Here is a 57,016-nt window from a genome sequence, read left to right on the forward strand (position 1 = left end):
CACCCGACGCGCCGTCACCCGACGCGCCGACCGCCGACGCGCTGACCGCTTGCCTCGGCCGCCGACACGCCGCTCTCCGGCTCTCCGCACGCCGCTCTCCGAGCCCTGATCGACTCGGGTTCCTTGAATCCGTGGTGTCTGACGTCCGCCCGAGCCTTGATCGACTCAAGATCCTTGAATCGGTGGTGTCCAACGGCCCTGGATACCGCGACTTCAATGATGTCGAGTGGATCATGCGCCCAGCCCGACGATGAGGCCGCCCTGTGGCGGCACCCTGGGCCCCAGCCCAGCGGCGGCACCCAGCCCTGTCGGGGAGCCCAGCGGCGGCGCCCGGCCCTGTCGCGGAGCCCAGCGGCGGCGCCCAGCCCTGTCGGGGAGCCCAGCGTCCAGCCCTGCGGCGGAGGCCTGCCGCGGGGGCGGCGGCGGGCCGGTGCTGGGCTTCCGGAGCGGCGCTGCGCGGAGATTTGTCGGACCCGCCTGGAAAACTACAGGCGAGTGGTTCTCCGCTTCCGTTGTGCGTCGTTGTCGCATCCGGGGCGGTTCACCTGGAGTGAGAAGGAGACACCCGTGTCGCACCGCGAGCTCTACTGCGATCTCTGCGAGGACGTGACGCCGTTCGAGGTGCCGCCCTGCGTCGACGGCCACGACACCGACTGTCCCGAGCTGATCTGCACCGGCTGCGGCGCCGCCGTGGTGATCGCCACGTTCGCCTTCCCGGTCACCCGGCTGGCCGAGCGCCGACGCCACCGGCCCACTTACCGCCACGCCGCCTGAAGCTCACCGCCCCGCCGGCACCGCGCCACACGCCCAACACCGCGCCGCCCGGTGCGCGCCCACGACGAGGGCCCGCTCCCAGTGGGATGCGGGCCCTCGTGGCGTACGGGTCGGTCGCGACGGCGACCGGGTGGATCAGTGCTCGGCGGTGCGCCGGGTGCCGCTGTAGTACTCGAACAGCAGCCCGCAGGCGGAGAAGACGACCGCCAACAGACCGGCGCCGATCAGCCAGTACTGCCAGAACACCATGCCGAGCGCGGCGATCGCGGCGGACAGCGCCAGACCGAACGGCCAGTAGCTGCCCGGGCTGAAGAAGCCGACCTCACCGGCGCCGTCGGCGATCTCGGCGTCCGGGCGGTCTTCGGGGCGCAGGTCGATGCGGCGGGAGACGAACCAGAAGAAGCCACCGCACATCGAGCAGAGCAGGAACGACAGCAGCAGGGCAACGGTGCCCACCCACTCGATGCCGCCGGACGCGCCGTTGGTCCAGGCGCCGTAGAGGATGGTGGCACCGAAGAGGAACCCGGCGATGACCAGGAAGATACGCCACTCGGTCTTCATGCGGCTGCCTCAGCTTCCCGTGCGGGCCGGAACTTTGTCCGGGTTGAAGTTGTCCTGCGTCCGCCGGGTGTCGAACGGCTGCGTGGTCTCCGCGTACGGTTGCTCGCCGATCTGGGTCAGCGCGTCCTGGGTCGACTTGCCGCTCTGCTTGGCAGCGAGGAACTGGTCGTACTTCTCCGGCGAGACCACCCGCAGTTCGAAGTTCATGAACGCGTGGTAACTGCCGCACAGTTCGGCGCAGCGCCCGACGTACGCGCCCTCGGCGTCCAGACTGGAGACCTCGAACACGTTACGGATCTTGCCCGGCATGACGTCCCGCTTGAACAGCAACTCCGGCACCCAGAACGAGTGGATGACGTCGCGGCTGGTCTCCTCGAAGCGGATGGACCGGCCGGTCGGCAGCACCAGCACCGGAATGACCTCGCTGGTGCCGAGCGTCGACGCGGTGGTGCGGGCCTCCGTGCCCTGGCCGTCGCGGTAGTTGAACTGCCAGTTCCACTTGAAGGCGACGACCTCGACCGTGACGTCCGGGTTCTTCGACAGCTTGTCGACGTCGGTCTGCACGATCGCCGTGTAGTAGAAGAGCACGGAGACGATCAGGATCGGCGCGATGGTGTAGAGGAACTCCATCGGCAGGTTGTAGCGGGTCTGCACCGGCAGCGCGTTGCCACGCTTGCGGTAGCGCACGACGCACCAGAAGATCAGGCCCCACACGAAGACGCCGACCGCGAGCGCGGCGATGCAGGAGGCGATCCACAGGTCGTACATCCGCTTGGACTCCGGCGAGATGCCGCCCTGCGGCCAACCGAAGCCGTCAAACGCCTGACCCACATCACAGCCCGTGAGCAGGATCAGCAGCGCGACGCCACTGAGACCGAGCCCGGCCAACCGACCAGCACCACGCCCCCGGCGTCCACCGACCCCTGGCGAAGCGCTGTGCCGTACGGCCGACGGCCGTACCTCCGAACTCCTTGCGACCACCTGGTCCTGCCTCCCTAGCGCGCCGCGGTGCGTCTTTCCTCAGCACCGGCGGCAAAGGCGTCACCGACGGTCGCAGATTACTCGACCATGACGGACTCAACAGTGGTGGGGTCACTGTCCGCCCCCCATTGGGGGGATGATGGGCATACCGCCGCGATAGCCTGTCGATCTGTGAGTGCGAGGAGCGAGCCGGGGTCGCGAGCCCCGCAATCGCGAACAAAAGGCGGATCTGTGAGCGCATCCCCGGTCTACCTGGACGCGGCGACCGCCGCGCCGATGCATCCGGTCGCGCGGCAGGCGCTGCTGGCCGCCTTCGACGACGGCTGGGCCGACCCGGGCAAGCTCTACGCCCAGGCCCGCAGGGCACGACAACTGCTCGACGCCGCCCGCGAGGCCACCGCGCTGACGCTCGGCGTCCGCCCGGACGAGGTGTCCTTCACCCCCAGTGGTACGACCGCGGCCCACGGTGCGGTGCTCGGCGGCCTGGCGGCCCGGCGCCGAGTCGGGTCGACGCTTGTGCACTCGGCGATCGAGCATTCGGCCGTGCTGCACGCGGCGGAGCGGCACGAGGCGGCGGGCGGGACCGCGACCGGTGTGCCGGTCGACCGGTCGGGCCGGCTGGACCTGCCCGCGTGGTCGGCCGCCGTTCGCGCCCCCGGGGTCGCGCTGGCCGCGCTGATCACCGCCAGTCACGAGGTGGGGACCGTGCAACCGGTCGCCGAGGCGGCCGCCGCCTGCGCCGAGGTGGGGGTGCCGCTCTACGTGGACGCGGCGCAGTCGGTCGGCCGGGTGCCCCTGCCGACCGGTTGGTCGGTGCTCAGCGCGAGCGCCCACAAGTGGGGCGGCCCTCCCGGGGTGGGGGTGCTGGCGGTGCGCAAGGGCACCCGTTGGGAGTCACCCTGGCCGGCCGACGAGCGGGAGGGTGGACGTACCCCCGGGGTGGTGAACCTGCCGGCGGTGGTGGCGGCGGCGGCGAGCCTGCGGGCGGCGGCGGCGGACGCGGCGGCCGAGGCGACCCGGCTGGCCGCGCTCGTGGACCGGATCCGGGCGCGGGTCGCGGTGGAGGTGCCCGACGTGGAGGTGGTCGGCGACCCGGTGCGCCGACTCCCCCACCTGGTCACCTTCTCGTGCCTGTACGTCGACGGGGAGGCGCTGCTGCACGCGCTGGACCGGCGGGGCTTCGCCGTGTCGTCCGGTTCGTCCTGCACGTCGTCCACGTTGCGGCCGTCGCACGTGCTGGAGGCGATGGGGGTGCTCTCGCACGGCAACGTGCGCGTCAGCCTGCACCGGGAGACGACCGAGGCGGACGTCGAACGGTTCCTCGGCGAGTTGCCCGGGATCGTCGCCGAGTTGCGCGCCGAGGCTGGGGTGGTGGGGCTGTGACGATGCCGGACGAGGTGATCGACTGTCGGGGGCAGCGTTGCCCGCTGCCCGTGATCGCGGCGGCCCGGCGACTGCCGCAGGTGCCGGTCGGCACGGTGGTCCGGGTGCTCGCCGACGACCCGGCAGCGGCGGTCGACATCCCCGCCTGGTGCCGGATGCGCGGCCAGGACTTCCTCGGCTCGGTGGACGGACCCGAAGGCCCCGCCTACGACGTCCGCCGCCTCCACTAACCCACCCCACCCCACCCCCACGCACCCCCACGCACCCCCACGCACCCCGCGATCTTGCACTTTCTGTGCCGACAAAAGGCGCAAAAGCCGCGAGACGGCAACACAAAGTGCAAGATCGGCGAGGCCGAGGGGTGGGGGTGGGGGTGGGCGTCGGGGTTAGGCCGGGAGGAGGTGGGGGCGGATCTCGTCGGCCGCCTCGTCGCCGTAGGACTCGGCCAGGCGCTTGACGAACAGGTCGCGGCGGACGTCGTACTCCTGGGTCCCGACGGTTTCCAGGACGAGCGTGGCCAGCAGCGAGCCGACCTGGGCGGCCCGCTCCAGGCCGACCCCCCAGGAGAGCGCGGTGAAGAACCCGGCCCGGAAACCGTCACCGACCCCGGTCGGGTCGACCGCCCGGATCTCCCGCGCGATCGGTACGTGGATCGGGTCGATGCCCCGGCCGGCGATCTCCACACCGTGCTTGCCCAGCGTGGTGACCCGCACCTTGACCAGGTCCAGCAGTTGGTCGTCGCTCAGCTTCGCCTTGCTCTGCAACAGCGACTTCTCGTAGTCGTTGGTCATCAGGTAGTCGGCGCCTTCGATGAGCGCCACCACGTCCTCGCCGGGCATCCGGGCGAGCTGCTGCGACGGGTCGGCGGCGAACGCGTACCCGCGGGTGCGGCACTCGGCCGAGTGCCGCAGCATCGCCTCGGGGTCGTTGGCACCGACCAGCACCAGGTCCAGTCCGCCGACCCGGTCGGCGACCGGAGCGAGCTCGATGTTGCGGGCCTCGCTCATCGCGCCGGCGTAGAACGACGCGATCTGACACATGTCGGTGTCGGTGGTGCAGACGAACCGGGAGGTGTGCGCCACCTCGCTGACGTGCACGGAGTCGCAGTCGACGCCGTGGCGCTCCAGCCAGGAGCGGTAGTCGGCGAAGTCCGCCCCCACCGCGCCGAGCAGCACCGGACGCAGGCCGAGCTGGCCCATGCCGAAGGAGATGTTCGCGGCCACACCGCCGCGACGGAGCACCAGATCGTCAACCAGGAACGAGAGGGACACCTTGTGCAGCTGATCGGCGATGAGCTGGTCGGCGAAGCGACCGGGGAAGCTCATCAGGTGATCGGTGGCGATCGAGCCGGTCACGGCGATCTTCATGTCAACCCTCGGGGTCGGGAGCAGGGCGCGGTCAGCCTACCGGCCCGGCAACCTGACAGTGTCCTGTCGGTCGGACATCGGTAACCGGCACGCCACCGGCTTCGGGACCGCTCCCAGTGACCACGACGGCGGGGCCGCCCCGAAGGACGGCCCCGCCGATGATGCGGTGTGGTGTGACTCAGTTGAACGAGTCACCGCAGGCGCACGAGTTGCCCGCGTTGGGGTTGTCGATGGTGAAGCCCTGGGCGTCGATCCGGTCGGCGAAGTCGATCGTCGCGCCGGACAGGTACGGGGCGCTCATCCGGTCGACGACGACCCCGACACCGCCGAAGTCGGTGACGACATCACCGTCGAGCGAACGCTCGTCGAAGAAGAGCTGGTACCGCAGGCCGGAGCAGCCGCCCGGCTGCACGGCGACGCGGAGCCGCAGGTCGTCGCGGCCCTCCTGCTCGATCAGGGCCTTGACCTTCTGCGCCGCGACGTCGGTGAGGACGACGGAAGTAGGGGCCTGGGCCTCGGTCGACTCGGTCTGCGCTGGCGTGGTCACGTGGAAGTCTCCCTGCGCGGTGTGGGTCCGGACGCACTGGCCAACGCCGTGCGCCGTCCAGTCATTCCCGGTTGTGGTCCGCGTCCGATCGTACGCCGCCTCGGCCGAACCCACCCGCGTGGCGTGATCGCCGCCGCAGGTCGGCCCCGGTGGTGGGTGGTCGGCGGCCTCAGCGGCTCCACTGCCGGGCCAGCCGGGCGCCCAGTTCGCGCAGCCCCGCCGCGGGCCGGCTCAGGGCGGCGTCGAGCCCTCCGCGCTCCTCGCCGCCGAAGTGCTCGACCAGGCTGTACGCGTCGGTCACCCCGGCCGAGGCGGCCTCCCGCCGGCCGGTGCTCACCTGCCCGGCCACCACCACGCAGGGGACTCCCCGATCGCGGGCGGCGCCGGCCACCCCGGCGACGACCTTGCCGCGCAGCGACTGGTGGTCGAACGACCCCTCACCGGTGATCACCAGGTCGACGCTGTCGAGCGCGTCGTCCAGTCGGGTGGCCCGGGTGACCATGCCGATGCCCGACTCGTGGCCGCCGCCCAGGGCGAGGATGGCCGCGCCGATGCCACCGGCGGCCCCGCCCCCGGGCACCGTGCCGAGCCCGGCCGGGCAGCCGGCCAGATCCCGCTCCAACACCTCCGCGAAACGTTCCAGCGCGGCGTCGAGCAGCAGCACGTCGGCGCGGTCGGCGCCCTTCTGCGGACCGAACACGTTGCTCGCGCCGTGCAGGCCGAGCAGCGGGTTGTCCACGTCGGTGGCCGCGACCAGCCGGACGCCACGCAGCCGGGGTACGCCGTCGAGGGCGTCGACCAGGGCCAAGGCCGCCCCGCCGTACGGCAGCGCGGCGCCGCCCGAGTCGAGCGGGGTCACGCCCAGCGCGGTGAACATTCCGGCTCCCGCGTCGTTGGTGGCGGAGCCGCCCAGCCCGATCACCACCGTCCGCGCGCCGCTCTCCACCGCGGCGGCCACCAGCAGACCCAGCCCGTACGAGGTGGTGGTCTTCGGGTCCCGTTCGGCGATGTCGAGCAGATGCAGCCCGCAGGCCTGTGCGCTCTCCAGGTAGGCGGTCGCGCCGTCGGTGGTGAGCAGGATCTCACCGGCTGCCGGCCGGCCCAGCGGGTCGACGGTCGCCACCGGCACCCGCCGGCCGCCGAGGGCGTCGGCGAGCACCTCCACGAAGCCGGGCCCACCATCGGAGAGGGGCCGGATCAGCAGTTCGTCGCCGTCGGTGACGGTGCGCCACCCGTCGGCCACCGCGGCGGCCACCTCCGGTGCGGACAGGGTGCCGGCGAACTTGTCCGGGCAGAGCAGCACGCGCATGCCGAGCAGTGTGGCAGCCCACACCGAGCGGAGCTGCGCCGCGCTCCTGCTGTGGGACCATGGGCTACGTGACTTCGACCTGGCTGGAACCCTCCAACACCGCGACGGCTCTGCTGCTGCTCGGCCGGGGCAGCGACCCCGACACCGAGCGCGGCGTCGAGTGTCCGGGCGACCTGCCGGCGCCCAGCGACCCGGACCTGGTGGCCCGCGCCACCGCCGCGAAGGCGAAGCTGGGCAGCAAGGTCTTCGTGCTGGGGCACCACTACCAGCGCGACGAGGTGATCCAGTTCGCCGACGTGACGGGCGACTCGTTCAAGCTGGCCCGGGAGGCCGCGGCCCGTCCGGACGCGGAGTACATCGTCTTCTGCGGCGTGCACTTCATGGCCGAGAGCGCCGACATCCTCACCACCGACGCCCAGCGGGTGATCCTGCCCGACCTGGCGGCGGGCTGCTCGATGGCGGACATGGCGGTCCTGGGCCAGGTCGAGGCCGCCTGGGACACGCTCACCGAGCTGGGGATCGCCGGCGAGACCGTGCCGGTGACGTACATGAACTCGTCGGCCGACATCAAGGGCTTCGTGGGCCGCAACGGCGGCGTGGTCTGCACCTCGTCCAACGCCAAGCGCGCCCTGGACTGGGCGTTCGAGCAGGGGTCGAAGGTGTTCTTCCTGCCCGATCAGCACCTGGGCCGCAACACGGCGGTGCTGGAGATGGGCCTGTCGCTTGACGACTGTGTGCTCTACGACCCGCACAAGCCCGGTGGCGGGCTCACCCCGGAGCAGCTGCGCGACGCCAAGATGATCCTCTGGCGGGGGCACTGCTCGGTGCACGGCCGGTTCACCCTCGACAGCGTCAACGACGTCCGCGAGCGGGTGCCGGGCGTCAACGTGCTGGTCCACCCGGAGTGCCGGCACGAGGTCGTCACCGCCGCCGACTACGTGGGCTCCACCGAATACATCATCAAGGCCGTCGAGGCGGCTCCGGCCGGTTCGGCGTGGGCGCTCGGCACCGAGCTGAACCTGGTGCGCCGGCTCGCGCTGGCGCACCCGGACAAGCAGATCATGTTCCTGGACAAGGCTGTCTGCTACTGCTCGACGATGAACCGGATCGATCTGCCACACCTGGTCTGGGCTCTCGAAGAGCTGGTCGCGGGCCGGGTCGTCAACCAGATCACGGTGGACGCGGACACCGCGCACCACGCCCGGGTCGCGTTGGACCAGATGCTCGCCCTGCCCGGCGCGGACACCCCGCCGCCGGCGGCGTCCTGATCACGATCCGTAGCGCTCTTGGTACGCAAAAGCGCCGGATCACCGATTAATGCCACACACGCCGATGTGACCGAGTCCTTTTTCGTCACCGAGGGCTATGCTGCCGGGGCGACGACATACGCGGGCCGTTTCACCTTGGCCGCATCCGGGGTAGCGACAACGTTCAGGCTCCCCACAAACAACACGGCAGCACTGACGCGCTGGAGGTTGCGTTGACCGACGACGTCCTGGTCGTACACGGAGGCACTCCGCTCGAAGGGCGGATCCGCGTGCGCGGCGCGAAGAACCTGGTATCGAAGGCGATGGTCGCCGCGCTGCTCGGCGACAGCCCGAGCCGGCTGTACGACGTGCCGAAGATCCGCGACGTCGAGGTGGTCCGGGGTCTGCTCGGTCTGCACGGCGTCAAGGTCACCGACGGCGCCGAGGACGGCGAGCTCGTCTTCGACCCGGCGAACGTGGAGAGCGCCAGCACCGATCAGATCAACGTGCATGCCGGTTCCAGCCGGATCCCGATCCTGTTCTGCGGCCCGCTGCTGCACCGGCTCGGGCACGCGTTCATCCCGGACCTGGGCGGCTGCCACATCGGCCCGCGCCCGATCGACTTCCACCTGCAGGCGCTGCGCGAGTTCGGCGCCACGGTCGAGAAGCGGCCGGAGGGTCTGCACCTGTCCGCGCCCAACGGGCTGCACGGCACCAAGTTCGCCCTGCCGTACCCGAGCGTCGGCGCCACCGAGCAGGTGCTGCTGACCGCGGTGATGGCCGAGGGCGTCACCGAGCTGCGCAACGCCGCGGTGGAGCCGGAGATCATCGACCTGATCTGCATCCTGCAGAAGATGGGCGCGATCATCAAGGTCCACACCGACCGGGTGATCGAGATCCAGGGTGTACCGAAGCTGCACGGTTACACCCACCGGCCGATCCCGGACCGGATCGAGGCGGCGAGCTGGGCGGCCGCCGCCCTGGCCACCCGTGGTCACGTCGAGGTGCTCGGCGCGCAGCAGGCCGACATGATGACCTTCCTCAACATCTTCCGCTCGGTCGGTGGCGAGTACGAGGTCACCGACGCGCGGGCGCCGAAGCTGGGCGACCCGGGCCAGGAGGGCGGCATCCGCTTCTGGCACCCGGGCGGCGAGCTGAACGCGGTGGCGCTGGAGACCGACGTGCACCCCGGGTTCATGACCGACTGGCAGCAGCCGCTGGTCGTGGCGCTCACCCAGGCCCGTGGCCTGTCGATCGTCCACGAGACGGTCTACGAGCAGCGGTTGGGCTACACCGAGGCGCTGAACTCGATGGGCGCCAACATCCAGGTCTACCGGGACTGCCTCGGCGGCACCCCGTGCCGCTTCGGCCGGCGCAACTTCAAGCACTCCGCGGTGATCGCCGGGCCGAGCAAGCTACACGCCGCCGACCTGGTCATCCCGGACCTGCGGGCCGGTTTCAGCCACCTGATCGCGGCGCTCGCGGCCGAGGGCACCTCCCGGGTGTACGGCGTCGACCTGATCAACCGGGGCTACGAGGACTTCGAGGCGAAGCTCGCCGACCTGGGCGCGCACGCCGAGCGTCCGTAACCCGGTCACCAATCGTTCGGCTACGACGGCTCCAGGTCGCGCTGCGGCCTGGAGCCGTCGGCCGTCGTACCGCGATGTGCGGCGGGCGCGGGTCGTTGGCTACCCTTGCCGCGTGCCGTCGCTCTTTCGCCGCAAGTCCACCGACCTCGTCGACGAGGCCGTCTCCTCGGTGACCCCCGAGGAGACCGCCGAGCGTTCCCGGGGTTACACCCCGGCCAAGGGTCGGGAGACGCCGAAACGGCCGACCGCGGGTCGCCGCCCGGCCGGCCCCACTCGCCCCCTCACCAAGGAGGAGGAGCGGGAGCGTCGTCGCCAACTGCGCGCCGAGGCCGCGTCCGAGTTCCGCCGTGAGGGCGGCCCCCGCGACCGCGGCCCGGAGCGGCTGCTGGCCCGCAACGTGGTCGACTCCCGGCGTACCGTCGGCACCTGGTTCTTCGGCGGCGCGCTGATCGTGCTGATCGGGTCGAACGCGGCCATGCCGCCACTGGTTCGGTTGATCTCCAACGTCCTCTGGGGCGCGCTGGCCCTGGGCGTGGTCGTCGACTCGGTGCTGATCTGCCGCAAGATCAGCAAGTTGGTCCGGGAGCGCTTCCCGAAGACCGGCCAGCGAATGGGCTCGCTCTACCTCTACGCGGTCATGCGCTCGATCACCTTCCGGCGGATGCGCGCCCCTGGCCCGCAGGTCAACCTCGGCGACAAGGTCTGACGCCGACTCCCCCACACCATCGCGAAACCGCTGTCCCCGGCATCCCCGGCGGCAGCGGTTTCGCCGTTGCTGGGCGGGTCGGGGCAAGCACATCCGAGCGGGCGCTGTTCGTTGTACCGTACGCAGGGTTCATCCTGCTGAACGCTGCTGCTGTTCGCGACGACGAACGCCGAACCGAGGGAGCGAACGCATGCCTCCGGAACCGGCCGCACCGCTGGCCAGCATCGCCGCCGCCCTGCGCCGCGAGCGGGAACGGGTGGGCGCCTCGCTGACCGAGCTCGCCCGCCGGGCGGGGGTCGCCAAGTCCACCCTCTCCCAGCTGGAGTCGGGCACCGGCAACCCGAGCGTGGAGACGCTCTGGGCGCTGGCTGTGGCGCTGGGCGTGCCGCTCAGCCGGCTTGTGGAACCCGCCGACGACGCCGTCCGGGTGATCCGGGCCGGGGACGGACCGCGGGTTCGCTCCGAGCAGGCCGACTTCGCCGGCACGCTGCTCAGCGCCGGGGCGGCACACCTGCGGCGGGACGTCTACCTGATCGAGTTGGAGCCGGGCGCGGCCCGAGCCGCGGACGGGCACACCCCGCGCAGCATCGAACACGTGGTGGTCGCCGCCGGACGGTTACGCGTCGGCCCCGAGACGGCCCCGGTCGAGCTCGGGCCCGGCGACTACGCGGCGTTTCCCGGCGATGCTCCGCACCGCTACGAGGCGCTCGCTCCCGGGACGTTCGCCGTCCTCATCCTGGAGCATCCCTGAGCAGGCGGCGACGATCAGCCCGAGCCGACCGGCCGCCGAATGCGGTAGGGTCGGGGATCAGATTCGGTTATAGGCCCAAATGTCCGAAACCATGGGGATAACGTTTACGCCCGTGGGCGGTGCCACAGTGGCGGTGAGCGAGCCCGCGCCGTTACCCTCCATCCGCAGCCACGGCCGGTCGGCGCGGGCGACCTGACCGGCACGCGAGGCCCCAGCACGACAATTTGCAACGAGGTGACAACGCCGTGAGCGAGCGGACGCGAGCCGGCCACCGGGGCGTGGCAGGCGGCGACCGGACGCCCGGCGATCAGCCGGCGACGGCTGCGGACGGCTCACCTCCGGCGAGAATCGGCCGAGTGGCCGGGTGCGGCGACGGGCGCGGCCGATGAGCGGCCGATACGCCGACCGGTGGTCCGACCCGAACGAGCCGGCCTGGGTGGTCGAGCCGACCACCGAGTGGCACCCCCAGTACCCCGGCCAGCGCTACCCCGGCGACATCGGCGTGGCCCACCAGCCGCCACCGCGCGGCCGGGCGACGGTGACCGGCCGAGCCGAGGTGCCACCGCTCGCGCCCACCCGCCCGGACGGCACCTACCTCGGCCGGTCCTGGGCCGACGAACCGCCGGAGGAACCTGCGGTCCACAGCCGATCCTGGGCTGACGACGAGCCGAGCGAGACACCGAGCTACGGCCGCCCCCGGAGCGACGCGCGCTCCGCCGACGCGTCCACCCACGGCCGCGACGACAGCGCCGACCGCCGCACCTACGACCACGAGCCGTACCGTCGGCCACTACCCGAACCGCCCCGGCGCGACGATCGCCGCTCCCCCGAGTCGGACCGGCGTACCGCCTGGTCCGACCGCCGGCCCGGCGACGACCGGGGACCCGCGCGGGAGGCCGCCTGGCACCGGGACCAGCCCTCCCCCGACCGGTACGACGGCCGACGTCAGCGGCCGGAGCCCACCGAGCGGGACCGTGGTTACCCGGGCGTCCCACCGGTCTCCCCCGCGCCCCGCTCCGATCCCGGCTGGGTGCCGGAACCGGACGACGCGCCGCGTCGACGCGGCACGCACGAGCGCCCGGCCGCCGGTTACGACCGCCACCCCGCCGACGGATACGGCGCACGACCCACCCGGAACCACGACGGCCGAACTGCCGACGACCGGGTCGCCGACGGCGTCGACCAGTGGGCACCCGTGGACGGCCACACCCGATACCGCGCCGACGGCTACCCGGACCGGGTCGCCGACGACGGCCGCCGCCCGGAACGGCGCTACCGCGCGGACGAGGCGGCCGGCGCGTCGCCGTCGCCGTCGCCGAACGGTGGACGACGACACCGGCCCGAGCCGGAGACGCCCGACCATTCCCGCCGCGACGACGACCGGCGTCGGCCCGACAGCGACCCGCACCGGCAGCAGCCCCGCGAGACCGTGGCCCGCGCCGAGGCGTACCCGGACCGGCGTCCCCGCGAGGAGGCCCGACCGGACGCGTACCGCGAGGACGGACATCGCGAGCACGCGTACCGCGAGGAGCGACCGCACGACAACACGTACCGGGAGCCTCGGCCGCAGCCCGGCCCACGGCCGGACGGCGCCCTTCCCTGGCCGCCGCCGGGTCCGGTGCGCCAGGACCGCACCCGGGAGCCGGGTCACCGCACCGAACCGCACCGCACCGCGGACCCACACCGCGGCGTCGAGCCGGGTGTCCCGTCGCGGCCGGACTCGCGGCCCGAGCGGCCGGCGGTCACCCCGCCCCGCTACGACGAGCGACACGTACGCCCGGCCGCCACGGCCCCCTCGACAGCCGGCCGTGCCACACCGCTGTCCCCGGAGCGGACGGTGCCGCCGTCACCCGTCTCCCCCGCCGCGCCTTACCGGGACAAACCGGTCTCGGCAGCCCCGATCTCCCCCGCCACGCCCCACCGGGACCAACCGGTCTCGGCAGCCCCGATCTCCCCCGCCACGCCCCACCGGGACCAACCGGTCTCGGCGACTCCGGTCTCCCCCGCCTCCGACGTGCCCGTCTCGGGTCCACCCGCCGCACGCCTTCGGCTGGAGTACCTGCCCGCGCCGGTGGACCCGCCCACCTCCGACAAGCGCGCGGAGGTGCCACCTCCGGCGGAGCGCCGGACATCCGCCGAACCGCCACCGCCAGTCGCCGCGCACCCCACCGCGCCGCCGCGGTACCCCGGCCCGGACACCACGGCCCGCCCGATGGACCAACGGCGCGGCGAGCCCACCCCGGACCGCCGCCAGTTCGGCGACCCGTCGGGCAGCACCGCCCCGACCGACCACCGCCCGACGCCGCACTCCCCCGACCGAGCGGCCTCGGGCCAGCGCCCGCACTCCCCCGACCGGCCGCACTCCCCCGACCGGCCGCACTCCCCCGACCGGCCGGTGTCGGGGCAGCGTCCGCACTCCCCGGATCGGGTGGCCCCGACGGCGGACGCGCGCCCGACGGTGGCACCGCCGCCCACCTGGCAGGCCCCGCGCCCAGCCGCGTCCCCGCCCGCCCCGCGCCCAGCCGCGCCCCCGACCGCACCGGAGCCTGCCGCCCCGGATCCCTCGGTGCGGAACGCCGACGCGGCGGCACTCCCGCTCGCCCCCGGCACACCACGCCCCTACGTGCCGCCGCCACCCTCGGAAGGGCCGCTCGCCCCCGTTCGGGCCCCGGACGAGGTCACGGGCACCCGCGGGCCGGAGGCGTGGTTCAGCCCCGCTCAGCCCGCCGACTCGGATTCGGGCGAGCCCGCGCCGGACCCGCAGTCCTCCGGGCCGGCCGAGGACGAGTCGACGGCGAGCGATGGTGACCTGTCCACCACGCCGACATCCGTCCCGTCCGCCGCGGCGACCACGGTGGACCGGGGTCCGTCGGCACCGAGCACGCTGGACCCGGATCCGTCGGCACCGACCGCCGACGTCCGTCACGATCCGAGTGACGAGCACGGCGACAGGACGACACCGGCTGACGCGCCCCAGCCCGTGTCCGCGTCGCCCGCACGACCGACCGACGACACCTGGGCCGACGACTCTCAGGACGATGCGCGAACGGCTGTCGGACCCCCATCGGCGCACGACGACCGGCCCGTCTCCGGCGCGCCTGCCACCGCGACGCCGCACCAGCAGGCCGACGTCGCCGCCGAGGCCGACCAGCAGGTGGCCGCGGCTCATCCGGTCGAGGACACCGACCACGTCGCGCACGACCCCACGGACGACGCCGAGCCGTACGCCTGGCAATCCGATGCCGAGGACGACCCGAACACCGCCACATCGACGGACGGCCCGCGAGCAGACGACTGGTCGGACGACCTCGCCCTACCGGCCTCGTCCGCGATGTCTGATGACAACGATTCTCCCGTCTCGGAGGCACAGGTCCCGGCCCCGCCTGAGCACAGGCCGGCGAGCCTGCCGCCCATCTCCGCACCGCCCGCACCGTCGGTCGTCGCGGCGCCCGTCTCCGCACCGCCCGCCTCCGCGCCACCGGTCTCCGCACCACCCGCGCCAACACAACCGACCTCCGCACAACCGGTCTCCGCACCGCCCGCACCAACCTCAGCACCACCCGCCTCGGCAGCACCCGCCTCCGCACCACCCGCGCCAACACAACCGACCTCCGCGCCACCCGTCCCCGCACCGCCCGGGTCGGCGTATTCGGCCGACGCGGCACCCGCCGGTGTTCCCGGCCCGAGGTCCGGCTCGCGCGGGGAGGACGCGCCTGTCTCCGCGCCACCCGCCGCTCCACCCGCCGCTCCACCGGCGGCGACCCGCGCGTCGCTGGCCGACCCGGGTGACCCGGAACAGGTCCTTTCGGCGTACCGCTGGCGGTTGGACCCGGTCACCCTGCGCGAGGAGCTGACGGAGCCGGACGACCTGCGGGCCATCCGGCGGCGGCTGACCGAGAAGTTGGGCTCGGCGGTCGACAACCGTGCCCGGGCCCGGTTGCTCAGCCTGCGGGCGGTGGCCTCGCGGATCCTCGGCGACCTGGACGACGCGCTGGCCGACGGTCGGCTCGCCCTGACCTACGCCGAGGCCACCGGCGAGCTGCGCCGGACCTCGTTGGCCCAGGCCCGCCTGGCCCACGTCCTGCGCTGGCGTGGCAACTTCGCCGAGGCTGACCAACTCTTCGCCCAGGCCAACTCGGTCGAGCTACCCGACCGGTTGCGGGCCGCACTTCACGAGCACGCCGGCCGGTCGTGTTACGACCAGGGGCGGCTCATGGAGGCCTGCCAGCACTTCGAGCAGGCGCTCGACCTGCGTGGCGCCGGCGACGCCGAACTGCTGGAGCGGGTCCGGGTTGCCCTCGACGCGGTCGCCGTCCGGGCCACGGCCGACGGCTTCGGGCCGTACCGCCGGGGTCGGGACGAGGTGCTCGACCGGGACCGACCCCCGCTGCCGGAGCGGGACGGGCCGTTGTGGGGTTACACCGGCCAGGACGGCGACCTGGTCATCCCCGCCCGGTACGCCGAGGCGCAGCCGTTCCATGACGGGCTGGCCTGGGTTCGCCGGCCGGACACCGACAGGTGGTCGCTGATCAATTTGCTTGGTACGACGGTGATTCCGCCGTCCTTCCGGGCGGCGCACCCCTTCAGCGACGGCCTGGCCTGGGTGGTCGGCGAGGGCGGTTGGACGGCCATCGACGCGACCGGCGCGGTGCAGGTCGCGCCCAACTTCGCCGAGGTACGACAGTTCCGCCGCGGGTTGGCCGCGGTCCGGCGCGAGGGGTGGGGGGCCGTCGACCGGGCCGGCCGGATCGTCGTGCCCACCCGCTACCACGGGTTCGTCACCGAGTTGGCCGACGGCCAGCAGGTCGACGGTTTCACCGACGAGGGGCTCGCCGTGGTCGACGTGGCCGGCCGGCGCGGTGTGGTGGACCGCACCGGCGCGGTGCTGGTCCCGCCGACCCATCCGAGGCTTGTCATCCACCCGGTGGCGTTCCTGGTCGGCAGCGGTGGTCGGTGGGGTGCGCTGGACCGGCGCGGTGAGCCACTCATCGACACGGTGCACCGCGATCGCGCCGAGGTGTTGGCGGAGATCGACCGGCTGCTCACCGACGCCAACCCGGTGCTCTGAGCGGCCGGTCGACGGTGGTGATCCACCGGGCTAGGGTCGGTACATGGAATTCCGACACCTGGGCCGTTCAGGCCTGCTGGTCAGTGAAATCTCGTACGGCAACTGGATCACCCACGGTTCACAGGTCGAGGAGGACGCGGCGTTCGCCTGCGTCCGGGCCGCCCTCGACGCGGGGATCACCACCTTCGACACCGCCGACGTGTACGCCGGCACCCGGGCCGAGGACGTGCTCGGCCGGGCGTTGCAGAACGAGCGTCGCGAGGGCCTGGAGATCTTCACCAAGGTCTACTGGCCGACCGGGCCAGGCCGCAACGACCGGGGCCTCTCCCGCAAGCACATCATGGAGTCGATCAACGGCTCGCTGCGCCGGCTGCGCACCGACTACGTGGACCTCTACCAGGCCCACCGGTACGACAGCAGCACGCCGCTGGAAGAGACGATGGAGGCGTTCGCCGACGTCGTGCACTCCGGCAAGGCGCACTACATCGGCGTTTCCGAGTGGACCGCCGAGCAGTTGCGCGCCGCCCACCCGCTCGCCCGGGAGCTGCACATCCCGCTGATCTCCAACCAGCCTCAGTACTCGATGCTGTGGCGGGTCATCGAGGCCGAGGTCGTGCCGGCGAGCGAGGAGCTGGGCATCGGGCAGATCGTCTGGTCGCCGATGGCACAGGGTGTGCTCTCCGGCAAGTACCTGCCGGGGCAGCCGCCGCCGGCCGGGTCCCGGGCCACCGACGAGAAGTCGGGTGCGAACTTCATCTCCCGGTTCATGAACGACGACGTGCTCACCCGGGTGCAGCAGCTCAAGCCCCTCGCGGAGCAGGCCGGGCTCAGCATGGCCCAGCTCGCCGTGGCGTGGGTCCTGCAGAACCCGAACGTCTCCTCGGCGATCATCGGCGCGTCCCGTCCCGAGCAGGTGCACGACAACGTCAAGGCGGCCGGGGTCAAGCTCGACTCCGGGCTGCTCAAGGCGATCGACGAGATCGTCGAGCCGGTCACCGAACGGGACCCGGCGAAGACCGAGTCCCCCGCACAGCGTCCCTGACGTCGCCGCGGTCCGGCCGGCGCGAGATGGTCGCGCCGGCCGGACCCGGTCAGCTCAGCGTGGGCCGGCTCAGCCAGCCCAGGCTGTGGCCGGTCAGCCCTGCCAGAAGCGGATCAGGTCGAGGCCGGCGGCGTAGAGCCAGGACGGCAGGCCCAGGGCATCGCCGATCGCGAAGACCGCGTCGAAGAACCAGCCACCGATGCGCGGGTTCCACAGCAGCGCGAAGAGCAGCAGGAACCCGTACGGGGCGAACATGTCGTACATCTTGCGCCACTGCGGGTTGAGCCACGGCTGGATCATGTTGCCGCCGTCCAGGCCCGGCACCGGCAGCAGGTTGAGCACGCTCGCGGTGAGTTGCAGGAACGCGAGCAGGGCCACGCCGGCCCAGAACTCCACCGGGCCGCCCAGCGACTCGGTGCCGATCCGCAGCACCGCCACCAGCACCAGCACGAACAGCACGTTCGTCGCCGGGCCGGCGAGGCTGACCAGGGTGTGCCGCAGTCGACCCGGGATGGCGTGCCGGTCCACCCAGACCGCGCCGCCGGGCAGGCCGATGCCGCCGAGCAGCACCACCGCCACCGGCAGCACGATCGACAGCAACGGGTGGGTGTACTTCAACGGGTTGAGCGTCAGGTAGCCCCGGTGGGCGATGTCCCGGTCGCCGGCCCGGTAGGCGACCACCGCGTGGGCGTACTCGTGCAGGCAGAGTGAGACCAGCCAGCCGGACACCACGAACAGGAACACGTCGAACCGGACGTTGCCGTACCCGTTCCAGGCCAGCACCCCGCTGACCGCGAAGAGGGCGACCAGGCCGAGGAAGACCGGGCTGGGCCGAAAAGCCGCCTTGGGTACGCCGAGGACCAGCCCGTCGGCTCCCGGCCGGTCGTAGGCCATCACTCGGCCGTGGGTAGCAGGCTCATCCGGTACTCCACCCGGTCGTCCTCCACGAGCGCGACCGAGGTGACGCCGGACGCCGCGAGCTCCCGCCAGGTCTGACCGATCCAGGATTCGGCGTCGGCCTGGCTGCTGAACGACTCCGCCGGTCCCTCGACCGCCTGGCCGTCCGTGCCCTCGTACCGCCAGCTCCACGCCATGCCGCGTCTCCCCTCGCCGCTGATGTCCCGGTGGGACGAACCCTCGCCAGCGTAGTCGGCCCGGCGCGCAAGGGCCGCTCGCTCACCCTGGGCCAGATCATCCCCGAGCAACCTCGCACCACCGCGACCCTTCCGCGATCTTGCACTTTCTGCCTCGACATAGAAGGCATTCCACGCATCTCGGCGACCGAAACTGCAAGATCGGCGCGGCTGGGCGCGGATCGGGCTTTCGATCGTCGGCCGGGTCGGGGCGACGTGCCCAGACTTCGAGCGGGAGAACTAAGGTACGGGCATGTCCGTAGACGGGTGGAACACGGTCCTGGTGCTCGGCGGTATCCGGTCCGGCAAGTCCGAGTTCGCCGAGTCCCTGGTCACCGACGCGCCGGTGGTCCGTTACCTCGCCACCGCGCCCGAGGGCGACCCGGAGGACACCGAGTGGGCGACCCGGCTGGCGGCGCACCGCGCCCGGCGGCCGGGCAGCTGGACCACCGAGGAGACCACCGAGGACCCGCGCCGGCTGGCCGACGTCATCGCGTCCGCCGAGCGCAACGAGACGCTCCTCGTCGACGACCTGGGCGGCTGGGTGACGGTGCTGCTCGACCCCGAGCACCAGCCGGCCGACGACGTGGCGACGATCGCGGAGCTGGCCGAGGCCATCCGCACCTGCCCGGCCCGCGTGGTGCTGGTGAGCCCCGAGGTGGGGCTGTCGCTGGTGCCGACCACCCCGCTGGGTCGGGCGTTCACCGACGCGTTGGGCGCGGCCAACCGCTCGGTCGCCGACGCCTGCGACGCGGTGGCCCTGGTGGTCGCCGGCCAGCCGGTCTGGCTGAAGCCGGCCGCCAGCGCGACAACCCCCGGCAGCGCGACCGCCCCCGCCAGCGCGACCGCCCCCGGCAGCGCGACCGCCCCCGCCGCCCCCGACAGCGCGACCAAACCGGCCGCCCCCGGCAGCCTGGCCGACGCCGAGCCCACCCCGGAGGTGCAACTCCCCGAGGTGCTGACCCACACGCCGCCGGCCGTCCCGGCCCAGGAGCCCGGCAACCCCTGGGCCGCCCCGACCATGGCGCTGCCGATGGTGGCCACCGGGCTGGTCATCCAGCCGGGCATGGAGCTGCCGATGCCCGACGAGTACGCGGGCCCGCAGGCCGTGGACCGACTGGCCACGCTCGACGTACCGGGCGCCGGGCTGGGCGTGCTGGATCGGGTGGTCGGTTTCGCCGCCGCCACCCAGGGCACCACGACCCCCCAGGCCTGGGGATCGGTGCGGGTGTTGCTGCTGCACGGCGACCACGCCGGTGGGGCGTCGGCCGGCACCGTAGCCGGTGAGTCGGCGCGGCGGGCCGCGCAGGCCCGCGCCGGCCGGGGCGCGCTGGCGCGACTCGCCGCCGAGAGTGGCGCGAGCCTCCAGGTGGTGGACACTCCCGCCGCCGCGCCGATGGAGGACCAGCCGGCGCTCACCCTGGACCAGGTGGAGTCGGCGCTGCGCTACGGCTGGCGGCTCGCCGAGCAGGCCGCCGACGCGGGCGTACAGCTGCTGGTGCTGGGGGCGTGCGGAGCTGGCACCGAGGCGGCGGCCGCGGCGGTGCTCGCGGCGACGGCCGGCGCGGAGCCGCCGGCCGTGCTGGGCCGGGTCATCACCGACTCCGGTGAGATCGACGACGCGGCGTGGATGATCCGCTGCGCGGCGGTCCGTGACGCGCTGCACCGCACCCGCCGCTCGTCCCGCGGCGCCAAGGACATCCTGGCCGAGCTGGGCGGCGGCGACGTGGCGGTGGCCAGCGGCGTGCTGCTCGGCGCCACCGCCCGCCGGGTGCCGGTGCTGATCGACGGGCCGGTCGGGGTGGCCGCCGGCATGGTCAGCCGCGATCTGGCCGGGCAGACCCGGCACTGGTGCCTGCTCGCCGACCATGGTGGTCACCCGGCGGTGCGGCTCGCCGCCGACGTGCTCGGCCTCACCCCACTGCTCGACCTGCGGATGGATCTCGGCGAGGGCGCTAACGCGCTTGTCGCCCTCCCGCTGCTGCGCTCGGTGCTCGCCCTGGCCGCCGCCCTGCCGGTCCACCCGTCGCTCGGCGGCGACGAGGACCCGAGCCCGGACGCCGACGAGCCGGCCTACTCCGACGCGTCCGACTTCGCCGAGCCGGTCTACTCCGACACGACTCTCGACGAGTCCGACTTCGCCGAGCCGGAGCCGGCCGGTCCGGGCCCGGCCAGCACCGGGGCGGACGAGCAGCCGGCGTCGGGTTGGCGTGCCGGCTGAGTCGCGGTTCCTCGCGGGAACCCGGCTGGCGGTCACCACGTTCACCACGCTGCCGGTGCGGGCCGGACGGATCGACCGCCCGGTCGCCGGCACCGCGATGGCACTCGCCCCGGCGGTCGGCGCCCTGCTCGGCGTCCCGCTGGCCGGTGTGCTGCTGCTGACCGGCGCGTTCGCTCCCCCGCTGGTGGCCGCTGGTGTGACTGTCGGCGTGGCCGCGCTGCTCACCCGCGGGCTGCACCTGGACGGGTTGGCCGACACCGTGGACGCGCTCGGCTCGTACCGCCGGGGGGCGGCCGCACTGGAGATCATGAAGAAGCCGGACGTCGGCCCGTTCGGGGTGGTCGCCCTTGTGGTCGTACTGCTGGTGCAGGCGGCGGTGCTGGCCGACCTGGCGGGGCGGTCCGGGCCGGCGGCATTCGCGGCGGTGGTCGCGGCGACCGCCGCCGGACGGTTCGGCGTCACGGTGGCCTGCCGACGAGGAGTGCCGGCCGCCCGACCGGACGGGCTCGGCGCGCTGGTGGCGGGCACGGTCGGCCCGGTGGCACTGGCCGTCGGCGCGGTCGCCGTCGCGCTGCTGGCGGTGCCCGCGGTGCCGGGCCGCCCGTGGCAGGGGCCGCTGGCCGTCGCCGCCGCGCTCGCCGTCGCGCTCGCGCTGCTGACCCACGTGGTACGCCGGCTCGGCGGGATCACCGGCGACGTGCTCGGCGCGACCGTCGAAGTGGTCACCACGCTGGTCTACCTGGGTCTGGTGCTGTCCGCCTGAACCGGACACCGCAGGCCGGGTAGCGTTCGGCTCGACAGCACCGGCACGGCCACCAGGGGACCCAGCATGCTCATCACGGACGACTTCCTGCCCGTACCGGTGCCGGAGTCGCTCAGCGCGACCTACCTGGTGCCGATGGCGGGGCTGCCGAAGGTAAGCGCGAAGACCGCGGTGGCGGCGCTGAGCGGCCGGCTGGCCGAGCCGGTGCACGGGCTGGCCCGGCAGATGCTCGACAGCCCACTGATGAGTGTCGACACCCGGCCGATCGCCGATTTCCCCGAGCTGCCGCCGGACCTGCTCACCGCGTTCGGCGCCACCGAGGAGCAGTTGGCCCGGCTGGCCGCGGCGACCCACCTGGTGGTCGTGCAGGCCGAGTACCGGCCCGGTTGGCCGCCCGCGCACGAGTGGGCGGCCCGCGCGGTCGCGGCCGCGGTGGCGGAATCCGCCGACGGCGACGTGGTGGACGTCTTCGGTCTGCAGTTCCTCGACCCGGCGACCGCGTTGCGCTCACTCCCCGACGAGCAGGGCCGCATCCGGCTTGTCGACTGGGTGCTGGTGCCGTACTCCTCGGACACCGAAGGACTGTGGTTCACCACCAAGGGGCTGCGCCGCTTCGGGCTGCTCGAATTGCAGACCCAGGGGGTCCCCGACCACCTCACCCGCGCCTGGGGCGCGGTGATGACCGGGGCGGCCCGTCGACTGCTGCGGGACTGGACCGACGGGCTCACCGGCGAGGAGGTGCCGGCGTTCGTGCAACTGCCGGTGCTGGCCACGGTCACCGGGCACGACATCGCGGTGGCGTACGGCAATCCGGAGCAGCACGGCGCGACGGCCCCGGTGCTGCTGCGCCTGGAGCTGGACCCGGCGACCGACCCGGAGGCCGACTCGTTCCTGAGCCTGCGCCCGCCGGCCGGGCACCCGGGCCCCGACGGGCGCTACTTCGCCGCCGCCTGCGCCACCCTGTTCTCCGGGATCCAGCCGGACGTGCGCTACGCCCGCTCCGGTGACGCGATGAGCCGGGCGGTCGCCACCGCGCGGGCAGCCCTCGGCGACGCGCGGACCCGGTTCGTGGCCGGTCAGTTGCCCGCCGAGTCGCAGTTGGTGGTCAAGTACGGCCTGCCCGGCGACGACGGCCCGGAGTACGTCTGGGCGGGCGTGACCTCGTGGGAGACCCCGGAACGGATCGTCGGCGTGAGTGCCAGCGACGCCAACACCGATCCAAGCGTACGGATCGGCGCCCCGGTGGTGGTGGAGGCGACCGACGTAGTCGACTGGGCCATCCTGAACGCGACAGGAGTCATCGAGGGCGGCTGGACCCAAGCAGTCCTGGACTCCGGCGAACCCCCCACCCCCACGCGCTAACCCCCACCCCACCCCGCACCCCGCACCCACACCCCCACCCCAGCCCCAGCCCCAGCCCCAGCCCCAGCTGATCATGGAGTTAGCGGGGGGTTTGATCTCGCAGCGTCCCGTCAACCTCATGATCAACGCCGGGAGGGCGGGGGCGGGTGGGGGGCGGGAGGGCGGGGGCGGGGGCAGGGGGCAGGGGGTGGGGGGTGGGGGTTACTTCACTGAGGGGGTTACGAAGGGGGGTTTGGTTAGGGTTAGGGGGGCTCGGCGGCCTCGGATGTCGATCTCGACCTCGTCGCCTTCGGACAGGTTGGCGTCGGTGTCCAGCAGGGCCAGGGCGATGCCCTGTTTGCGGGTTGGGGAGAAGGTGCCGCTTGTCACCTCGCCGACCTGCTTGTCGCCCACGTGCAGGGTCATCCCCGGGCGCGGGATGGCGCGGTCGACGGCGACCAGGCCGCGCAGCGTACGCCGGGGGCCGGCGGCCTTCTCGGCGAGCAGCGCGTCGCGGCCCCAGAAGGCCGGCTTGTCCCAACCGACGGCCCAGCCCGAGCGGGCCTGCACCGGGGTGATGTCCACCGAGAGGTCCTGCCCGTGCAGCGGGTACCCCATCTCGGTACGCAGCGTGTCCCGGGCGGCCAGCCCGCAGGCCCGCAGCTCGAACGCCTCCCCGGCGGCGAACAGCGCGTCCCAGACGGTCACGGCGTGCTCCGCCGGCACCACCAGCTCGTAGCCCAGCTCGCCCGTGTAGCCGGTGCGGCAGACGGTCAGCTCCACCCCGGCCAGGCTCGCCGCGGAGAAGCTCATGTAGCCGTGCTCGGTGGGCAGGTCGAGGGCGGTCAGCAGCTCGGCCGAGCGAGGGCCCTGCACGGCCAGCACGGCGTACCCCTCGTGCTCGTCGGTGACGGTGACCTGCGCGGGCGCGGCGGCGCGCAACCGGCGCACCACCTCGGCGGTGTTCGCCGCGTTGGGGATGAGGAAGACGTGGTCGTCGGCGTAGAGGTAGGCGATGATGTCGTCCACCACGCCGCCGGTGGCGTCGTCGCAGCAGAGCGTGTACTGCGCCCGGCCCGGACCGATCCGGCCCAGGTCGTTGCTGAGGCAGGAGTTGACGAAGTCGGCCGCGCCGGGGCCACTCACCCGGGCCTTGCCGAGGTGCGACACGTCGAAGACCCCGACCCCGGTACGCACCGCGGTGTGCTCCTTGAGCACTCCGCCGCCGGCGTACTCCAGCGGCATCTCCCAGCCCCCGAAGGGGGCGAACTTGGCGCCGGCGGCGATGTGCCGCTCGTGCAGCGGGGAACGGCGCAGCCGGGTCGCGGCGGCGTCGAAGGTCACGTCGGTCATGGGTGGCAACTTACCGGGGGCAACGTCGCTGGTTAGCATCGGCGGGAACCCGCTGGCGCTGTCGGCGGGACAGCCATGACGTTCGGCGGGTAGGTTCCGCCGGAGACCTTCACCGCCGGTACGCGACGCCGCGACCGGCCCGGCCCGCCCGGAGTAGCTTCAGTGACATCACCCCGCACCACCACCCTGAGCCTGGTCGACACCGACCCGGCCGAGCTCGCCGTCGACGCGATCGTGATCGGCGTGCACAGCCAGACCGGAGAGCAGGCCGCCACCAGCGGCCTCGCCGGCACCCTGCTGCTCGCGACCGGCGCGGAGAGCATCGCCGCCGCGTTCGACGGAAAGCTGACCGAGACGCTGGCGCTGCTGGGCGCGACCGGTGGGCCGGGTGAGGTCATCAAGCTCGCCACGCTGGGCACCGTGACCGCCCCGCTGGTCGCCGCGGTGGGGCTCGGCCCGGAGCCGTCGGGCGCCGCCCCGGCCCCGGAGGCGTTGCGCCGGGCCGCGGGTTCGGCGATCCGGGCCCTGGCGGGCGCGCCCCGGGTCGCGTTGGCCATGCCGCTGCCGGACGACACGGACGCGTCGGCTGAGCTGCGCGCGGTCGCCGAGGGGGCGCTGCTCGGTGGGTACCGGTTCGCCGGTTACAAGACCCGCCCGCAGCCGACCCGGCGGGAGCCGGTGACCGAGGTGCTCATCGCGGTGCCGGACGCGGGCGACGCGGGCGCCCAGGCGGAGATCACCCGGGCGCAGGTGGTGGCGGGTGCGGTCCGGCTCACCCGGGACTGGGTCAACACCGCCCCGAACGAGCTGCGTCCGCCGTCGTTCGCCGACGCGGTCGCCGGTGCCGCCCGGGACGCGGGCCTCGGCGTCGAGGTGCTGGACGAGGCGGAGCTGGCCGCCGGCGGTTACGGCGGCATCGTGGCGGTCGGTCAGGGCTCGGAGGCCCCGCCCCGGCTGGTGAAGCTCACCTACACGCCGACCGACGGCGGCAACGGCAAGCGGGTCGCGTTGGTCGGCAAGGGGATCACCTTCGACACCGGCGGTATCTCGATCAAGCCGGCGCAGGGCATGTGGGAGATGAAGTCCGACATGGGCGGCGCGGCGGCGGTGGGCGCGGCCATGCTGGCGATCGCCGCGCTGAAGCCGGCGGTCGCGGTGAGCGCCTACCTGCCCATGGCGGAGAACATGCCCTCGGGCACCAGCTACCGGCCGGGTGACGTGATCACCATGTTCAACGGCAAGCGGGTCGAGGTGCTCAACACCGACGCCGAGGGCCGGATGATCCTGGGTGACGCGATGGCCCGCGCCTGCGCGGACGGCACCGACTACCTGTTCGAGACCTCCACCCTGACCGGCGGCCAGGTGGTCGCGCTGGGCAAGCGGGTGGCGGGCGTGATGGGCACTCCGGAGCTGTGCGAGCGGGTCCAGGTGGTCGGCGACGCGGTCGGCGAGCCCGCCTGGCCGATGCCGCTGCCGGACGACGTGCGCAAGGGCATGGAGTCCGACGTGGCGGACATCTCGCAGGTCAACGCCGGGATGGACCGGGCCGGTCACATGCTCCAGGGCGGGGTGTTCCTGCGTGAGTTCGTGACCGACGACGTGGCCTGGGCGCACATCGACATCGCCGGGCCGAGCTACCACTCGGGTGAGCCGACCGGCTACTGGACCAAGGGCGGCACCGGCGTGCCGGTGCGCATGCTGGTGCAGCTCGTCGAGGATGTCGCCGCCAACGGCTGACGGAGCTCCGGGAGGGGCCGCCTGCCGACGCGGGCGGCCCTTCCGCACGTCTCAGTACCGCTCGGGGCGGCGTTTACGCCGCTCGTTACCGCTCGGGGCGGCGTTTACGCCGCTCGTTGAAGTCGCGCATCCGCTGCGGGTAGCCCATCAGCCGGACGTCGTACACCGGGATGCCCATCCGGTACGCGAAGCGCCGCGCGCCGTCCGGGCCGTCGATGCGCCGCCGGGTCCACTCCCCGTCGTCGGCGATCAGGATGACGGTGGTCTCGGTCACCGTCGTCCGGGGTTCGATGAACGCCTCGACGCCCCGCCGGCTGCGGATGAAGGTCTCCAGATGGTCCAGGTCGCCACGGTCGGCGACACGGTCACGGCTCGGCACGGCCGTCTGTTTGCGGCGCCGGAACAACCCCACCTGTTCTCTCCCCCAGGGTGCGTCATCGACAACGGTGCCAAGGGTACGTGTCGATGACGTGTCGTTGGGCACCTCAGTACGCACCCTGTGCCCAGTGGTGACAAGATGACCGAGGTGGGGTGTGTCTGTGCTACACCCCCTTGACCCCCCATTGCAGCGACGCGACCTGGGAGTTGGACGTGAGCGAGCCGAACGAAGCGACCTTCGACATTGTCATCCTCGGAGGTGGCAGCGGCGGCTACGCGACCGCGCTGCGCGCCGTCCAGCTGGGCCTGACGGTCGCGCTGGTCGAAAAGGGCAAGCTCGGGGGCACCTGCCTGCACAACGGCTGCATCCCGACGAAGGCGCTGCTGCACGCCGCCGAGATCGCCGACCAGGCCCGCGAGTCGGAGCAGTTCGGTGTGAAGGCCGAGCTGATCGGCATCGACATGGCCGGGGTCAACGCGTACAAGGACGGCGTGATCGCCCGCCTGTACAAGGGCCTGCAGGGCATGTTGAAGGGCAACAAGGCGATCACCATCGTCGAGGGCCACGGCAAGCTGGTCGGCAAGAACGTCGTCGAGGTCGACGGCAAGCGCTACACCGGCCGCAACATCGTCCTGGCCTCCGGCTCGTACGCCAAGAGCCTGCCCGGCCTGGAGGTCGACGGCGAGCGGATCATCACCAGCGACCACGCGCTCACGATGGACCGGGTGCCGTCGTCGGTGATCGTGCTCGGTGGCGGCGTGATCGGCGTCGAGTTCGCCAGCGTGTGGAAGTCCTTCGGCGTGGACGTGACGATCGTCGAGGCGCTGCCCCGGCTGGTCGCCGCCGAGGACGAGGAGTCGTCGAAGGCGCTGGAGCGGGCGTTCCGCAAGCGGAAGATCAACTTCAAGGTCGGCAAGCCGTTCGAGACGGTCGAGAAGACCGAGAACGGCGTCAAGCTGACAATTCAGGGCGGCGAGACCGTGGAGGCGGAGCTGCTGCTTGTCGCCGTCGGTCGCGGCCCGAACACCGCCAACCTCGGGTACGAGGAGCAGGGCGTCACGATGGACCGCGGCTACGTGCTGACCGACGAGCGGCTGCGCACCAGCGTGCCGAACGTCTACGCGGTCGGCGACATCGTGCCCGGCCTCCAGCTCGCGCACCGCGGCTTCCAGCAGGGCATCTTCGTCGCCGAGGAGATCGCCGGGCAGACCCCGGCCGTGATCGACGAGGTCGGCATCCCGCGCGTCACCTACTGCGACCCGGAGCTGGCGTCGGTGGGTCTCACCGAGACCAAGGCCAAGGAGCAGTACGGCGCCGACAAGGTCAAGACGTACAACTACAACCTGGGTGGCAACGGCAAGAGCCAGATCCTCAAGACCACCGGCTTCGTGAAGCTGGTCCGGGTCGAGGACGGCCCCGTCGTCGGCGTACACATGATCGGCGCCCGGGTGGGTGAGCTGATCGGTGAGGCGCAGCTCATCTACAACTGGGAGGCCTACCCGGCCGAGGTCGCCCAGCTCGTGCACGCCCACCCGACCCAGAACGAGGCCCTGGGCGAGGCGCACCTGGCCCTCGCCGGCAAGCCGCTGCACGCGCACGCCTGATCATCCACAACCGCGGCGTCCGGCGACGGGCGAAGATCCCACCAGGGGAATGAAGGAGTCTCAGAAAATGCCGGTATCGGTCACCATGCCCCGGCTCGGCGAGAGCGTCACCGAGGGCACCGTCACTCGCTGGCTCAAGCAGGAGGGCGACACGGTCGAGGTCGACGAGCCCCTGCTCGAGGTCTCGACCGACAAGGTCGACACCGAGATCCCGTCGCCCGCGGCGGGCGTGCTGAGCCGGATCGTGGTCGGCGAGGACGAGACCGCCGAGGTCGGCAGCGAACTGGCCGTCATCGCTGGTGAGGGCGAGTCGACCGGCGGTGGCGAGGCCGCCCCGCAGGAGCAGGCCCCGGCCGAGTCGGTCGAGCCGGTCACCGAGCCGACGGCCGCCGCCGAGGGCACCGCCGACGAGGTGGCCCAGGACGAGGCCCCGGCCGAGGCGCCGGCTCCGGCCGCCGCCTCCTCCGGCGAGGGCACCGCGGTGAAGATGCCGGCCCTGGGTGAGAGCGTCACCGAGGGTACGGTCACCCGCTGGCTCAAGCAGGTCGGCGAGACCATCGAGGTGGACGAGCCGCTGCTGGAGGTCTCCACCGACAAGGTGGACACCGAGATCCCGTCGCCGGTCGCCGGCACCGTGCTGGAGATCAAGGTCGCCGAGGACGAGACCGCGGCGGTCGGCGCCGACCTGGCGATCATCGGCGCTGCTGGCGGCGCCCCCGCCCAGGCGCAGCCCGAGCCGAAGCCCGAGCCGAAGGCGGAGGCCAAGCCGGCGCCGAAGGCCGAGCCGAAGCCGGAGCCGAAGGTCGAGGAGCCGACGCCGGGCCTGTCGTACAACGAGCCGGCCGCGGAGACCGAGAGCTCGGCCCAGCCGGCGAAGACCGAGCAGGCCGCGCAGCCCGCCGCGTCGACCTCGACCCCGTCGCGCCCGTCCGCCCCGGCGCCGGGTGCCGGCGAGGAGGCCGCCGGGTACGTGACCCCGCTGGTCCGCAAGCTGGCAAGTGAGCACGGCGTCGACCTGGCCGCGCTCAACGGCACCGGCGTGGGTGGCCGGATCCGCAAGCAGGACGTGCTGGAGGCCGCCGAGAAGGCGAAGGCCGCCAAGGCCGCTCCCGCCGCCGCACAGCCGGCCGCCGCGCCGTCGGCCGCCCCGGCCAAGCCGGCCGCCAAGCCGCAGCCGAGCGGCAAGCGGGGCACCACCGAGAAGCTCCCCCGGATCCGCAAGGCGATCGCCAAGCGGATGCACGAGTCGCTGCACGAGATGGCGCAGCTCACCACGGTGGTCGAGGTGGACGTCACCCGGATCGCCAAGCTGCGGGCGCAGGCGAAGGACTCGTTCGTGCAGCGGCACGGCGTCAAGCTGTCCTTCCTGCCGTTCTTCGCTCTCGCCGCCATCGAGGCGTTGCAGACGTACCCGATCGTCAACGCCCAGCTGGACCTGGACGGCGGCACCATCACCTACCCGGCGGCGGAGCACCTCGGCATCGCCGTGGACACCGAGCGGGGCCTCGTGGTGCCGGTCATCCACAACGCCGGTGACCTCAACCTCGGTGGCATCGCCAAGCGGGTCGCCGACCTGGCCGAGCGCACCCGGACCAACAAGGTCAGCCCGGACGAGCTGGCCGGGGCGACCTTCACGCTCACCAACACGGGCAGCCGGGGCGCGCTCTTCGACACCCCGATCGTGCCGACGCCGCAGTCGGCCATGCTCGGCACGGGTGCCGTGGTCAAGCGGCCGGTCGTGGTCAACGACCCGGACCTGGGCGAGGTCGTCGCGGTCCGGTCGATGGTCTACCTGGCCATGTCGTACGACCACCGGCTGATCGACGGCGCCGACGCCGCCCGCTTCCTGAGCGCGATCAAGGAGCGGCTGGAGGCCGGCAACTTCGAGCCGGAGCTGGGCCTGTCCTGATCCTGCGCAAAAGGCGCCCCGGTCGTCGACCGGGGCGCCTTTTCGTCGCTCAGCCCTTGAGCAGCGCCGTCGAGACCTTCCAGAGCCGCTCGGCGGCCTCCGGGTCCAGCGCGTACGCCGCGACTCCGGTCCGCCCGCCGGGCTGGGCGGGGGCGGCCTCCTGACAGTCCTCGAAGTAGCGCCCGCCCACGCCGTCGAGCAGCGGCGACGCGGCGACGAGCACCGAGGTGGCGGCACCCTGCTCGACGCTCTTCCAGGCCGCCGCGTTACCGGCGCGCAGCCGGTCCAGTTCCTCCTCGCTGACGTAGCGCTGGAGGTTGGTCCGGATCGCGCCGGGCATCAGCGAGTTGGCCGTGATGCCGTCGTCGGCCCAGAGCGGGACGCCTCCACGGCGAAGAGCACGTTTGCCGTCTTGGACTGCCCGTACGCCTGCCACGGCTCGTACTCCCGCTTGTCGTACTGGATGTCCTCGAAGACCACAGGTGAGCGCAGGTGGGCGGCGGAGCTGACCGAGACGATCCGGGCCCCGCCGTCGGCGGCGAGCGCCGGGCGTAGCCCGGTGGCGAGCGCGAAGTGCCCGAGGTGGTTGGTGGCGAACTGCATCTCCCAGCCCTGCGGGGTTCGGCTCAGCGGCGCGGCCATGATGCCGGCGTTGTTGACCAGGATGTGCAGCGGGCCGTCCCAGTTGGCGACGAAGTCGGCGACGGATCCCTGGTCGGCGAGGTCGAGCGGCGCGACCATGACCCGGTCGTTGCCCGTCGTGCCGGTGATGTCGGCGGCGGCCCGCTGGCCGGCGTCCGGGTTGCGGACGGCGAGGGTGACCTCCGCGCCGGCGCTGGCCAGGGCACGGGCGGTCTCCACGCCGATGCCGGACGAACCGCCGGTGACGATCGCCCGCCGGCGGTTGAGGTCCACGCCCCGGATCACGTCCATGGCCGTGGAGGTATGGGCGAATGACGTGGTGATCGGGTTCTTCGTCGTCATGATCCATCCTTGTCCAGGGCGGGTCGGACCGACCAGCCCGTCTGCCGGAGGCCGTGGCCGGCCAGGATTCGGCCGGCGCGCCAACAGACGGCGCTCCGGACCGTACGGAGGCCGGTCCAGGCGTTTTCCCACAGCCGGCCGGAGGTAACGCCGGACCGCACCGCCATTGCCGTTCGGGCCTTCGACCAGCCCGGACGCTGCCAGAGTGGGACCGTGGGCAGCTACCGGCGGGGTGGGCAACTGGGTCCTGCCGTCCCGATCGCCCCCGGTGCCCGGGTGGACAAGTTCGAGGTCTTCTTCGACCTGGTCTTCGTCTTCTCGTTCTTCATCATCACCAGGGCGACCGCCGCAAACATCTCCGGCCGACAGTTGCTGCACGCCGGTCTGGTGCTCGCCGTGCTCTGGTGGATCTGGGTGGTGCACAGCCTGGTCGCCACCCGGGTCCGGCTCGGCGAGGGCTACGTACCGGTGCTCATGGTGATCGCCATGGTGGCCCTGTTCGCGTTCGCGCTGGCGCTGCCGCAGGCGTTCAGCGACCCGAAGGGGGGTGCCGGCGGCCCGATGCTCGTGGCCGTCAGCTACGTCGTGGTCCGGGCCGTCCACATGATCCTCTACCAGCACGTGGTGCGGGACAGCCCGCAGGAGCGGCGCCAGCTTCGCCGCTTCGCCCCGGAGCTGGCGGTGAGCATCGTGCTGCTGCTGGCCGCCGCGTTGATCCCGCCGCAGATCACCGACCCGAACCGGGCCGCACTCGTCCGCGACGGACTGTGGATCGCCGTGGTGGTGGTGCAGTACGCCACCGGCTTCATCGTCGGCACCTGGGGCTGGGGGGTGACAAGCGCCGAGCACTGGACGGAGCGCTACGACCTCATTCTGATCATCGCGCTGGGCGAGTCCATCATCTCCACCGGGGTGGGCGGCAATCTGCTCGGCAAGCCGGTGACCTGGCCGGCGGTGACGGCGGCGGCGCTCGGCATCGTGATCACGGCCGCCCTCTGGTGGGCGCACTTCGACTTCATCGGGCCGGCCGCCCGCATCGCCCTGCACGCGGCGGAGGGTGGCCCCCGGGTGGCCATGGCCCGCGACGCGTACGCGTACCTCTACCTGCCGATGATCGCCGGGGTGATCCTCTTCTCGATCGGCAACGAGGAGGTCCTGCACAAGATCACCGATCCGGCCGGTGGGATCGCCGAGCGGGTCGAGGGCCCGGCCGTGCCGATGTTGTTCGGCGGGTTGGTCTGCTACTTCGCCGTCAACATGCTGTTCCAGTTGCGCACCCTGCACACCGTCACCTGGACCCGGGTCGGCGTCATCGTGGTGCTGACGGCCGCCCTGCCGGTCGGTCAGCACCTGCCGGCGCTGGGGGCGCTCACCCTCGCGACAGTGATCTGCGTGGGGCTGGTGGCCGTCGAGGTGCTGGTGTTGTCGGGCTCCCGGCACGCGCTACGGGCCGCCGTCTTCGAGGAACGCACCAGCCACGAGGCCCACGAGGCCGCCTGGCGCGCCCGCTGGCACGACGTCCGGGAGACCGACGAGCCGACCACCCCGTGACACCGGTATAGGATCCGGCGCAGCGTCGCGGTGCACCCGGCTCGAAGGCCGCCGTGGGCATGGAGGCGCGGGGACAGCATGGGACGCACGTGCACCCGAGCAATTCACCGGCCGGCCGGCTCGCCGCCGTCGGCAATCAGATGATCGAGATCCACCTCTGGCTCAGCGCGGAACTGGCCCGTCTCCGGGCCAGCCTCGACACCTCGGGCGACGCGCGGGCGTCCCGGGACCTGCGGGCGCACTGCCTGACCTTCTGCGCGGCACTCGGCCGACACCACACGGGTGAGGACGCGGGCGCGTTCCGGCTGCTCGCCGACGAGGTCCCCGAGCTGCGCCCGGTCATCGCGAACCTGATCGTCGACCACGAGGTGGTGGCCGGAATCCTGGAACGGGTCGAGGCGCTGCTCGCCGGCGACCCGGCGATGCCGCTCGGCCAGGTGCGCGCCGAACTGGACGGGTTGGCCGCGCTGCTGGAGTCGCACTTCCGCTACGAGGAGAAACGGCTGGTCAGCGCACTGAACGCGCTCACCGGCCGGCCCGGGACGACCGAGGAGCTCCTCGGCCTGACCGCGCCGCCGACCTGACGGGTGGCCCCGCCCAGCCGCCGGTCACTCCTGCGGCGCCGGGCCGGGCAGCCGCTCGTAGAAGCGGATCTTCTCCCGAAGGTGGTCGTACTGGCGCTGGAGCAGGCGCATCTGCTCCTCCACCCGCACCGCGTGGTGGTGCAGCAGCGCGCGCCGCTCGTCGGCGGTGTGCTCGCCCTCGCGGGCCAGAGACGCGTAGCGGCGCATCTGCGCGATCGGCATCCCGGTGTCGCGCAGGCAGCGGAACAGCACCAGCCAGCCGAGGTCGTCGTCGGTGAAGACCCGCTGCCCGCCCGCCGTCCGCTCCACGTCGGCGAGGAGGCCGATCTTCTCGTAGTACCGCAGGGTGTCCAGGCTGAAGCCGCTGCGGCGGGCGGCCTCCGAGGGGGCGTAACCGCTCATGTCGCCAGATCGTAGTGCTTGACCTGGAGTGCGCTCCAGGTTGGAGGCTTGTCACCATGACGACGACACGGACGCTGGGACGCAGCGGCATCACGGTGAGCGCCATCGGGATGGGGTGCTGGGCGATCGGCGGGCCACTCTGGGGCGACGACGGACAGCCGTTCGGCTGGGGCGAGGTCGACGACGACGAGTCCATCCGCACCATCCACCGGGCGCTCGATCTCGGCGTGACCCTGTTCGACACGGCCAGCAACTACGGCGCCGGGCACAGCGAGCGGATCCTCGGCCGAGCCCTGGCCGGCCGGCGGGACAGCGCGGTGATCGCCACCAAGTTCGGCAACGTCAGCGACGAGGGCACCCGGCGGTGGCTCGGCACCGACGCCAGCCCGGCGTACGCGGTCCGCAGCCTGGAAAATTCGCTGCGCCGGCTCGGCACCGATCACGTCGACCTGTACCAACTGCACATCAGTGAGCTGCCGGCGCCCGCCGCGCTCGACCTGGTCGACACCCTGGAGGGCCTCGTCGACCAGGGCAAGATCCGGGCGTACGGCTGGAGCACCGACAACCCCACCTCCGCGGAGGCGTTCGCCGCCGCCGGTCCGCGCTGCGCCGCCATCCAGCACGACGAGTCGGTGCTGCGCGACAACCCGGCGGCGCTGGCGGTCTGCGACAGCCACGACCTGGCCAGCCTCAACCGTGGTCCGCTGGCGATGGGGCTGCTCACCGGGTCGACCCGGGCGGTCGGGGCGGACGACGTGCGCGGGCGGGCGCCGGAGTGGTTGGAGTGGTTCACCGACGGCCGGCCGACGCCGCGCTGGGCGGCCCGGGTGGAGCAGGTCCGGGCGGCGCTCACCGCCGACGGGCGGACCCTCGCGCAGGGCGCGCTCGGCTGGCTGCTGGCGCGTAGCCCGCGTACCGTCCCGATCCCCGGCCTGCGCACGGTCGCCCAGGCCGAGGAGAACCTGGCCACCCTTGCCCTCGGCCCGCTGGGCGCCGAGGCGTACGCCGAGGTGGAGCGACTGCTCGCGGACCTGCGACCGGCCCACGCGGCCTGACCACCGGGCCGGTCCGCGCCCCGGGCGCCGTCAGCGGAAGTCGTCCGCGTGCTCGGCGGCCCACTGTCGAAACGTGCGCCCGGGGCGGCCGGTCACCTGCTCGACGTCCGGGGCGACCCAGGCGTTGCCGTCGAGGTCGCGCCCCATCTCCAGGAACCACTCGATCACGTCGGTCGGATAGTGGTCCTTCCAGTGCTCGCGGGCCTGCTCCGGGGTCAGCTCGTCGAACCGCACCGGGCGGCCGATCGCCGCACCGATCATCGAGACCACGTCCCGGCGGCGGACCGGCTCCGGCCCGGTCGGCTGGTAGACGCGGCCGGCGTGGCCGTCCTCGGTCAGCGCGGCCACGATGACAGCGGCGATGTCCGCCTCGTGGACAAGCGCGCTGGTCCAGTCCCCGAACGGCGCCCGCACCACCCCCTCGGTGCGGATGCCTGCCGCCCAGTCGCGGGTGTTCGCCATGAACTCGCCCGGGAAGACGTGCGTCCACTCCAGGCCCGAGTTCTCGACGGCCCGGTGCAGGGGCCGGTGGGGTGCCTCCATCGGGTCGTCGTCCGCCCGGCTCGGGTCGTTGTGGCCAAGATGGGTGACCCGGCGCACGCCTGCCTGTCGGGCCAACTCCAGGATCTCCGCCCCGGTGGCCAACGGCCCGTACCCGTCCATCGCGACCAGGTGCATACGCGTCACGCCGCGCAGCGCCGGAACCAGCGTGTGGGGCCTGGCGAAGTCGCCCGCCACCACCTCCACCCCGCCGGGCAGCGCGACGGCCGCCGGTGACGCGGGATCGCGGGTCAGTGCCCGTACGTCGTGTCCGGCGGCCACCAGTTGCCGGACCAGGCTGCCGCCGACGGTCCCGGTCGCTCCGGTCACCAGAATCGGCATGATTCCTCCTCGGGGTCGCCCGTAGGCGGGCACGGCGAGCCAACCCCGACATTCGGGGGCGCTCTCGGATTGGCCCATGGTCGGTCAGGTCGATGCCGAAAGCAATCGCGAACATTGCATTCACGTTCGCTCTGACCTGCGGAAACGCGCTGACTCCCGAATGCGCCCGACCTCTTTTTTCGGCACCTGGGACACCCGTTGACCTGCGCTTTACGCGCCGCACGCGATCCCGGCGCGGATTTCTTCGCCGAAACGCCCCGCGGCCGCGCCCCAGGCATCCGCCGGCGGCGTTCTGGACGAAGATGGGGGTATGCGCATCCTTCTGGCCGGCGCGTCCGGCTTCCTCGGCACCCGGCTGGCCGACCGGCTCACGGCGGACGGGCACCAGATCACCCGACTGGTCCGTCGGCCGCCGCGCGACCCGCAGGAGCGGCAATGGGATCCGGCCGCCGCACAGCTCGACCCGGCCGTGGTCGCCGGGGCGGACGCGGTGGTCAACCTGGCCGGCGCGGGCGTCGGCGACAAGCGCTGGGACGACGACTACCGGCGGTTGATCCGGACCAGCCGGGTGGACAGCACCACCACGCTCGCGACCACGGTCGCCGGGCTTCCCGCCGCCGACCGGCCCCGGGCGTTGCTCAACTCCTCGGCCGTGGGCTGGTACGGCAACACCGGCGACCGGGCCGTCGAGGAGGACGCGCCGGCCGGCGAGGGCTTCCTGGCCGACGTCTGCCGGGTGTGGGAGGCCGCGACCCGACCGGCCGAGGACGCCGGAGTACGCGTCATCCGGCTGCGCATCGGCCTGCCGCTGGACCGCGACGGGGGGCTGCTCAAGCCGCAGCTACTGCCGTTCAAGCTCGGCATCGCCGGCCGGCTGGGCAGCGGCCGGCAGTGGCTGCCCTGGATCTCGTTGGCCGACTGGCTGGACGCGACCCTCTTCCTGTTGGACCACGACGAGATCGCCGGCCCGGTCAACGTGGTGGGCCCGAACCCGGTGACGAACGCCGAGTTCACCCGCGAGCTGGCCCGACAACTGCACCGCCCGGCCATCGTCCCGATCCCCGCACTGGCGCTCAAGGTGGTGCTGGGCGGCTTCGCCCACGAGGCCCTGACCAGCACCAGAGTCCTCCCCGGCGTGCTGACCCGCGCAGCCTTCACGTACCAACACCCCACCCTCCCCCAAGCCCTCCAAAAAGCCCTGAACCCCTAAACCCCCGCGTTGATCATGACGTTATTGCCACTCCCATCGGCGTGTCGTGGCAATAACGTCATGATCAACAGGGGTGGGTGGGTTAGCAGCCGATTACCCAGTGGTTGGGGGCGGTCTGCTTCAGGGTGCTGGTGTAGAAGGTGTTGTAGAGGCCCATGCGCTGGTTGGAGCCGTTCGCGTAGGCGTAGCCACCGGACTGGTACGCCCGGCCGGCTGTCACGTGGGCGTAGTTGCTGGCCGTCACGCAGGCGGGGGGCGTGGTGGGCGTCGGGGTGGGCGTGAGGGTCGGGGTCGGGGTCGGGGTCGGGGTGGTCGTGGGCGTGGGGGTGGGGGTGGGGGTGGTGCCGCCGTTCAGGCCGAAGAAGAGCGCGTCGCGGTACGTCGAGCAGATGGTGTCGAGGAGGTACGCCCCGGCGGTGCCGCACTGGTCGGCCCCGGAACCCGGGTCGACCGGAGTGCCGTGGCCCATGCCGGAGACGCGGTAGAGCCGTACCTCGTCGTTGCCGTACACCTCCAGACTCGTGTTGGCGGGCAGCGACGAGGAACTGGTCGGGGTCTGCGAGATGCCGCGCACGTTCGTCCACTGGTCGCGGGACTCGGTGCCGTTGAGCGGGACCACCGTCGGGTCCGAGGTGCCGTGCCAGATGGCCACGCGGGGCCGCGGGCCGGTGTAGCCGGAGTACGCGCCCCGCACCAGGTCGCCCCAGGCGGCCGGGGTCTTGTCCGCGCCCGGATTCATGCAGCTGAAGGCGTTGACCATGCTGGTGGCGCAGCGGTACGGGATGCCCGCGATGATCGATCCGGCGGAGAAGACGTCCGGGTACGTGGCGAGCATCACCGCGCTCATCGCCCCGCCCGCGGACAGTCCGCTGACGAAGACCCGGGAGCCGTCCACCCCGTAGTTCGACTTGGCGTGGTCGACCATCTGCTTGATGGACAGCGCCTCACCCTGACCTCGGGCCGTGTCGCCGGCCTCGAAGAAGTTGAAGCAGGAGTTGGCGTTGTTGCCGGAGGGCTGCTGGGCGACGATCAGGGAGAATTTCCACTGGTCGGCGTACTTCTGCCAGCCGGAGCCGGAGAAGTAGCCGGAGGCGGTCTGGGTGCAGCCGTGCAGCAGCACCACGGCCGGGGAGTTGGCCGGCAGGTTGTCCGGCCGGTAGGCGTACATGGCGAGGTTGCCCGGGTTGGAGCCGAACCCGGTGACCTGGGTGAGGGTCGCGGCCTGGGCGGGTGCGGCGATGGCGACCGCGCCGGCTGCGGCGAGGACGAGCCCGGCGCCCAGGCCGATCAGCCGGGTGAGGATGGACGAGGAGCGGCGCACGGCGGCCTCCTGGAAGGGGCGGACTGTGAACTGGGTCACGGTCGAATTGCCGTGACGTTACGACGATGTGTCGTCGCCAAGACATGGGTCGTGCTCACACATTCACGGCCGCCGAGGTGTACGCCGAACCGTCGACGCGAGTCCTCCCCAACCCCACGCGACAACAACGGTCCCCTCCTTGCAGGTCTGACCGGCCTGTCCAGGTCCGGTTGGTAACGTCCGCTGCGTGCCGTCCTCCCCGTCGCTGGCCACCGGGCCCGCACCCGCGTCACTGCCGCGCGTCGTCCGGGACCGCCGGGCCGACCTGATCGTCGTGCTGGTGGCGTTCGCGCTCGCCGTCTGGGTGACAAGTGGGCTGTGGCGGGACCCGAACGTCCGCACCATCACCGTCAACTCCAGCGACCAGGCGCTCTTCGAGTGGCTGCTGGCCTTCGGCGGGCACGCGGTCACCCACGGCGACAACCCGCTCTTCACGTACCTGATCAACGTCCCGGACGGCGTGAACCTCGCGGTGAACACCTCGATCACTGTGTACGCGGTGGTCTTCGCGCCGCTCACGTACCTGATCGGGCCGCCGGCCACCTTCCTGGTGATCCTCACCCTCAACCTGGCCGCCACGGCGCTGGTCTGGTACTGGCTGCTCTCCCGGCACCTGGTCCGCAGTCGGCTGGCCGCCGGGGTCGGCGGCCTGTTCATCGCCTACTCCCCCGGCATGGTCTCGCACGCCAACGCCCACCTGAACTGGACGGCCGGCTGGCTGGTGCCGCTGCTGATCTGGCGGCTCTTCGCGCTGCGCCGAGCGGGGCACTGGCTGCGCGGCGGGGTGATCCTCGGCGTGCTCGTCGCGGTGGCGTTCTCGATCGCCGCCGAGGGGCTCTTCTTCACGGCGCTGGCGCTCGGGGTGTTCGTCGCCATCTGGGCGCTGCACCCGGCGAACCGGGCCGAGGCGCGCGCCGCGCTGCCCACCTTCCTGCGCGGGCTCGGGGTGACCGCCGTGGTGGCCGGGGTGCTGCTGTCGTACCCCTTGTGGTTGCACTTCGCCGGGCCGCAACGGTTCCACGGCACCGGCTTCGACCCGGTGATCCACTCCGAGGACATCGCCGCGTTCGCCGCCTTTCCGCGCCGCTCGCTGGCCGGCGAGGCGGGCCTGGGCACCTCGCTGGCGCCGAACCCGACCGAGGAGAACTCGTTCTTCGGCATCCCACTGCTGGTGCTCACCGTCGTCTGCTTCGTCGCGCTCTGGCGGCGGGCCGACCCGGGCCGCCGGGCCACCCTCTGGGCGCTGGGCGCCCTCGCGCTGATCTTCTCGGTGCTCTCCTTCGGCCCGATCGCCAAGGTCGACGGGCGCCGCACCGACCTGCCCATGCCGTTCGACCTGCTCGGTCAACTGCCGGTGGTGAACGCCGCGCTGCCGGCCCGGCTGGCGCTGGTGGTCGCGCCGGTGATCGGGTTGCTGCTGGCGTACGCCGTCGACCACCTGCGCGCCGCACCGCCCCGGCACCGCTCCACGGAGTTGGCCTGGCTGATCGGGTTCGCGGTGGCCCTGGTGCCGCTGCTGCCCACCCCGCTGCTGACCGACGAGCGGGAGCCCATCCCGGAGTTCATCACCTCCGGCACCTGGCGGGACTACGTCTCACCGGACGGCGTGCTCACTCCGGTGCCGTTGACCGTGGACATCTACCCGGACGGCCAGCGCTGGCAGGCGTACGCGTTGTCGCACCGGCAGGGCGAGTTCGAGATCCCCGGCGGCTTCTTCCTCGGCCCCGGCGGGCCGGACGGGCGCGGCCGGATCGGCCCGGTCCCGCGCACCCTGAGCGCGTTGATGGACCAGGCCGGCCGGACCGGGTTGGTGCCGATCGTCACCGACGGGACCATCCGGGAGGTCCAGTCGGACCTGCGGCACTGGCGGATCGAGACGGTGGTGCTCGCCGACGAGGTGCACGGCGCGAAGTTCGAGGTCGACGAGGAGGCGCTGCGGCGGACCGGCACCGCCCTGTTCGGCGAGCCGCAGCGGGTCGACGACGTCTGGCTCTGGCGCATCCCCCAAGCCGATCGCTAGGCGCGGCGCGACCGACCGGGGCATCACGACGGGTCGCCATCGCGTCTAATGGGCCGATGGGGCAGATCGGCGGACGACCGCGGCGCACCGCGGTGGTCGGGGTCGCGCTGGGGCTGGTGGCACTCAGCGCGCCGCCCGCCACGGCCACGACCAGCACCGCCGCAGTCAGCACGCGCTCGACCAGTACCGGCGCAGTCAGCACCGCAGCCGGGGGCGCGGCCGGCGCGGTGCCGACCCGGGTGCGTGATCCCTGGCTGTGGCAGGCCACCGTGGGGCAACGCCCGGCCGGTCCGGCCGTGCTGGTGTTCTTCACCGAACGCACCCGCTACTTCGAGTCGACAGGTGTGCTGGTTGACCGGGACGGCGCGTACCGGCTGATCCCGATTGGCATCGCCGAGGGGCACGGGCTGCTCTCCCCGGATGGACGGCACTACCTCCGGCCGTACGTCGGCGAGTTGCTGGACCTCACCACCGGCCGGCAGCGCCGCACGGTGAGCATTGGCGTCTACCCGATCGCCTGGTCGCCGGACGGGCAGCAGGTGCTGGCCACCCGCGACAACGACGACGACGTGATCACCTACGGGCCGGACAATCAGCAGCTCAACGACCCGGAGAAGCCCGACGACCTGCTCGTCGTCGACCCGTTCCGGGGCACCGAGCGGGTGGTCGACGTCGGCGCCTTCGACACCCACACCGCGGCGGCCTGGTCACCCGGTGGCGACCTGGTCGCGGCCACCGGCTGGCCGGACGCGCCAGCCCGGCTCGCCGACCGTCAGCGACTGGTGGTGGTCGACCCAGCCGGTGGTGGTCCGCGTTGGCAGGTCGACCTGGGCGATCGGCGGATCCTGGCCGGTCCGGCCGCCTGGCATCCCGACGGTCGGCGGCTCGCGCTGCTCGCCTTCGACGGCTGCGCCGGGACCGAGTGTACGGCCGAGGAGGCGGCGGCGCGCACCTGGCGGATCGAGTTCCTGGACGCGGCCACCGGCCACGCCGTCGGCCAGGCATTGCCGGCCGGCACCTCGGTCAGCGGGGTCATCGGCTGGCGCGGCGACGACCCGGTCCTGCGGTATGTCAGCAAGACGGAGCAGGACACCGACCGGCAGGCCATGCTCGCCGCACTGTCGCCGGACGGCGATCGTGAGGTGTTGGTAACCGCGCCGGTCGGGTCGACCGACCTGATGGTGCCGGGCGACCTGCTGACCCGAGCCGCGTTCGGGGGGCCGGAGCCCCGGCCGTCGGCGTTCGCCGCCCCGCTCTGGGTCTACCTGACGCTGGCCGCGCCGGTGCTGCTCGCCGTCGCCCTCCTCATCCGCCGTCGACGACGTCGCCGCGCGACCGACCCGCCAGCGTCGAGCGCCTGAGCCCGGCGGCGGCAACCCTGGTGAGGCGGCTCACCAGGGATGATCGCCGGGATCGGGATTAGGCTGGACACCGTGACAACGACGATCTCCGGCCTCACCGCCGTCCGCGCCGGCCTGCTCGACTACCAGGCCGCCTGGGACGAGCAGCGACGCCTGCACGAGTCGGTGGTGGCTGGCGAGCGCGGCGACACCGTGCTGCTGCTGGAGCACCCGAGCGTCTACACCGCGGGCAAGCGCACCGAGCCGTGGGACCGGCCGACGGACGGCACCCCGGTCGTCGACGTGGATCGCGGCGGCAAGATCACCTGGCACGGGCCGGGTCAACTCGTCGGCTACCCGATCCTGCGGCTGCCCGACCCGGTGGACGTGGTCGCCTACGTCCGCCGCACCGAAGAGCTGCTCATCGACGTGTGCGCCGAGTTCGGGCTGACCGCCGGCCGGGTCGAGGGGCGCAGCGGCGTCTGGGTGCCCGAGGACGACCGGGGGCCAGCCCGCAAGGTGGCCGCCATCGGCATCCGGGTGGCCCGGGGCGTCACCCTGCACGGCTTCTCGATCAACTGCGACTGCGACCTGACGTACTTCGACCGGATCGTGCCGTGCGGCATCCGCGACGCCGGCGTCACCTCGCTCACCGCCGAGCTGGGTCGCCCGATCACCGTCGCCGACGTGCTCCCGGTGGTCGAGCGCCGACTCTCCACCCTCGTCGCGGTCTGACCGCGGCACCTACCGACGAGCGCACCCACACCTCTGGGACGTGACATGACGGACGCGGTACGACCACCGACCGGTACCGCGGTCACGGCCCTCGAATGCATCCGGTGCGGTAGCCACCATCCGGTCGGCGACTACTCGCTCGGGTGCCCCTCCTGCGCGGCCGCCGGCCACGGCTCGAACCTGTTCTGCCGTTACCCCGCCGAGGCGGTACGCCAGGACCAACTGGTGCCGTACCCGGTCGTTCCGAATCTGGGCCAGGGACGCACACCGCTGTTCCCGCTGCCCTGGCTCGACGGGGTGCTCGTCAAGAACGAGGCGGCGAACCCGACCGGATCCCACAAGGACCGGTTCGCGGCGATGGCGGTGGCCCACGCGAAGGCCTCGGGCTACGAGCGCGTCGTCGTCGGATCGTCAGGTAACGCGGGGCTGGCCACAGCCGCTTTCGCCGCCGCCGTCGGCCTCCGGGCCGTGGTGGCCGGCTTCACCTGGCTGCCCGAATCGCTCGCGGAGCCGCTGCGCAGGCTCGGAGCGGACCTGCACACCTTCGACACCGACGAGGAACGCATCAGGTACGTCAAGGAGGCGGCCGTCCGTCACGACACGTTGGCCGTCTCCAACGTCGCCGACATCGTCATCGGAAGTAGCTGTTTCGGCATCGAGGGCTACAAGGCCATCGCCTGGGAGATAGCGGCCGCCGTACCTGCCGGGGTGGACCACGTCGTGATCCCGTCCAGCCGTGGCGATCTGGCCTGGGGCATCCACCTCGGGTTCGCCCAGTGGTCCGCCCTGACGGGCAACCCCCTGCCCCGCCTTCATCTGGTCGAACCCTTTCCCCGGTTGTCCGCCGTGCTTGCCGGCCAGGACATCGCCGCACGCTTCTCCGACAGCGCCGGAAGCCTCCACTCCATCGCCGGGGACAGCACGACAGTCCAGGCTCAGGCCGCGGTGACCCGTAGTGCGGGCAGCGTCGTGGTGGTGCGGGAGGACGTCGCAACCCGCTGGTACGAGCGGGCGAGCCGACACGGGCACACCTGGGAGATCAGCAGTTGCACCGTGTTGGCCGCCTACGACGTCCTACGGCGACGCGACGTCATCCCCGCCGGCGAGCGGACCGTCCTGATCACCACCTCCCACCTGTTCAAGGGGCTGTGACAGCCCTGGCCAGCAGGGAAGCGCGCCACGGAGGACGGCCACCCCGTCGCAGGGACCGGCGCCGGTGAGAATTTCCGGACCGAGTGTCCCGTGGGACGTCTGATCGATCGTCCCTATGGTGGAGTCGGCGACCGACGTCGGCTCGACACCTGAGGTCGGCGCGCACCGCCCGGCCCGGACGCGAGGAGCGGACATGCCCACCTACATCGCACTTACCTACACCGCGGACGTCGACTGGACCAGCCCCGAGCAGGCTGCCGAGATGGCGGAGTATCGGGAGTTCGGTGCGGCCGCACGCGCGGTGATCCGGGGCGGCAGCGCGCTCTACCCGACCGCCACGGCGACCACCGTGCGGGTCTCCGGCGGCAAGGGCGGTGACGTGCTCACCACCGACGGCCCGTACGCCGAGACCAAGGAAGCCCTGACCGGCTTCTACCTGCTGGAATGCGCGGACCTGGACGAGGCGGTGGCGACCGTCGCACAGATGCCCGCGGCCTGGAACGGCGCGGTCGAGGTCCGTCCCATCATCCCGTTGTGACCCGATGCTGACCGGTGACGCGGAGACCGCGGCCGACACGGCGACGCACCAGGCCCTACCGCCCGAGGTGGCGCGGCGGGCCCACCCGCCCGAGGCGGCGCGGCGGGCCCAGGCTGTCGGCGCGGCGCAACAGGTGGTCCGGGCCGAGCGGTCCCGGATCCTCGCCACGCTGATCCGCGTCACCGGCAGCGTCGACCTGGCCGAGGACGCGACGCAGGACGCGGTGCTACGCGCCCTGCAGACCTGGCCGCGCGACGGCGTGCCGGACAACCCGCGTGGCTGGTTGCTGGTCGTGGCGCGTCGACGGGCGGTCGACCTGATCCGCCGGGAGGCCCGCCGCGCCGGGAAGGAGACCGAAGCCGTGGCGCTGCTCGACCCCGTGTCGGACTCACCCGAGGCGGTTCGGGACGACCTGCTCCGGCTGGTCTTCACCTGCTGCCATCCGGCGCTGTCACTGGACGCGCAGGTGGCCCTGGCGCTGCGTACCATCGGCGGGCTGACCACCGCCGAGGTGGCCCACGCCCTGGTGCTGCCGGAGGCGACGATGGCCAAGCGCCTCACCCGGGCCAAGCAGAAGATCAGCCGGGCGGGCATCCCGTACCGGATACCGCCGGCCGAGGAGTTGCCGGGACGACTGACAGGCGTCGCCGCCACCGTCTACCTGATCTTCAACGAGGGTTACACGGCCGGCGTCGGCGACGACCTGATCCGGGTCGGGCTGGCGGACGAGGGCCTTCGGCTCGCCCGGCTGCTTGTCGAGCTGATGCCTGACGAACCGACAGTGCTGGGCCTGCTGGCCCTGCTGCTGTTGCAGGACTCCCGCCGGGCCGCGCGGGTAGGCGTCCACTGTCAACTGCTGCTGCTGAGCGAGCAGGACCGCACGCGCTGGGACCGGGCCGCGATCACCGCGGGGGTCGAGCTGGTCGGTCGGGGCCTGCGTCGCACCCCCGAGCACCCCGACCGGTACGTCGTCCAGGCCGCCATCGCGGCCTGCCACGCCCTCGCCCCGTCGTACGACCGGACCCCGTGGGACGCGGTCGTCTCCTGGTACGACGTGCTGCTCACCGTGCACGACACCCCGGTGGTGCGGCTGAACCGGGCGGCGGCGGTCGCCGAGCGGGAAGGTCCCGCCGCCGGGCTGGCCCTGGTGGAAGCGATCGGCGGGCTGGCCGGCTATCCGTGGTTCCACGCCACCCGTGGCGAGCTGCTGTACCGCCTCGGCCGGGTCGACGAGGCCGCCACGGCGTACCGGGCGGCGCTCGCGCTCGACCTCAACGGCCCCCAGGCGGCCCGGCTGCGCGATCGACTCGCCGACTGTTCAGAGGAGTCGGCGGGGCCCAGCGCGCAGCCGGCGCCGGGTCCTACGGGGTCAGCCGGTGCAGGTCACGCGGGAACGCGGTGACCTCTCGGATGTTCGCCGCGCCGACCAACCGGGCCACGAACCGTTCCAGGCCGATGGCGAAGCCACCGTGCGGCGGCATGCCGTGCCGGAACGCGTCCAGGTAACCGGCGTACGGCTCGACCGGCTCGCCCCGGGCCGCCAACGCCGCCAGGTAGTCGGCGTGCCGGTGCAGCCGCTGCCCGCCGGTGACCAGCTCCAGCCCACGGAAGAGCAGGTCAAACCCGTTCGAGTACGCCGGCCGCGCCGGGTCCGGGTGGGTGTAGAACGGCCGCTTGGCCATCGGGTAGCCGGTGACGAAGAGGAAGTCGGAGCCGTGTTCGCGGCGGGCCCACTCGCCCAGCGCCCGTTCGTGGGCGGGTGCGAGGTCCGGCTCGTCGGCGGGCGCGCCGGCGATCGTCAGCGCCTCGGTGAAGTGCACCGCCGGGATCTCCGCCGGCACCTGCGGTGGTGTGACGTCGAGCGTCGCCAGGGCGCCACCGGCCCGCTCGCCCACGGTGCCCAGCATCCCGGCCAGGGTGTCCCGCAGCACCCGCATCACGTCCCGGTGGTCGGTGACGAAGCCCAGCTCGGCGTCGAGCGACGTGTACTGCGCGAGGTGCCGGACGGTGTCGTGCGGCTCGGCCCGGAACACCGGCCCGACCTCGTAGACGCGTTCGAAGACGCCGACCATCAACTGCTTGTAGAACTGCGGCGACTGGGCCAGGTACGCGGGCCCGCCGAACCAGTCCAGCGCGAACACGTTCGCCCCGCTCTCGGTGGAGGCGCTGACCACCTTCGGGGTGTGGATCTCCACGAAGTCGTGGGCGTCGAGTGCGGCCCGGAAGCCGGCCACCGCCGCCGCCGAGATCCGCAGCGCGGCCGACCGGGTGGGGTGACGCAGCGCGGTCGGCGCGTTGTCGAGTTGGGTGGGCAGGCTCGCGGTGAGCGCCGGCCGGTACAGGTCGAACGGTGGCGGCACGGCGGGCGGCCCGAGTGGGCGTACCTCCGGGTCGGTCAGCTCGACCCCGGCGGGCGCCGTGTCGTTCGCGGTCACCGTCGCGGTGACCTCGACGACCGTCTCCTCGGGTAGTTTCTCCAGGTCGGCGCGGACGGCCGGGTCGGTCACGACCACCTGGGCCAGGCCGGCGGCGTCGCGCACGATCAGGAAGGCCACCGACTTGAGCAGTCGGCGGCGGTGCACCCACCCGGCGATCCGCACGGTCGCGCCGATCTGGGCGGGCAGGTGGTGGGACAGGGTTCGTTGCATGGCGGGCTGCTCCTCCGATCGCCACGCCGTCGCCGCCCTGCGGAAGCGATGCGTGGCATCAGCCCCAGGGAGGTGTGGGCGAGCGGGAACCTCGCGGTGCCACCACACCTTCACCCCCGCGCGAGCGAGGGCCTCGTTCGTCGCCTGATGACCGGGGCCAGCCGGGCGGGCTCTACTGGGCACGGGTGACCCGCAACCGTTCTTCCCGCAGCTCAGGAGGGTCTTCGCGCACCGGCGCCAGACCGCCTCTCAGCACCGGCGGCTCTCTGCACTGGCGGGTCGGCGCGCTACTCGGCTCCGTCGTCGCTGTTGGCGGTGACCGTAGCACCAGATCCCCACGCGTGTGACGCCCATTTTCGACTATCCGGTGTCCGGCGTCACAACGTTTGGAGCGTGACGCCGGTCGCCTGGCGTACATAGACACCTGCCGTCCGGCGTAGGCTCGTTTTCGTGACGATCGAGCACTCCGCGCCGACGACCGGCCAGGCAGCGCGCACCGCGACGGCAGCCCCCGAGGGGCGGCGTCTGCTGCGCATCGAGGCGCGCAACGCCGAGACGCCGATCGAGCGTAAACCGCCGTGGATCAAGGTCAAGGCCAAGATGGGTCCGGAGTACACCCAGCTACGCGGGCTCGTCTCGCGCGAGGGGCTGCACACCGTCTGTCAGGAGGCCGGCTGCCCCAACATCTACGAGTGTTGGGAAGACCGGGAGGCCACCTTCCTCATCGGTGGCGACCAGTGCACCCGGCGCTGCGACTTCTGCCAGATCGACACCGGCAAGCCGGCCGAGTTCGACGCCGACGAGCCGCGTCGCGTCGCCGAGTCGGTGGTCGCGATGGGGCTGCGCTACGCCACCATCACCGGTGTCGCCCGGGACGACCTGCCCGACGGCGGCGCCTGGCTGTACGCCGAGACCGTCCGACAGATCCACGCCCTGCAGCCCGGCTGCGGCGTCGAGCTGCTGATCCCGGACTTCAACGCCGTGCCCGAGCAGTTGGCCGAGGTCTTCGGCTCCCGGCCCGAGGTGCTGGCGCACAACGTGGAGACCGTGCCGCGCATCTTCAAGCGCATCCGGCCGGCGTTCCGCTACGACCGTTCCCTGGACGTGATCCGGCAGGCCCGCGCCGACGGTCTGGTCACCAAGAGCAACCTCATCCTGGGCATGGGCGAGGAGCGGGCCGAGGTCTCCCAGGCGCTGCGCGACCTGCACGACGCCGGCTGCGAGCTGATCACCATCACGCAGTACCTGCGGCCCACCCCCCGGCACCACCCGGTGACCCGCTGGGTCAAGCCGGAGGAGTTCGTGGAGCTGCGCGAGGAGGCCGAGGAGATCGGCTTCGCCGGGGTGATGAGCGGGCCGCTGGTGCGCTCGTCGTACCGGGCGGGCCGGCTCTACAAGCAGGCGCTCGACGCCCGCGCCGCCGTCCCGGTCGTCACCGCGGGCTGACCCGGTCCGGTCCCCGGCCCATCCCGGCTGGTTCCAGACCTGGTGGGCGGGGCAGCCCTTCCGGCCGCCCCGCCCCCATCAGCGTTTACTTCTCGGTCGCAACATACGGTTGGTATTGACGAACTCGGGCTTTGCGGGCGAACGGCTGCAACCCTCGCCGGGTGCGGACCGTGATGGTCCGCTCGGGGACCTCGATGTGAGCCAGAGCCCGCACCGGAACCCCGTCTAGCACATAGACGGTTTCCGTCACCCTGCCGTCGACAATCGCGTCCACCACCTCTCGGCACGCTTCCCGCAGCTCATCCGGCGACTCGCCGTGAAAATCGAGAACTGAGATCTCACCGAACTCGATCGTCATCTCGTCGTCGTCCTGCAAGAAGACCGAGAAGCGACAGGACGCGTCGTCCGCGGGGACGACGTCCACCACTGTCTTCGCCCCTTCACCGAGCAGACGAACATCGGCCGATCCCGCGACAGCGGTACGGGCACGATCCGCGAGATCCGCCAAGAATTCCCGCCCCATCGTCACGCCTGCGGCGGATCGACGCGCGTGGCTCCACTGCGGCGTCGATGCCAGAGATAGCTGGCGAACTGCGCCGCCAGGCCGACCATCATCGCGCCGGCCAGCATTCGCGAGAGCAGATCTTCGTGCTTGAGGAAGAACCCCAGCGCGACAAGGAAATACACGGTCAGAAACCCGGGATGCTGAGTCCCCTCCCGGCGACGCGCCCGCGCCCCGGTCGATCTCTCGTCACCCATCAGACACGCTCACCCGCATCCCGAGTACAGCCCAGCGGTTCACCCTACGGGCAGCCTCGGGTTCGCCGCGACCGCTCGCGCCGCCGCGCGGCCGTCAGGCGTCCGGATGTCATGATCGTGCGATGACCGTCGGCGTACGCGAGCAGCCGCGCGACGCGGGGCCCCCGCACCCTCGGCCGGGCCCGCGTCTCGGGTTGGTCGGCTGGCTGACCGGGTTGGCCGTGCTCGTCGGGGTGGGTTACCGGCTCTGGCTGCTGGGTCACGCCGCGCCGCCCACGAACAGCGACGAGGCCGCCATGGGGTTGGCCGCGCTGCACATCTCCCGAGCCGAGGACTTCCCGGTCTGGTTCTACGGCCAGCAGTACATGGGCCCGCTGGAGGCGTACCTGGCCGCGCCGGTGTTCGCCCTGGCCGGGGGGCCGTCGCTGCTCGGTCTGCGGCTGCCCACGCTCGCGCTGTACGTGCTGTTCCTGCTGCTGGCCTGGCGGTTGACGCTGCGCCTGACCGGGGACCTGTGGTTCGGGCTACTGGTGGTGGCGCTGCTGGCGCTGGGTTCCGACCGGGTGGTGAAGAACCAGCTGATCGCCGGTGGTGGCTATCCGGAGATGAACGCGGCCGGGATGGCGCTGGCCGTGCTCGCGGTGGATCTGGCGAGCGGGCGACCGGGGTGGTGGCTGGCGCGCTGGGCGGTGTGGGGGTTCCTGGCCGGGCTGATGGTCTGGGTCGACCCGCTGGTGCTGCCCTACGTCGTGGCGCTCGGCGCGGTGCTCGTCGGTTTCTGCCGTCGGCAACTGTGGGGCGCGGCCGGGGCGCTGTTCGGGGCCGCCGCCGTGCTGGGCGCGGCCCCGCTGCTGCTGGACAGCCTGCTGAGCGGCCGGAACCCACTCAACGCGGTGCTCGCCGCCAGCGGTGCGAACGCCAGCGCGGGATGGGCGGACCGGTTGCACGGCGGCCTGCTGCTCGGCCCGGCGCTGGGCATGGGATTCTGCGGTCCCGGGCGGTGCGCCACCTGGCAACTGTGGTGGGCACTCGCCCTGCCGCTGCTGCTGGCCCTCGCCGCCGCGACCGCCTGGCACACCCTGCGCCGAGCGCCCGCCCTCCCGACCGATCCCGCCCTCCCGACCGACCCCGCCCTCCCGACCGACTCCGCGGTCCCTGCCGCTGGCGGCGCTGGGGGCGTCGCCGAGGTGCCGGCTCGGGTGGCGGCTGCGGTCTGGCTGGCGCTCGTACTGGCCGCGGTCGGCACCCTCGGCGCGTACACCGTGAGCAGTGCCGCCGGGCTCACCCCGGTGGAGAGTTCCCGCTATCTGTCCTGTCTGCTCATCTCCCTGCCGGCACTGCTGTGGCCGGTCTGGGCGACGGCCCGTGGTGGTCCGCGACGGCCGGTGGGCGACCGTCGGGGCGTCGGGTCGGCGCTGGCCCGCCCGGTCGCGCTGGCGTTGCTCGTGGCCACCCTGGGCACCGCCGGCCACGCCACCTGGCAGGCAGCGCGGACCGCACCCGCGACGCGGACCGCCGAGGCCCGGCACACCGAGTTGGTGACCACCCTGCGGCAGCTCGGCGTACGACACGTAATCGCGGGCTACTGGACCTGCAACCGGCTCACCTTCGCCACGGCGGAGCAGGTGGTCTGCGCGGTCGTCGACGACGCGCTGCGCCCCGGCTTCGACCGCTATCCCGCGTACCGGCGGGAGGTCGACGCCGCGACGGCGCCCGCCTGGGTCGCACCGACCGGCTCGCCGTTGGCGCACACTCTCGACGAGCGGCTGCGCGCCGCCCCGGGCAGCCTGGACCTGGTCACGATCGACGGCTGGCGGATCTACCTGCCGTCCGCCTGACCGCCCGGTCCAGCGCGCCCGACCCGGCGATGACCGCCCGGCCGGGCGGTGACCGCCGGCGGGCTCGTCAGCGGGGTGGCGCGGGCTCGGCGAGCAGGCCGAGGCGGTGGGCCAGCGCGGCGGCCTCCCCCCGGTTTGTCACGTCGAGCTTCGCGATGATCCGGGAGACGTGCACGCTCGCCGTCTTCGGGGAGATGAACAACCGCTCGGCGATCCGGCTGTTGCTGTGCCCCTCGGCGACCAGCCGCAGCACCTCCCGCTCCCGGGCGGTCAACAGATCGGCGCCGGCCCCGCCCTGACCCGTCCCGCGCAGGCCGACCCGCCGCGCCAGGGTTGCGGTCGCCTCGGCCAGCGGCGTCGCGCCCAACCGCCGGGCGATCTCCGTGGCCTCGGTGACCGCCGCCGACACCTCGTCCCGCTCGCCGCCGGCGGCAGCCGCCTCGGCCAACGCCAGCAACGCCCGAGCCAGCGGGTACGGCTGCCCGTCGGCACGCCACGCGTCCACCGCCGCCCGCCAGGCCGGCAGCGCCTGGTCGCCGACCGCCAGCAGCGCGGTGACCTGGGCGGCGTGCGCCCGCGCCGCCGGGTGTCGGACCGGCAGGTCCGCGGCGAGCGCGCTGACGGCGGCGGCCAGCTCCCGGTCACCAACCCGGGCGGCGGTACGGGCGACGGCGCTGAGCACCGGCCAGCCTTCCCGGGGCAGGCGCGGCAGATGCGCGTCGGTCACCGCGACGCGGGCGGCCCGTACCGCCTCGACCTTGTCGTCGGCAGCCAACGCGGCCTCGATCCCCAGCTCGTGCAGAGGCAGCCGCTGGTCCGGCCACAGGTAGGGCCGGCCGAGGAAGGCCAACGCCCGGTCGACCAGCTCCTCGGCGCCCGGATGGGCGCGGGCCAGCCGCAGCCCGGCGCCCAGCTGGAGCCAGTGCAGCCCGGTGACGCCGGACAGGTCGATCCGGGCGGCCTCCGCGCACACCCCCTCGGCCTCGTCCCAGCGACCCAGCGCGATAAGCGCCTCGGCCCGGTTCGACAGCAGGTACGCCCCGGTCGAGCGGCTGATCCCCACCCGCCGCGCCTCGGCCACACCGGCCTCCGCCGCCTGCGCGGACTCGGCGTAGCGGCCCAACTCGCAGAGCATGTCCGACTGGAACACCTTGGCGAGCACGAGCGTCGGCGTGTCCCCGGCCGTACGCGCGACGGCCTCGACCTCGGCCAGCCCGGTCAGCCCACGCTCCAGATCCCGCTCGCCGTGGCAGAGCATGGCGATCCGCGTCGGCAGCAGGGCCAGCTCCTCGCCGAGGGCCGCGGCGGCGGCATCCGCCTCGGCGGCCACCCGGGCGGCCTGCGGAGGATCGATCTTGGCCAGGTGGGTGGCGATGTCGGCGAGCAGCCGGACCCGCTCCACGCCGGTCGGGCCACCGGCCGCCAGCCGGTACGCCTCATCCAGCTCACGGCTGCCGTCAGCCTTGCCGAGCAGGGCCATCAGTCGACCCCGCTGGTCCAGCAGGCGGGCGGCACGCAGCGGCGCGGCGTCGGCGTCCACCTCGGCCAGCCCGGCCCGGGTCAGGGTGATGGCCCGGCTGAAGTCGCCGGCGGTGATCGAGGCGTCCAGGGTCTGCTCCAGCAGCGCCAGGTGGTCGATGCCGAGCAGGTCGGCGGCGTCGGGCACCAGTTCCCACAGCTCCAGCGCCCGCTCCAACAGTCGGCGCTGCTCGGCGTAGGCGTACCGGTCGGCGGCGGCGCGGGCCGCGGACAGCGCGGCGACCAGGGCGCGCGGGTGGTGGTGCGCGGCGTACCAGTGGTGGGCGATCTCGGCCGGGGCCCGGCCGACGGCGACCAGGTGCGGCTGCGCCTCGATCGCGGCGGCGAAGCGGGCGTGCAGCCGGGCGTGCTCGCCGGGCAGCAACTCGTCGTGTACGGCCTCGCGGACCAGCGCGTGCCGGAACTCGTAGTCGCCGTCCGGGTCGGCCACCACGAGTTGGGCGGCGACGGCGGCGCGCAGCGCGTCCTCCAACTCGGTGTCCGGCAGCCCGGCGACCTCGGAGAGCAGGTCGTGGGCGAACCGGGTGCCGCCGGCCGCGGCGATCCGCAGCACCCGCTGGGACGGCTCGGGCAGCCGGTCCACCCGGGCCAACAGCAGGTCACGCAGGGTTTCTGGAAGCGCCGCGCAGCCGACCGGGTCACCGGCGACGGCCAGCTCCTCGATGAAGAAGGGGTTGCCCTGGGTGCGCTCGTGGACGTCGTCGACGGCACGTGTGGGCGGCTCGGCGCCGAGCAGATCCGCGAGGATCGCGCCGGTTCCGTCGCGGTCCAGCCGGCCCAGCTCGACCCGGTGCACGCCGCGGACCCGGTCCAGCTCGGCCAGGAACGGGCGCAAGGGGTGCCCGCGCTGCAACTCGTCGGTGCGGTAGGTGCAGACCAGCAGCAGCCGGCCCGGTCGGGCCGTCCGGACCAGGAAGCCGATCAGGTCGCGGGTGGAGCGGTCGGCCCAGTGCAGGTCCTCGATCAGCAGCACCAGCGGCTGGGCGTCGGCGAGCCGGTGGAACAGCTCGGCGACCAGGTCGAACAGGTATCCGCGTGGGGCGTCACCGACCGGGGCGGCGCTCGGCGCGGCCAGCGTCGCCCGGCCCAGCTCCGGCAGCAGCCGGGCGAACTCCGCCTCGTACCCGGCGAACACCTCGGGACCGTCGACGCGCAGCACCGCGCGCAGGGCGGCGGCGAACGGGGCGAACGGCAGACCCGACTCGCCCAGCTCCAGACACTGGCCGACAAGCACCCGCGCCCCGCCGTCGGTGGCCCAGCCGGAGAACTCCTCCAACAGACGGGTCTTGCCCACCCCCGCCTCGCCACCGACCAGCACGGTGGTCGGCTCCCCCGCCCGTGCGCGGGTCAGCGTCTCGCGCAGCGTCGCCAACTCGTGCTGGCGGCCGACGAGGACGGAGCTGGCGGCGCGTACGGTCACGGAAGCGAGCATGCCATGGCGGCCACCGGCACCGGCCCCAGCGATCGGCGGGACGGCCGGCGGTCGGCCGTCGCGCGGGTCGGGTGCCGTGGACGTGGCCGCCGGGGCGGGCGCGGTCACCGGCGGTCGGCCGTCACGCGGGTCGGGTGCCGTGGACGTGGCCGCCGGGGCGGGCGCGGTCACCGGCGGTCGTCGCCGAGGCGGCGGGTCGGCTGGCGGCGGCCCAGCCAGCTCCGGCCGGTGTGTCGCGACACCGCGCGGGCGAGCCGGTCTGCGGCCACCTCCGCGCGCAGCTCGGCGGCGTGCGTGCGGTGCAGGGAGAGCAGGAATTCCGCGTCGTTGCCGAACATGTCGGTCTCCTTCGTCGTGGTGTCGTCCGCTGCTGACGACTCTCCGCGCGAAGGCCCCACCCGGGCATGGGGACAGCGCCTGATCTTCACCGGTGGCGCCCTCCTTACGTGCCCGGCCCGCACCGGCGAGGCGACGTAAGGTACTCAGTCGGCCGGCACCCGGACGCGGATCAACGGGGCGGGCGGCGACCACTAGACTCTGCGGCATGGCAAAGCCCCAGGAGAAGGTCTCGTTCGGCCAACGGCTGAAGCAGATCGGGATGGTGTTCCAGTTCACCGCCAAGCAGGACCGGTGGTTCGCGCCGCTGGTCGCCGCCGCGGTGCTCATCCCGCTCGCCCTCACCGTGGTCGCGGTCATCCTCTGGAGCTGGATCTGGCTGCCGATCGGCATCCTGTTCGTCCTGCTCGCGGTGCTGATCGTGCTCAACCTGCGGTCCAACAGGGCGATGATGAACGCCGCCGAGGGGCAGCCCGGCGCGGCGGCGCAGATCATGGAGAACATGCGCGGCGACTGGCGGGTGACCCCGGCGGTCAGCTCGACCACCCAGATGGACATGATCCACCTGGTGATCGGTCGGCCGGGCGTGATCCTGCTGGCCGAGGGTAACCCGCAGCGGGTGCGCGGCCTGCTCGGGCAGGAGAAGCGGCGGCTGTCGAAGGTGATCGGCTCCGCTCCCCTGCACGACTACGTGATCGGGCAGGAGGAGGGCGAGCTGCCGATCCGCAAGCTCCGCACGACATTGCTGCGTCTGCCCCGGGCGCTCTCCGGCAAGGACGTCAACTCGCTGGACAAGCGGCTCAAGGCCCTCACCGCCCGTCCGCAGATGCCCAAGGGCGCGATCCCGAAGAACATGCGGCCGCCAGGCGCGTCCCGCCAGTCGCGGGGCCGCTGACCCCCAGCTGTACGCGAAGGAGCCGGACCCGGACGGGTCCGGCTCTTTCCCGTCCGCGCCTTCCCGTCCGCGCCCCGCGCCCCGCGCCCCGCGCCCCGCGCCCCGCGCTCGCACCCGCACCCGCACCCGCACCCGCACCCGCACCCGCACCCGCACAACATCCCCGAAGTTGCTGCCTCAGACGTGCCGCAGGCAGCAACTTCCCCGAAGTTGCTGCGATCTTGCCCAGATGCGGACGCATGGGCCGCCGGAAGCGAGCCTGCGATCCCGGCAGGGGTCAAGATCGTGCGGCGGCGGGCCGGGGGCGCGAGCGCAGCCGGGCCGCGGGCGCGGCGGCGGCGCGGCGGCGCGGCGGGTGCGCGGCGGGGGGCTCAGCCTCGGGGGGCGTCGACGATGACCGAGTTGGCGAACCGGTCGTGCAGGCCACGACGGTGCTCGTCCATGATCAGCGCGGGGACGACGAGGGCCAGCAGCAGGCCCCGGATCAGCCCTCGGAGCACCCCGATCCGGCCACCGTCGTGCCAGTTCACGCAGCGGATCTTCGTGATGTACATGCCCGGCGTCTGGGCGAACAGGCCGAGGAAGAAGCCGTACACCAGCACCAGCACCAGCACCGGCGCCCAACTGTCGCGGATCGGGTCGGCGAAGAAGTTGGACACCAGCACACAGAGCAGCCAGTCGATGATCAGCGCCCCGAACCGCTTGCCGAGGCTGGGCGGGGCGAAGCTGGGGTCGGTTGCCGGCGCTGCCGGGACGTGCGGATTGGTCACAGCGGTCAAGGGTATCCGCGCGGGGATGAGGGCCTGCCGGGTATCCCGCCACGGTGTGCCGATTCGGGCCAATGGCATCAGATGTCATTACACTGGCACAGTCGGACGGCGTTCGCGGCGGGCCGGAGGCGTGGACCGGAGCATCGCTGACGCTCCGCACGGGACGTAACACGGCAGAAACAACGGAGACACGGCCGGGCAACCGCCCGGCCCTAGCGTCGCCAGAAGCCTAGCCACCCCGTGGACGTGCCAGGAGGATGTGTGTTCGCCAATCCCGAGGAACTGCTGCGATACCTCAAGAACGAGGACGTGAAGTTCGTCGACGTTCGTTTCTGTGACCTGCCCGGCGTGATGCAGCACTTCAACCTGCCGGTCGAGTCCGTCAACGACGACCTTTTCACCGACGGCCTCGCGTTCGACGGTTCGTCGATCCGCGGTTTCCAGGCGATCCACGAGTCGGACATGCTCCTGCTCCCGGACGTCGCCACCGCGTTCATCGACCCGTTCCGCGCGCAGAAGACTCTCGCGCTGAACTTCTTCATCCACGACCCGTTCACCCGCGAGGCCTACAGCCGCGACCCGCGCAACGTCGCGAAGAAGGCCGAGGCGTACCTGGCGGCCAGCGGCATCGCCGACACCGCCTACTTCGGGGCCGAGGCGGAGTTCTACATCTTCGACTCGATCCGCCACGAGACCTCTGCGCACCAGTCGTTCTACTACATCGACTCGGTCGAGGGCGCGTGGAACACCGGCCGCGAGGAGCAGGGCGGCAACCTCGGTTACAAGACCGCGTACAAGGGCGGCTACTTCCCGGTGCCGCCGGTCGACCACTACGCCGATCTGCGTGACTCGATCGTGCGCCGCCTCGTCGACACCGGCTTCAACGTGGAGCGCTCGCACCACGAGGTGGGCACCGCCGGCCAGTCCGAGATCAACTACCGGTTCTCCACCCTGCTGCACGCCGGTGACCAGCTCCAGCTCTTCAAGTACATCGTGAAGAACGAGGCCTGGGCCAACGGCAAGACCGCGACCTTCATGCCCAAGCCGCTCTTCGGTGACAACGGCTCCGGCATGCACACCCACCAGAGCCTCTGGCTCAACGGTGAGCCGCTGTTCTACGACGAGACCGGCTACGCCGGCCTGTCCGACATGGCCCGCTGGTACATCGGTGGTCTGCTGCACCACGCGCCGTCGCTGCTGGCCTTCACCAACCCGACGGTCAACTCGTACCGTCGTCTGGTGCCGGGCTACGAGGCGCCGGTCAACCTGGTCTACTCGCAGCGCAACCGCTCCGCCTGCACCCGCATCCCGGTGACCGGCAGCAACGCCAAGGCCAAGCGCGTCGAGTTCCGCGTGCCGGACCCGTCGGCAAACGTCTACCTGGCCTTCTCGGCCATGATGATGGCCGGCCTGGACGGCATCAAGAGCAAGATGGAGCCGCCGACGCCGATCGACAAGGACCTCTACGACCTCCCGCCGGAGGAGTGGGGCGACGTCAAGCAGGTGCCGGGCTCGCTGCCGGCCGTGCTCGACTCGCTGGAGGCCGACCACGACTACCTGCTCGACGGTGGCGTCTTCACCCCCGACCTGATCTCCACCTGGGTCGACTGGAAGCGCGCCAACGAGGTCGACCCGGTGCGTCTGCGCCCGACTCCGCACGAGTTCGCCATGTACTACGACTGCTGAGCAGTAGCTGAACCGCCGGCCTGATCCCCGGGGTACGCCTCGCGGCGGTGCTGTCCCTGCTCACCGCGACCGCGCTCGCGGCGGTCTGG

Annotated in this window: 47 protein-coding genes and 1 pseudogene; 29 read left to right on the plus strand and 19 right to left on the minus strand. The window is 72.6% G+C overall.

From position 1 onward, the window contains the following. The first annotated feature begins 567 nt into the window (after positions 1-567). Positions 568-774, plus strand: coding sequence for a hypothetical protein (locus ACLQ29_RS15695; protein ID WP_425772262.1), 207 nt, complete (start codon positions 568-570; stop codon positions 772-774). 135 nt (positions 775-909) lie between these two features. On the opposite strand, the gene ACLQ29_RS15700 is transcribed toward ACLQ29_RS15695, so the two are convergent. Next, positions 910-1,335, minus strand: a complete 426-nt coding sequence (locus ACLQ29_RS15700; protein ID WP_425772263.1) for a cytochrome c oxidase subunit 4 — start codon at positions 1,333-1,335, stop codon at positions 910-912. Positions 1,336-1,344: 9 nt separating this feature from the next. Continuing rightward, on the minus strand, positions 1,345-2,316 hold the full coding sequence (coxB, locus tag ACLQ29_RS15705; RefSeq protein ID WP_357245111.1) for an aa3-type cytochrome oxidase subunit II: 972 nt from the start codon (positions 2,314-2,316) through the stop codon (positions 1,345-1,347). Between the two features lie 231 nt (positions 2,317-2,547). Between coxB and ACLQ29_RS15710 the strand changes: the two genes are divergently transcribed. Together ACLQ29_RS15710 and ACLQ29_RS15715 are read left to right on the plus strand one after the other, a co-directional pair. Continuing rightward, the gene (locus ACLQ29_RS15710; RefSeq protein WP_425759773.1) at positions 2,548-3,699 is read left to right on the plus strand and encodes a cysteine desulfurase family protein; all 1,152 of its coding nucleotides are present in this window, start codon (positions 2,548-2,550) and stop codon (positions 3,697-3,699) included. Beyond that, positions 3,696-3,929: a sulfurtransferase TusA family protein gene (locus ACLQ29_RS15715; protein WP_393363593.1), complete on the plus strand. Its 234-nt coding sequence runs from the start codon at positions 3,696-3,698 to the stop codon at positions 3,927-3,929. Before ACLQ29_RS15710 ends, ACLQ29_RS15715 begins: the two co-directional genes overlap by 4 nt. A gap of 156 nt (positions 3,930-4,085) precedes the next feature. Here the strand turns inward: ACLQ29_RS15715 and ACLQ29_RS15720 are convergent, their stop codons facing one another. The 3 genes from ACLQ29_RS15720 to ACLQ29_RS15730 form a co-directional block, all read right to left on the minus strand. After that, a complete protein-coding gene (locus ACLQ29_RS15720; protein WP_357374154.1) occupies positions 4,086-5,066 on the minus strand; it encodes a carbohydrate kinase family protein in 981 nt (326 codons plus the stop codon). 178 nt (positions 5,067-5,244) lie between these two features. Next, positions 5,245-5,613 carry an iron-sulfur cluster insertion protein ErpA gene (erpA, locus tag ACLQ29_RS15725; RefSeq protein WP_238661535.1) on the minus strand — a complete coding sequence of 123 codons (369 nt, stop codon included), beginning with the start codon at positions 5,611-5,613 and terminating at the stop codon, positions 5,245-5,247. A 169-nt stretch (positions 5,614-5,782) separates the two neighbouring features. Beyond that, on the minus strand, positions 5,783-6,922 hold the full coding sequence (locus tag ACLQ29_RS15730; protein WP_425772264.1) for a glycerate kinase: 1,140 nt from the start codon (positions 6,920-6,922) through the stop codon (positions 5,783-5,785). Between the two features lie 68 nt (positions 6,923-6,990). Between ACLQ29_RS15730 and nadA the strand changes: the two genes are divergently transcribed. The 6 genes from nadA to ACLQ29_RS15760 all read left to right on the plus strand — a co-directional run bounded on the left by nadA (position 6,991) and on the right by ACLQ29_RS15760 (position 17,325). Next, positions 6,991-8,190, plus strand: coding sequence for a quinolinate synthase NadA (gene nadA / locus ACLQ29_RS15735; RefSeq protein WP_425772265.1), 1,200 nt, complete (start codon positions 6,991-6,993; stop codon positions 8,188-8,190). A gap of 212 nt (positions 8,191-8,402) precedes the next feature. Continuing rightward, positions 8,403-9,758, plus strand: a complete 1,356-nt coding sequence (gene murA / locus ACLQ29_RS15740; RefSeq protein ID WP_393363602.1) for a UDP-N-acetylglucosamine 1-carboxyvinyltransferase — start codon at positions 8,403-8,405, stop codon at positions 9,756-9,758. A 112-nt stretch (positions 9,759-9,870) separates the two neighbouring features. Further along, on the plus strand, positions 9,871-10,464 hold the full coding sequence (locus ACLQ29_RS15745; protein ID WP_425772266.1) for a DUF3043 domain-containing protein: 594 nt from the start codon (positions 9,871-9,873) through the stop codon (positions 10,462-10,464). 190 nt (positions 10,465-10,654) lie between these two features. After that, positions 10,655-11,215: a helix-turn-helix domain-containing protein gene (locus ACLQ29_RS15750; protein WP_425772267.1), complete on the plus strand. Its 561-nt coding sequence runs from the start codon at positions 10,655-10,657 to the stop codon at positions 11,213-11,215. A 385-nt stretch (positions 11,216-11,600) separates the two neighbouring features. Further along, positions 11,601-16,283 (plus strand): WG repeat-containing protein, encoded by a 4,683-nt coding sequence (locus ACLQ29_RS15755; RefSeq protein WP_425772268.1) that lies wholly within the window; start codon positions 11,601-11,603, stop codon positions 16,281-16,283. Between the two features lie 43 nt (positions 16,284-16,326). Further along, positions 16,327-17,325, plus strand: coding sequence for an aldo/keto reductase family protein (locus tag ACLQ29_RS15760; RefSeq protein ID WP_425772269.1), 999 nt, complete (start codon positions 16,327-16,329; stop codon positions 17,323-17,325). A 93-nt stretch (positions 17,326-17,418) separates the two neighbouring features. Here ACLQ29_RS15760 and ACLQ29_RS15765 read toward each other — a convergent pair whose 3' ends face one another. Together ACLQ29_RS15765 and ACLQ29_RS15770 are read right to left on the minus strand one after the other, a co-directional pair. Beyond that, positions 17,419-18,219, minus strand: coding sequence for a site-2 protease family protein (locus ACLQ29_RS15765; protein ID WP_425772310.1), 801 nt, complete (start codon positions 18,217-18,219; stop codon positions 17,419-17,421). Next, positions 18,219-18,419 (minus strand): hypothetical protein, encoded by a 201-nt coding sequence (locus tag ACLQ29_RS15770; protein ID WP_393364532.1) that lies wholly within the window; start codon positions 18,417-18,419, stop codon positions 18,219-18,221. The genes ACLQ29_RS15765 and ACLQ29_RS15770 overlap by 1 nt, the downstream gene beginning before the upstream one ends. Positions 18,420-18,711: 292 nt before the next feature. Here ACLQ29_RS15770 and ACLQ29_RS15775 point away from each other — a divergent pair, with 292 nt between their 5' ends. The 3 genes from ACLQ29_RS15775 (at position 18,712) to ACLQ29_RS15785 (ending at position 22,804) form a co-directional block, all read left to right on the plus strand. Continuing rightward, positions 18,712-20,679: a bifunctional adenosylcobinamide kinase/adenosylcobinamide-phosphate guanylyltransferase gene (locus ACLQ29_RS15775; RefSeq protein ID WP_425772270.1), complete on the plus strand. Its 1,968-nt coding sequence runs from the start codon at positions 18,712-18,714 to the stop codon at positions 20,677-20,679. Then, complete coding sequence (locus ACLQ29_RS15780) at positions 20,669-21,442, plus strand: adenosylcobinamide-GDP ribazoletransferase (RefSeq protein WP_425772271.1); 774 nt, start codon at positions 20,669-20,671, stop codon at positions 21,440-21,442. Before ACLQ29_RS15775 ends, ACLQ29_RS15780 begins: the two co-directional genes overlap by 11 nt. 66 nt (positions 21,443-21,508) lie before the next feature. Then, a complete protein-coding gene (locus tag ACLQ29_RS15785; protein ID WP_425759766.1) occupies positions 21,509-22,804 on the plus strand; it encodes a DUF2314 domain-containing protein in 1,296 nt (431 codons plus the stop codon). A gap of 201 nt (positions 22,805-23,005) precedes the next feature. Here ACLQ29_RS15785 and gcvT read toward each other — a convergent pair whose 3' ends face one another. Beyond that, the gene (gcvT, locus tag ACLQ29_RS15790; RefSeq protein ID WP_425772272.1) at positions 23,006-24,136 is read right to left on the minus strand and encodes a glycine cleavage system aminomethyltransferase GcvT; all 1,131 of its coding nucleotides are present in this window, start codon (positions 24,134-24,136) and stop codon (positions 23,006-23,008) included. Positions 24,137-24,298: 162 nt separating this feature from the next. Between gcvT and ACLQ29_RS15795 the strand changes: the two genes are divergently transcribed. Continuing rightward, positions 24,299-25,873, plus strand: coding sequence for a leucyl aminopeptidase (locus ACLQ29_RS15795; RefSeq protein ID WP_425772273.1), 1,575 nt, complete (start codon positions 24,299-24,301; stop codon positions 25,871-25,873). 85 nt (positions 25,874-25,958) lie between these two features. Here the strand turns inward: ACLQ29_RS15795 and ACLQ29_RS15800 are convergent, their stop codons facing one another. Continuing rightward, positions 25,959-26,285 carry a hypothetical protein gene (locus tag ACLQ29_RS15800; protein WP_425772274.1) on the minus strand — a complete coding sequence of 109 codons (327 nt, stop codon included), beginning with the start codon at positions 26,283-26,285 and terminating at the stop codon, positions 25,959-25,961. 140 nt (positions 26,286-26,425) lie between these two features. On the opposite strand from ACLQ29_RS15800, the gene lpdA reads away from it, so the two are divergent. Both lpdA and sucB read left to right on the plus strand, forming a co-directional pair. Beyond that, positions 26,426-27,856, plus strand: coding sequence for a dihydrolipoyl dehydrogenase (gene lpdA, locus ACLQ29_RS15805; RefSeq protein ID WP_425772275.1), 1,431 nt, complete (start codon positions 26,426-26,428; stop codon positions 27,854-27,856). Positions 27,857-27,923: 67 nt separating this feature from the next. Next, the gene (gene sucB, locus ACLQ29_RS15810; protein WP_425772276.1) at positions 27,924-29,765 is read left to right on the plus strand and encodes a 2-oxoglutarate dehydrogenase, E2 component, dihydrolipoamide succinyltransferase; all 1,842 of its coding nucleotides are present in this window, start codon (positions 27,924-27,926) and stop codon (positions 29,763-29,765) included. 49 nt (positions 29,766-29,814) lie between these two features. Here sucB and ACLQ29_RS15815 read toward each other — a convergent pair. After that, positions 29,815-30,749: pseudogene (locus tag ACLQ29_RS15815) on the minus strand (SDR family NAD(P)-dependent oxidoreductase). 213 nt (positions 30,750-30,962) lie between these two features. Here ACLQ29_RS15815 and ACLQ29_RS15820 point away from each other — a divergent pair. After that, positions 30,963-32,300, plus strand: coding sequence for a low temperature requirement protein A (locus tag ACLQ29_RS15820; RefSeq protein WP_425772277.1), 1,338 nt, complete (start codon positions 30,963-30,965; stop codon positions 32,298-32,300). Between the two features lie 89 nt (positions 32,301-32,389). Beyond that, a complete protein-coding gene (locus ACLQ29_RS15825) occupies positions 32,390-32,884 on the plus strand; it encodes a hemerythrin domain-containing protein (protein WP_425772278.1) in 495 nt (164 codons plus the stop codon). 24 nt (positions 32,885-32,908) lie between these two features. On the opposite strand, the gene ACLQ29_RS15830 is transcribed toward ACLQ29_RS15825, so the two are convergent. Continuing rightward, positions 32,909-33,286: a MerR family transcriptional regulator gene (locus ACLQ29_RS15830; RefSeq protein WP_425772279.1), complete on the minus strand. Its 378-nt coding sequence runs from the start codon at positions 33,284-33,286 to the stop codon at positions 32,909-32,911. A gap of 56 nt (positions 33,287-33,342) precedes the next feature. On the opposite strand from ACLQ29_RS15830, the gene ACLQ29_RS15835 reads away from it, so the two are divergent. Next, complete coding sequence (locus tag ACLQ29_RS15835; protein ID WP_425772280.1) at positions 33,343-34,341, plus strand: aldo/keto reductase; 999 nt, start codon at positions 33,343-33,345, stop codon at positions 34,339-34,341. 30 nt (positions 34,342-34,371) lie between these two features. Here the strand turns inward: ACLQ29_RS15835 and ACLQ29_RS15840 are convergent, their stop codons facing one another. After that, the gene (locus ACLQ29_RS15840) at positions 34,372-35,223 is read right to left on the minus strand and encodes an NmrA family NAD(P)-binding protein (RefSeq protein WP_425772281.1); all 852 of its coding nucleotides are present in this window, start codon (positions 35,221-35,223) and stop codon (positions 34,372-34,374) included. 310 nt (positions 35,224-35,533) lie between these two features. Between ACLQ29_RS15840 and ACLQ29_RS15845 the strand changes: the two genes are divergently transcribed. Then, the gene (locus tag ACLQ29_RS15845; RefSeq protein WP_425772282.1) at positions 35,534-36,433 is read left to right on the plus strand and encodes a TIGR01777 family oxidoreductase; all 900 of its coding nucleotides are present in this window, start codon (positions 35,534-35,536) and stop codon (positions 36,431-36,433) included. Between the two features lie 82 nt (positions 36,434-36,515). On the opposite strand, the gene ACLQ29_RS15850 is transcribed toward ACLQ29_RS15845, so the two are convergent. Continuing rightward, positions 36,516-37,754, minus strand: a complete 1,239-nt coding sequence (locus tag ACLQ29_RS15850; protein ID WP_425772311.1) for an extracellular catalytic domain type 1 short-chain-length polyhydroxyalkanoate depolymerase — start codon at positions 37,752-37,754, stop codon at positions 36,516-36,518. A 226-nt stretch (positions 37,755-37,980) separates the two neighbouring features. On the opposite strand from ACLQ29_RS15850, the gene ACLQ29_RS15855 reads away from it, so the two are divergent. The 6 genes from ACLQ29_RS15855 to ACLQ29_RS15880 all read left to right on the plus strand — a co-directional run bounded on the left by ACLQ29_RS15855 (position 37,981) and on the right by ACLQ29_RS15880 (position 44,980). Next, positions 37,981-39,813, plus strand: coding sequence for a DUF2079 domain-containing protein (locus ACLQ29_RS15855; protein WP_425772283.1), 1,833 nt, complete (start codon positions 37,981-37,983; stop codon positions 39,811-39,813). 56 nt (positions 39,814-39,869) lie between these two features. Next, a complete protein-coding gene (locus ACLQ29_RS15860; RefSeq protein ID WP_425772284.1) occupies positions 39,870-41,174 on the plus strand; it encodes a TolB family protein in 1,305 nt (434 codons plus the stop codon). A gap of 72 nt (positions 41,175-41,246) precedes the next feature. Continuing rightward, the gene (gene lipB, locus ACLQ29_RS15865) at positions 41,247-41,888 is read left to right on the plus strand and encodes a lipoyl(octanoyl) transferase LipB (RefSeq protein ID WP_425772285.1); all 642 of its coding nucleotides are present in this window, start codon (positions 41,247-41,249) and stop codon (positions 41,886-41,888) included. A gap of 45 nt (positions 41,889-41,933) precedes the next feature. After that, positions 41,934-43,040, plus strand: coding sequence for a threonine synthase (locus ACLQ29_RS15870; protein WP_425772286.1), 1,107 nt, complete (start codon positions 41,934-41,936; stop codon positions 43,038-43,040). Positions 43,041-43,233: 193 nt separating this feature from the next. Further along, positions 43,234-43,578, plus strand: coding sequence for a YciI family protein (locus ACLQ29_RS15875; protein WP_393363665.1), 345 nt, complete (start codon positions 43,234-43,236; stop codon positions 43,576-43,578). Between the two features lie 4 nt (positions 43,579-43,582). Beyond that, the gene (locus tag ACLQ29_RS15880; RefSeq protein ID WP_425772287.1) at positions 43,583-44,980 is read left to right on the plus strand and encodes an RNA polymerase sigma factor; all 1,398 of its coding nucleotides are present in this window, start codon (positions 43,583-43,585) and stop codon (positions 44,978-44,980) included. Here ACLQ29_RS15880 and aspS read toward each other — a convergent pair. After that, positions 44,940-46,226 carry an aspartate--tRNA(Asn) ligase gene (aspS, locus tag ACLQ29_RS15885; protein ID WP_425772288.1) on the minus strand — a complete coding sequence of 429 codons (1,287 nt, stop codon included), beginning with the start codon at positions 46,224-46,226 and terminating at the stop codon, positions 44,940-44,942. The two genes, ACLQ29_RS15880 and aspS, sit on opposite strands and share 41 nt — an antisense overlap. A gap of 450 nt (positions 46,227-46,676) precedes the next feature. Between aspS and lipA the strand changes: the two genes are divergently transcribed. Further along, positions 46,677-47,672: a lipoyl synthase gene (lipA, locus tag ACLQ29_RS15890; RefSeq protein WP_393363674.1), complete on the plus strand. Its 996-nt coding sequence runs from the start codon at positions 46,677-46,679 to the stop codon at positions 47,670-47,672. A gap of 85 nt (positions 47,673-47,757) precedes the next feature. On the opposite strand, the gene ACLQ29_RS15895 is transcribed toward lipA, so the two are convergent. Then, positions 47,758-48,180 (minus strand): hypothetical protein, encoded by a 423-nt coding sequence (locus tag ACLQ29_RS15895; protein ID WP_425772289.1) that lies wholly within the window; start codon positions 48,178-48,180, stop codon positions 47,758-47,760. Positions 48,181-48,197: 17 nt separating this feature from the next. Then, the gene (locus ACLQ29_RS15900; RefSeq protein ID WP_425772290.1) at positions 48,198-48,431 is read right to left on the minus strand and encodes a hypothetical protein; all 234 of its coding nucleotides are present in this window, start codon (positions 48,429-48,431) and stop codon (positions 48,198-48,200) included. Between the two features lie 122 nt (positions 48,432-48,553). On the opposite strand from ACLQ29_RS15900, the gene ACLQ29_RS15905 reads away from it, so the two are divergent. Further along, positions 48,554-50,269 (plus strand): hypothetical protein, encoded by a 1,716-nt coding sequence (locus ACLQ29_RS15905; RefSeq protein ID WP_425772291.1) that lies wholly within the window; start codon positions 48,554-48,556, stop codon positions 50,267-50,269. A gap of 67 nt (positions 50,270-50,336) precedes the next feature. Here ACLQ29_RS15905 and ACLQ29_RS15910 read toward each other — a convergent pair whose 3' ends face one another. After that, entirely contained in the window at positions 50,337-53,228 is a 2,892-nt protein-coding gene (locus ACLQ29_RS15910) for a helix-turn-helix transcriptional regulator (protein ID WP_425772292.1), read from the minus strand. A 179-nt stretch (positions 53,229-53,407) separates the two neighbouring features. After that, the gene (locus ACLQ29_RS15915; RefSeq protein WP_393363683.1) at positions 53,408-53,578 is read right to left on the minus strand and encodes a hypothetical protein; all 171 of its coding nucleotides are present in this window, start codon (positions 53,576-53,578) and stop codon (positions 53,408-53,410) included. Positions 53,579-53,784: 206 nt separating this feature from the next. Here ACLQ29_RS15915 and ACLQ29_RS15920 point away from each other — a divergent pair, with 206 nt between their 5' ends. After that, positions 53,785-54,471, plus strand: coding sequence for a DUF4191 domain-containing protein (locus ACLQ29_RS15920; RefSeq protein ID WP_425772293.1), 687 nt, complete (start codon positions 53,785-53,787; stop codon positions 54,469-54,471). Between the two features lie 371 nt (positions 54,472-54,842). Here ACLQ29_RS15920 and ACLQ29_RS15925 read toward each other — a convergent pair whose 3' ends face one another. Beyond that, on the minus strand, positions 54,843-55,250 hold the full coding sequence (locus ACLQ29_RS15925) for an RDD family protein (RefSeq protein ID WP_425772294.1): 408 nt from the start codon (positions 55,248-55,250) through the stop codon (positions 54,843-54,845). 252 nt (positions 55,251-55,502) lie between these two features. On the opposite strand from ACLQ29_RS15925, the gene glnA reads away from it, so the two are divergent. Beyond that, positions 55,503-56,927 (plus strand): type I glutamate--ammonia ligase, encoded by a 1,425-nt coding sequence (glnA, locus tag ACLQ29_RS15930; protein ID WP_393363692.1) that lies wholly within the window; start codon positions 55,503-55,505, stop codon positions 56,925-56,927. Positions 56,928-57,016: the final 89 nt, after the last annotated feature.

This window comes from Micromonospora sp. DT228, from assembly GCF_049841595.1.
Classification (GTDB): domain Bacteria; phylum Actinomycetota; class Actinomycetes; order Mycobacteriales; family Micromonosporaceae; genus Micromonospora.

Coding starts and splice junctions, on each gene's coding strand:
- ACLQ29_RS15700 (WP_425772263.1), bottom strand. CDS start 1,335: ATGAAGACCGAGTGGCGTATCTTCCTGGTCATCGCCGGGTTCCTCTTC.
- ACLQ29_RS15720 (WP_357374154.1), bottom strand. CDS start 5,066: ATGAAGATCGCCGTGACCGGCTCGATCGCCACCGATCACCTGATGAGC.
- ACLQ29_RS15730 (WP_425772264.1), bottom strand. CDS start 6,922: ATGCGCGTGCTGCTCTGCCCGGACAAGTTCGCCGGCACCCTGTCCGCA.
- ACLQ29_RS15750 (WP_425772267.1), top strand. CDS start 10,655: ATGCCTCCGGAACCGGCCGCACCGCTGGCCAGCATCGCCGCCGCCCTG.
- ACLQ29_RS15755 (WP_425772268.1), top strand. CDS start 11,601: ATGAGCGGCCGATACGCCGACCGGTGGTCCGACCCGAACGAGCCGGCC.
- ACLQ29_RS15760 (WP_425772269.1), top strand. CDS start 16,327: ATGGAATTCCGACACCTGGGCCGTTCAGGCCTGCTGGTCAGTGAAATC.
- ACLQ29_RS15765 (WP_425772310.1), bottom strand. CDS start 18,219: ATGGCCTACGACCGGCCGGGAGCCGACGGGCTGGTCCTCGGCGTACCC.
- ACLQ29_RS15770 (WP_393364532.1), bottom strand. CDS start 18,419: ATGGCGTGGAGCTGGCGGTACGAGGGCACGGACGGCCAGGCGGTCGAG.
- ACLQ29_RS15775 (WP_425772270.1), top strand. CDS start 18,712: ATGTCCGTAGACGGGTGGAACACGGTCCTGGTGCTCGGCGGTATCCGG.
- ACLQ29_RS15785 (WP_425759766.1), top strand. CDS start 21,509: ATGCTCATCACGGACGACTTCCTGCCCGTACCGGTGCCGGAGTCGCTC.
- gcvT (WP_425772272.1), bottom strand. CDS start 24,136: ATGACCGACGTGACCTTCGACGCCGCCGCGACCCGGCTGCGCCGTTCC.
- sucB (WP_425772276.1), top strand. CDS start 27,924: ATGCCGGTATCGGTCACCATGCCCCGGCTCGGCGAGAGCGTCACCGAG.
- ACLQ29_RS15830 (WP_425772279.1), bottom strand. CDS start 33,286: ATGAGCGGTTACGCCCCCTCGGAGGCCGCCCGCCGCAGCGGCTTCAGC.
- ACLQ29_RS15835 (WP_425772280.1), top strand. CDS start 33,343: ATGACGACGACACGGACGCTGGGACGCAGCGGCATCACGGTGAGCGCC.
- ACLQ29_RS15840 (WP_425772281.1), bottom strand. CDS start 35,223: ATGCCGATTCTGGTGACCGGAGCGACCGGGACCGTCGGCGGCAGCCTG.
- ACLQ29_RS15845 (WP_425772282.1), top strand. CDS start 35,534: ATGCGCATCCTTCTGGCCGGCGCGTCCGGCTTCCTCGGCACCCGGCTG.
- ACLQ29_RS15860 (WP_425772284.1), top strand. CDS start 39,870: ATGGGGCAGATCGGCGGACGACCGCGGCGCACCGCGGTGGTCGGGGTC.
- ACLQ29_RS15870 (WP_425772286.1), top strand. CDS start 41,934: ATGACGGACGCGGTACGACCACCGACCGGTACCGCGGTCACGGCCCTC.
- ACLQ29_RS15875 (WP_393363665.1), top strand. CDS start 43,234: ATGCCCACCTACATCGCACTTACCTACACCGCGGACGTCGACTGGACC.
- ACLQ29_RS15880 (WP_425772287.1), top strand. CDS start 43,583: ATGCTGACCGGTGACGCGGAGACCGCGGCCGACACGGCGACGCACCAG.
- aspS (WP_425772288.1), bottom strand. CDS start 46,226: ATGCAACGAACCCTGTCCCACCACCTGCCCGCCCAGATCGGCGCGACC.
- ACLQ29_RS15900 (WP_425772290.1), bottom strand. CDS start 48,431: ATGGGTGACGAGAGATCGACCGGGGCGCGGGCGCGTCGCCGGGAGGGG.
- ACLQ29_RS15905 (WP_425772291.1), top strand. CDS start 48,554: ATGACCGTCGGCGTACGCGAGCAGCCGCGCGACGCGGGGCCCCCGCAC.
- ACLQ29_RS15915 (WP_393363683.1), bottom strand. CDS start 53,578: ATGTTCGGCAACGACGCGGAATTCCTGCTCTCCCTGCACCGCACGCAC.
- ACLQ29_RS15920 (WP_425772293.1), top strand. CDS start 53,785: ATGGCAAAGCCCCAGGAGAAGGTCTCGTTCGGCCAACGGCTGAAGCAG.